The organism is Paenibacillus herberti, assembly GCF_002233675.1.
In the GTDB taxonomy this organism is placed as follows: Bacteria; Bacillota; Bacilli; order Paenibacillales; family Paenibacillaceae; genus Paenibacillus_O; species Paenibacillus_O herberti.
The window spans coordinates 37,027-94,697 of sequence record NZ_NMUQ01000003.1; the positions used below are offsets into that span (position 1 = coordinate 37,027).

Consider the following 57,671-nt stretch of genomic DNA (forward strand, 5'->3'; position numbering starts at 1 on the left):
CCTCCCTCCAGCGACGGTCTGCGCAAACCGACGAACTTACGCCAAGCCGGTGGGAAAAAAGGAGCACCGAAAGGGCACCGCGGTCATACCCTCCGCTTCAGCGCGAACCCGAATGAAATCGTCGTACACTCGCTTGAAGCCTGCTCCCGCTGCTCGTCTCCTCTTTCGGGAAGCGGGTATGAAGTGCGGCAAGTGTTCGATCTTCCGGCACCGCGCGTCCATGTCATCGAGCATCGCGCCGAGAAGGCTTGTTGCGCGACGTGCGGATTGGAGCAGCGCGCTGTATTTCCCGCCGAGGTGACTGCTCCTGTCCAATACGGTCATGGCTTCGTCGCTTTGACCACCTATCTGCATGCGTATCAAATGCTCCCACTGGAGCGAATCGGGGCTCTGTTTGAGGACCTGACTGGCCTGCGTCCAAGCGAGGCGACTCTGCTGTCCATGCTGGGGCAGATGAACCGGCAGTTGGCGAAGCCGGAACAGGACATTCGAACGGCGTTGTTCAACAAGCCGCTGGTTTACGCGGACGAGACGGGGGTTCGCGTCATGGGAAAACTGCGCTGGCTGCACGTCGTGTCCGATTCGGAATGGACCTGGCTGGCCCCTCATGACCAGCGCGGAAGTCAAGCCATGAATGAGCTGGGCCAGTTGCCTTTTTATCTGGGAATCGTCGTTCATGACTGCCTGTCGAGCTATTTCAAGGACGACTATGCGTTCATGCATGTGCTGTGCAATGCCCATCTGCTGCGCGAGTGCAAAGGCATTGTCGAGCAGGATCGGCACGCTTGGGCGGCAGGCATGATGGACCTTCTGCAGGAAGCGTGGCAGGTGACGAAGGAGTGCCGCCAGCGTGAAGAGGCCATTCCGGCAGAGGTCATCGAAGCCATCGAAGCGCATTACGATGCGATTCTCGAAGACGGCCAAGCGGAATGGGCGAAAGCTCCGGTCGAGAAGTGGGGCACTCGAGGCCGCAAAGCGAAGAGCAAAGCCGCCAACTTGGGTGAACGACTAGCTAAGCATAAACCGGCCATTCTCCGGTTTCTTCGAGATGCCAAGGTTCCATTTGACAACAATCAGGCGGAGAGAGACTTACGCATGGTGAAGGTCAAACAGAAGGTTTCCGGGAGTTTTCGAACGACGGAAGGCGCCAAGCAATTCGCTCGGATGCGCAGTGTCATTTCGACGATCATAAAGCAGAAGCTGGAGCTGCTCCCTTCGCTCGTTTCAGCGCTGTCGGGGAAACTGAGGCTTAGCTAGACCTAAGTAGTAAGAGCGACCGAGCCTAGGTTGAGTAACTTAGCAGGTGGAACCCCTGCTTGGAAAGGCAAAGCCATGCCACCAATAACGAGTCTTGGAGCGATAATGGTAACATTCTCGTTTAAGCGTAGACAGTCAGGATGCAGGCCTGAAAGTGATTGAGCCTCGAAAATGAGGAGAACGGGAAGGTCGACGAGCTTTACTACTCGGAAGACAATACCCTCTCAGACGCAAATGGCAAGTCTGAAGGAGCTTCCCCGGGGTCGAAGAGCCAGGCATGTATACCAATGGTTACACAGCAACTCGGGAGGCCCAGACACTCTTCTACGAGTTAAGTACTTGTTAGGAACAACGGCAGGAGTATGGCTGACAAGCGGTAATACGCAAGGAGGCCAAATGGTCGTCTGGGAGTCGGATCGCCGCATAGTACCTATGAAACCGGTGTAATGCTGGCGGAGGGAAGGCAGGCGACACAAAATCGATCTTGATAAGGACACATTTACCGCACACTGAGGTGGAGAAGAAATGGAAACAAAATTAGCAAGAATAGCAGAGATGGCAAGTTCTGACCCTAAGCTGCGGTTTACTTCAATCGGACATTTTATCGATGCGGCAGCATTGACGGAAAGTCATAGAGCAATGGAGACCGGGAAAGCAACGGGAGTCGACGGAGTCACGAAAGAGACGTATGAAGCGAATCTGGAGGCGAACGTAGAGAATCTGGTAAAACGAATCAAACAGAAAAGCTACAGACCGCAACCCGCCAGACGAACCTACATCCCGAAGGATGAGAAAAGTACGCGCCCGCTTGGAATTCCTGCTTACGAGGATAAGCTGGTGCAACACGCGCTGAAGAGAGTGCTCGAAGCGATCTATGAACAAGACTTTATGGACTTCTCCTATGGATTTCGCCCAAAACGAAGCATGCACGATGCATTGAAACGACTGAACGCAATCATGGAGAGAGGGCCGATGCATTACGTGGTGGACGCTGACATTAAAGGTTTCTTTAATCATGTCGATCATGAATGGTTGATGGAGTTTCTCAAATTACGGATCGGCGATCCCAATATCCACCGCCTCGTCAGGCGTATGTTGAAAGCCGGCATACAAGAGGACGGTGAATACGAGCCCACCGAAGAAGGAACCCCGCAAGGTTCAGTCGTGTCACCAATGCTTGCAAACGTGTACCTTCACTATGTGCTGGATATCTGGTTTGAAGTGGCGGTGAAGAGACCATGCAGAGGTCGGGCTGAAATCATACGTTTTGCTGATGATTTCGTATGCTGCTTCCAATACAAAGAGGATGCAGAACGATTCTATGCCGCGCTTCGAACGAGGCTAGGAAAGTTTAATCTGAGCATAGCGGAAGAGAAGACAAAGATCATCGAATTCGGACGTTTTGCGGAGGCAAACAGGAAAAAGCGTGGAGAAGGGAAGCCGGAAACATTCACCTTCCTGGGATTCACCCATTACTGTTCCAAAAGCCAGAAAGGTATGTTTCGGGTTAAACGCAAAACAAGCGGAAAGAAATTCAAACAAAAGGTTAAAGCGATGAAAACATGGATCAAGGCTAATCGTCATATGGAACAGAAGACGTTTCTCAAAACGCTCCGATCCAAACTGGCAGGGCACTACCGATATTATGGAATTACGGATAATTTCGAGATGGTACACGCCTATTATGAGATAACGATTAACCTGATGCTGAAATGGCTAAATCGCAGAAGCCAGAAAAAGAGTTTCACGAAGGAGAGATTTTTCGAAGTCTTAACGAACTTCAAGCTACCCAAACCGCGCATCTACGTCAATATCTACGACATGCCAAAGCTGTAAGGATGATGTGAAGAGCCGTATGCGTAAATTGCGCCCGTACGGATCTGTGAGGGGTAGGGGTACAATCCGCGACGGAAAGGCCCCGCCTACTCGACCAATGCAACTAAAAAGGGTGATGTTTTCTGAAAGACCTGATAGCACTATTTATCGAAAAACATAAAACTAAAACTATCCGGACAGATGATCTTGAAGTCTTTCTGGTACGTAATCATAAATTACGTTATGAAAGAGAAGGCGGATTTCCGGCTTTTGTTAAAACGATTGAAGATATCTGTAGTGATGGAGTAATATCCCCTGTTATCTCAAGAGGTAAGACAGGCACGAAACTATACAATGTTTACCGAAAAATTGAACAAGCAGCTGAGCCAGTGGAAGAAGCATATGTTCGAATGCTACTCAATGAGTATCATCCTAAAATGGCGTTATCGTCCTACGCAAAAGATTATGAATTTTTCATCATAGATAAACCGTATCTGGATGAAATTAATAAGTTCCTAAGGACTGGGGATACGGAAGTTATTTCGATTAACGAACGATCTTTCGAACTTTTTTATGATGAGAAGTGGTTAGATCAAAACAGGGGAGTCCTCCAACGAATCAGCGTAACTTTAGATGATTTATGCTGTTATCCTACTTATGAGCCCTTTTTTGAATACCGTCGTACCAGTAATAGTAAATCATCGTACCACATTCTGATTGTAGAAAATAAAGATACGTATTACACACTCAAACGTCTCTTTATCGAAGGAATCTACACATTTGGAGGGATTCCCTTCTCCATGCTGATTTATGGGGAGGGGGATAAGATCTTAAGGAGCTTCTCTTATATTAACGAGATCGAAGAGCTGAGAGATATTTATTATCAGGTTCACTACTTCGGGGATATTGATCCTAAGGGAATGAGTATTTTTTCTTCTCTACAGAAAACCGTAGATGTTCAACCGTTTTTCTTATTTTATTTTGCATTGTTAAGCAAATATGAGCATAGGGTGCCACCTCGGCGTAAAAAGGAACAGGCAAAAACTAAACCATTATCCTATGCGACCTTCCTTGAATGTTTCAACGAATCCGTAAGGAAAAGTCTTATCACGATTGTGGAACAATGCAATGGATATCTTCCTCAAGAAGGATTGAATCGTAGAGATTTTATAAAGCTAAGCCACCCCGAAGGAGACTTATAGCATGGATAGTTACGACAATATTTTTGTTGGTTTCCGGGAACGTATGAAGAACTTAGGGGTGTTTTCATCAATCCTTTATATGAAAGATAAGATTCGATTTCGTGAACTGCCTCTTGTATCGCTGGCGATTGCTGTGATGTTATACACTTTGGAAAATATGCTGATGAACCGGCCTACCACTACTGATGGTATTCACAGATTCCTTAAAACTATTTTATGGGAACGGTGTGACATCCAATTGAATAACGAAGAAATCGAGGAACTACGGGAAGTCCTTGTCGATGAGTTCCTCCGAAACTTTGGTCGCAATCATGAATTTGAGTATTTTGATTTGGAACAGAAGAGTAAGGAAATAATATCATTCCGGTTATTTGAGTACGATGAGGATATGAACCTAGATATGCTTAAAGAGCGGAAAATCAGTCTCCGTTTATCAACCGAGGGTATTGAAATGCTCTTTAAAACGAAAGAAATGTATGGTGAGCTTCAAATCTCAATTGCTCAATTATATTTCAAACAGCAAATGCAAAAGGGACTTTTTCATGAAGCGCTAAATGCAATTAACGATATTACAATAGCAATTAAGAAAGAGCGATTCGCTCTTCGTGACTTACAGGGTGAAATTGTTAAAGATGCCATTTCGGTTTCAAAAAAAGAATTGCTAAAAAAACAACTTGAGAGTGTTCACGATAAATTAACTCGGGAACGAGAAGTTTTCAATAGTTTAAAAAATTTGGTGGATGAAAAAATTCATAGTTACCATATGGGTGAACTTACAGCGAAGGAAATTAAGGGTATTGAGCTTGTAATGCAAATTCAGCGGAAATTGGCGAGTGTAATCGCAGTGCATGAATCGTTGTTTACTGATAAACAAAAGCTGCAGATGGTCATGACTCACTCCATGGAATCGCTAATTCTCAATGCCTTTTCTGTAAAACTAAATTTCGAACGCGAAATTTTGAGTGAAATTTCCGCAAGGCCCGTAGATTTAGAGACATTAAAAATCATTTTAAATCCCTTATTACCTTTCCGAAGAAAGCCTATTTTCAATCCTCTTGAAGTATTTCAACCGCAGCGGCGCATTATTCGCAAGCAAGAGCAAGATGTAGCAGTGCATGAAGTCAGTGAAGAGGAAATGTTAGTTATTGAAAAAGCTGAAGAGATGCAACGAGTACAAAAGGAAGCCAAGGTGGTAGAATACCTTCGTATTTTAGGTGATCCAATACTTACTCACAGTAGTGTTACAATTTCCGATATCCTATTAAATATAAAAGATGAGAATTTTGACTTGTACCAGGAACTTACAAACACGATGCATTTTTACTCCTTCCTTGTTGATCTACATCAAAGCGACTATACGTCATTCCAACGGATTGAACATGAGGTTATTCCTCATTTACCAGTGATTCCTAGATGCTTAGCCCTGGCTGTAGAGGCATATCCGGAGCTTGAAGCCATAGGATACTTTTCTTTCGAGCCGAATGGGTGTGTCATTACTCTTCCGAACGGCTTTGTTCTTTCTGATTTTGCAATACGAAAGGGGAATTTATATGGGAACACTCAAGGATGAATTTGCGGATGCATTCTCAGTCTTTATTGCACTGCAAAAAGAAGGACGTATTACCAAAGATAATGAGGAGATCTACGGTACTTTTAAGCGCGCTGAGGTACAAGAAATGATCCGTGATGTTATTGAACCGAATGCACAAGTGAAAATATTTGAATATGAAGATAGCGGTATTATATATATGGTTCCTACTTTGGAAAATCGAGTACTCTCTTACACAAACGAAGAACTGCGTAAGGAAATGGGACTAAAGAATAATGAGCATCTCTATTTGGCATATTTCTGTATGCTGGTTTTATTGTCAAAATTCTTTAATAGTATGGACCAGACAGTATCTACACGACAATACGTGCGAATTGAGGAAATATTAGAGACAGTGGGCAAGAGTATGGATTATTTTAAGTCACTGGATGAGGATGACTTAACCTCCATTGCAGAGGATCTTGAACTGGATCTAAAAGGAATTATGAATTCATGGGATTCTGTGCCTGAGTTTAATGAAACGGTTAAAAATCTAAAGAAATCAAAGTACGATAAGCACCATTTTGGATTTTTAAATAAAGTGCTAGTTTTTTTAGAAAAGGAAGAACTTGCCGTTATCATGGAAGGTAAAGAGGTTAGAATCACAGAAAAGCTGAATCATGTTGTTATCAAATATTATTTTAATACTGGACGAAAAGAACGAATTATGCGCTTTATTACGAATTCACAAATGGGGAGAGGTTGAAATGCCAGTCATAACTCGAATTCGTACGGTCGGCCTGAAGTTTGATGAAGGGAAGAAAATTATTCCCGATAATATTTGGGAGCCGCGAGGTAAGAATACAATTTTTTTGCTTGAGAATGGCGGCGGTAAGACAAGCATCATTCAGACCTTAATGCAAACAGTACTACCCAATTCGAGTCTCGCTGGGCGAAATATAAAGGATACCTATGCCAAAAAGTCATATGGACATATTGCGGTAGAGTGGTTACTAGACGGAGAGAAAGAAAAGTATTTATTGACTGGTTTTTGCTTTAAGAATGCAGAGACGGATAAAGACAAGCTTGATTATTTCAATTATCTTTTTACTTACGAGAAAGATTCTGAAGTCAATATTGCTACGTTACCTTTTACTACGGATAAGATGGTGACAAGATATACTGAGTTCAGAAAATACTTACTCAGTTTAGATTATCCCTACGTTGAAATCCCAGATTCTAATAAAAAGTATAAGGAAAACCTAATGTTATACGGTATACTCCCGGAAGAATGGGAAAGCATCCGAAAGATTAACGGTGATGAAGGTGGGGTAGAAGGCTTTTTCCAAAAAGCGAAGACAACGGAAACGTTGATCACGAAGTTGCTGGTACCTACCATGGAAAATACTATCTTTCAAACTGAGGAGGATAAAAAGGAAATAATTGAGGCCTTCAAGGGATATAAAGAAAACCTTCTAATTATTCCAGAATATCAGAATGATATTGAAGACTTTAAAATGATTAAATCTTTGGCTGAAATGGTCGTCTCGAGCGTTCAGCAACTAGAGAATAAGAGGCAAATACATAATTCAGAACTGGTGAAAATTGAACGTCTTCGCTCTACGTTACAGATGCACCAGGTAAAATCTACAGAAGCCTTGCAAAGGATGGAGGATGAGAAAAAGAGGATTTCTCAAGAGCTTCAGGATTGGAACTGGAAAAAGGATAGTATTAACATTCAAACAAAGCGAGATGAAATGCAGGAGCTTCAACTAGAAGCAGAACGGTATGAGGAGGAGGTTAAATCCTACCGTCAACAGTTGATTGTACTTGAGCAAAAAGAAAAAGAACTTCAATCGTTTATACATTATGCGATGTATGACAAGGAGAACCAAGCTGTCATCTCCTACACTCAAGAGCTAGAAATGATGAAAAAAACTCAGCCAGAGTTAGAGGAGACCGTTCGAAATAAGACTGAAGAACTGCAGGATGCCTGGTCAGCAATTCTTCATCAGAAGACGAAAGCAAGAGATGAAGTCTCTGAAAAAATTGGAGATATTAAAATTAAATATGATAACACAATTGCTGAGCTTAATAGATGTCAGGATGACAAGGGTGAGCTTCAAAATGAAATAGGTTCTCTCAATGAGTACGTGCGAAACTATGAGAGTGAGCTGGAACGGACGAAAAATATTTGTGATTCGGGCGCTCTTGATAGCCCCCCAATGTTGTTAGAAAACTTTGTTCAGAGATTGGGGGAAATCCAGGCTCAAATTCAAGAATGTTCAGATCATCTTCAAACATATGAGGAAGAACTCTCCGCGTGTCACTCTAAGGAGAAGGAACTTAGCTTAGAAGAGTCAATAATTCACACTGAGCGCAATGATAATCAAACAGCAACACAGGAATATGAGACCAAGTATGCCATACTTGCAGATACCCTAACCAAGCAGGGGAAAATAGTTTTTGATTTGTTTGCCGAAAAAGACGAAGATCTTGCTTGGCTCGATAAAGAGATTAGTACAAGGGGTTACCAACGCGATGAGCTTAAAGTTGGGATAGAGGAGCTTCGTAGAAAGATTAGACATCTCACTGAGAATGAATATTTTGTTCCCCATCATACTCTTCTTGAGATTAAGAACCGACTATATCGAGGAGGTACGCTTGTTACGCTCGGAAGCGAGTGGTTAGCTGACCAAAACGTTGATGAGGAAACTAAGGAACAATATTTGCAAAATCATCCGCTGCTCCCTTATTCATTTTTAATAGAGGAGGCTCAGACAGCAACGATTGTTCGTGAAATGCAAAGAATTAAGAACAACCGCGAAATGTTTGAAATTCCAGTAATATTTCAACTTAAAAATAAACTGTCTGTGAATACATCTCATGAAGATGTTATCCTTGCATCTTTCCAAGATGGCCTTATGGCCTTTCAGGCATTGGATGGAAAGCTGTTTACTTCCCGAGAGAAAATCGAATCTATGATTAGGGAGTTAAAACAGGAGCTTAATCGTAAGGAAGAGAGACTTAAACAAGATCAACACGAATTATATTTCCTTGAGGATACGTTTCGAACTGCAAAAGATTTTTATAAAACCTATGACGCCTTTTCTGCAAGAAGATTTGCTCAACGTGAATCTGAGCTAACAGACAGACTGGGTTCCATCGCATACGAGCTTTCAGCTAATACAGAGAGTATAGCTGCTCTAAGGAAAGCACAGACTGCTGTACAAAACAAAAGAGAAGAATACAGGCAAGAACAACAAGAAGTACATTTTAAAACGGAACACCTAAAAAATTTCATTGATAAATACCAAGAACCGGATGTTAACTTTAAAATATCAGCTCTTAAGGCAACGAAGTTTGCGCTTGAAGCCATCACTACAAAAATAAATGAAATTGAAGATGAATTAGATGGACTTCGTGAGGGGAATTTGCAGCAGTTAGTTCTATTGCAAGAGAAGGAACGAACTCTTGATGAGCATCTTAAAATTGGGAAGGAATATCAGTTAGATCAAGAGTACGGTTTCGAAGGCGAATATTCAGAAGAAGAATTTCAAGAGATTCTAATTACCTTGGATAAGGCACGAAAAGAACTTAACGAAAAGAATGCGGGGTATGAGACTAAGCAAGAACTTCTATTGAAGTGCATTGAAAACAGGGATAAGGCTAAAAGTGCAATAGAAGATACAGGGCTTGAGTTTGTATGGGTACAACTGAATTACCGTCCAGTTTATCAAAGTGAACGAGAAGAACTTAAAAAGAGAATGTATGATAAAAGAAATGAAGTTAGTTCTTTTGAAGTTTTATTAAGTGATAAAAAGATAGCTGTTGCCGAAATAAAAGGAACCATCAACAACATGATCACCACACTCGATAATGAATATGGCAAGGTTCCTTATGGTGATGGAGCAGGGGAGTTACCCTTATCTATCCATGAGATCCAAGAAGCAATAAAGAAAAATCGAGAAAATAATAAAGCGAACGAAGAATACTTAGAAGCGGAAAACAATGTTATGAAGGATATTCATTCTGCACTTGAGCGCTACCAAGCACAGCGAGAACTGCCGACTGGTAATATTTCACGACCAATATTTAACGAACAAGAATGGAAGACATTTGGAGATACTCGTGTTGAGGCTATAACTGTTGTCTCAAGCGCATATTTGAATTCTAAGAATAGCTTGGAGTCACAGCGATACGCTGTAACAAAGTCATGTGAATCCTACGTGAAAACACTACATGAGACTAATAATTCCAAGGTTAGCCGGTTTGCGACCGAGTTTAATTCTGTTGTCATATTGCAAGAGAAGCTATTTGATTATCACTACATTATCGAAGCGTTTGTGAAGGTGTTTGATGCTTTAGACGCGATGGAAAATGACTTACAGAGTAAGCTAACTGAGTTGAAAAAAGATAAAGATAATCTTGTGGATATTGCGCACCGTCGTGCCGTTATTATTCACGAAAATATTTGCGAAGTTTCAAAGCACTCGAAAGTCGAACTATTCGGAAATACCATACAGATGGTGAAAATCAAGTGGGATCCGAATCCGAGGGAAGTATCTCTACATAATACTAATTTGTTTGTTGAGAAGATTATTTATGATCTCAAAAGACTGAAAGGTGAAGGGAAAACCGATGATGAAGTAAATTTATACCTTGAGCAGCAAATGAATAGCATGAATCTCCTTAAGAACGTTTCACCTTTGGAGAATTGTTACATTGAAATATTTAAACCGAGAAAGAAAACACTTCTCGAATTAGGTGTTGAATATTTCTCGTGGGATGAGGCCGCCTCTTGGTCAGGCGGGGAACGATATACATCCTATATGATCATGTTTATGATAATTGTGACTCACATCCGTAAGAAACTACACGGTAAAGAAAGTGTCTGGAAAACAATTGTTGCTGACAATCCATTCGGAGCTGCATCATCCGAACACGTAGTCCGACCGATCATTGAGCTTGCACTGAAAAACAAGATTCAGTTATTCTGCCTTACTGCAATTCGTGAAGAAGAAATACGAAGTCACTTTGAGGCTGTTATAAGCAATCGATATTACAATCGCGGTGGAGTAGAAATTCTGAAATCAGAATCGGAGTACATGGAGCTTAACAACATTTATGCACTTATGAAAAGCGGACCTTTGACAGAAAAGGAATTATTTTAATGACTCAAAAGGAAACATAAAAGAGGGTTGGTTGTGTCTGCGCTCCTTATGAGGATTAGACCGAAGTAAAGTTAATACTATACTATGAGTTGGGCGGCTTTCTTATGATTTTTGGATCTCTGAAATGAAAGCTGTAGGTTATTGGAAGTCAATTTCGAAATAAGTATGTAAAATCTAACGATATAGACAAGTCTCCCAATTGGCAGAGAAGGATACCAAGGTTCCACCTTACCCAACACTTCCGGATCCGTAGGACCATTCAACTGAGGCATCGTTTCAAATAAATACTTCAGATACATGTACGGATTGAGCGAATTGGCTTTGGCTGCCTCTACAAAACTGTATATGATGGCGCTCGCTCTAGCTCCCCGAGGCGTGTTACTAAAAAGAAAGCTTTTGTTATGTGCTTGAGCACATAACCGGAAAAATTGGCTATTTGCCAATACGCCTCGCGGCGCAAGGGCAAGCAGTACGATTTACAGCGTGATCGAGACAGCGAAAAAAATGGTCTAAATCCCATCAAATACTTGAAGTACCTGTTTGAGCAACTACCGCAGCTCTCCGATCCGAGAGATCCGCAAGTGCTAGATAGCTTAATGCCATGGTCGCCATCGTTACCAATATCCTATCGTGTATATAAAACTGAATAAAACATAGAACAGCTCTCAACTTGAATACAAGGTGGGGACTGATTGACGCTTACTTAAAAAATATATCGTGGACAGAAGCCGGTAGAATGCTGCTGGCTTCATTTTTCTTGCCAGTTTTCTTGCACAAATATTGTAAATAATCTACCAATTTCACTGGTTAGACAAGGCTCAGATTATTAGATAAACAGCTATCTCTTGAGAAGCAGAAGTGCGTTTTTGATTTAATGGGTGTTCACACACAACGAATGAGTTACACAATTCTAAAAATGACCATTGTTAGTCTGAGAAAACAATTAAATACTATCGAACTGAGCACTTCTCGTGTTCTTTTTTCAATAATCGACTAATTTCGATAAAAATGGAGGAATTTATTTCCTGAAACTGAATTTATATTGGTGAGATAATTGAAACATACTAATAGGTTACGATAAACCTTCACGATCGCTGACTCAGATAAAAAAAGGAAGTGAAATAATGAGTTCAACTGACGTTAAACATTCAATTGCCGGTTTTTATTATCAGGTTATGTTAGCTTGTAAAGAACTGGCACTTTTGTTAAACACATCAACATCAGACGAAAGTTATGTCGCTGTTGAATATGGGGCCGATGTAAGAATATATAATCATGAAGATATTCGAATGGAGGCCAAATTTTATAAAGACAATACATTTACAAGGTATAAAGAGGCTATTACTCACAGCTTGTATAATTTCTTTGTTTCATTTAAGGGATCTACACCTCAAGTGAGATATCGATTTAAATGTAACGTGCCGGTGAACATCAAAGATTTACAATTTTTCGCCGAATGGAAGACAACTACTGAATTTACTGAGAAAGCAAAATACATAAAAGAGTGTTTCGTATATGAGTCAGTTGAAAAAGACCCCGTAAAAGATGGTGAATACAAAAGCTTCCAAACGTATTATGATTCCATGCATCCTAAAATGAAAAAACCGCATTATAAACAAGCGCTTATTAAGCATTTAGCTGCTCTATCCGATCCTGGAGAATATATAAAGTACATTATCCCGAGCTTAATATTCGATGATCTTGAATTAACAAGATTTATTAAACAAATTGATTTTGATTTCCCTCAAGCCAAAGTATCTAAGTATGAGTCCATTACGAATTTAAAAAGTGCAATAGATTTGGAACTAACAAAATATAATGGAACTCTAACTGCAGAAGAAAAAAATAAAATAATGCTTCTTCTACTTGAAGCTTTCCTTGACTCAACTGTGACAGATGACTCTAATGTGAGAACAATAAAAATAGCTGATTGTAAAGCAATTGTCGAAAATCATCAAGCGCAATCTTTGAGGCATTTTAACAAAATAGAGTATCAAGAACTAATCCAAGAAATTGAGCTAGAACTTTCTGATTATGAATACATATTAAGAAAGAGCGAGAATAGCGACTATGTTGATGATATCATGTCCATCCTGATTGGCTTAAAGGAGCAACTTCACTCTGAAATGGACAGTTTCGGTGTTGATAAGGTGTTAAGACGGTTTGTTATGTCGAGACGGTCATATCCACTTGAGGTTATGCGGTTGTTTCAGTCTATAACAGAAATGATGGTAAAGACTAACCGGAACGAAGAATCAGCTAGTGTTGTTGATGTTGAGTATCTCAATAACATAAAGATTGGTGAAAATTTACGTTTCTCGCTTCGTACTCTCCCTGCGGCTAGATCGGCGAGGTCTGATGCTAGTCTAATTATGAGTAATTTTATTGACCATACCCAAGAAAATTTTGAAATATCGAAGGCGGCGGGCGGAGAAACGATTATTTTTGATACCGACAGCGACATATGCCAGCTACCACTAGATGAGATCGATAGTACGATAATTGATATTTATAAAGTTAAGGACAACAAGCAGCACCAAGAGTTTTATAAATCGTTTCGATACAGGTGCACGAAGTGCATAAAGTTATCCTTTGTAGGTAAGTGCCCGTTTCTTCAAGAGTTAAAGGGGGATTAGCATTTTGGAGCAATTAGCAAAATTATTGGAACTGAACGATATCCATATGTTTGAAGAACTAAATGATGCATTTGTATGTAATTTAAATCAGGATAAGGTATTGATCATAAAAAAAATCACGACCCTCCAAGAGGTTCAAGACTTGGTTTATACACTTCCTCGTCTCAAAGAAAAACTAAGAGAAAAGATAATCAATATTCAAAATACAGAGGAAGTTGAAGATTTAAATCTTTCAAAGTTTCTATGGGATATGTATGTAATTGGCTTACATCATATTGAGCAAGAAGAAGAGAGATTTAATGAGATAGATGTTGCAAAATTTCAACGAAATCGATTTGTGGCCCGGAAAATCATTATTGAGTATATAAATGATGAAGAACTGATGAACCAGTTCAATCAGATAGTGTTACCAGAAAGAACTTTAAACAAAATTTTGGAAACCTATGTAACACAAGGATTTGATTATCAGCCGGAAGAAATTGAAGGGCTACTTTTACAAATAGATGAGATTATTAAGGTAGGTGAATGATCAATGTATCTAAGTGAAGTGAAAATTAAAAATTTTCGGGGCTATGGTGAAAATCCTAATCGTCCCGATTATTATTATATATTTGACCAATTGGATTCCCCTCTAGTTGTATTTCATGGTTTTAATGGTCATGGTAAGACGTCGTTTTTTGAAGCGATAGAATGGTGTTTGACCGATACTGTTGCACGTTTAGAGAGGCTTTATAAAGCAAACCACGGTGGGGCATATACAGCAAATGATTTAAATCGAAGTCATTATTTAAAATTCTCGGCGAGTGTTTCAAACCAAAGAAGACGCCCTACCGAAGATCGTGAGGTTGTTGTTGAGATCTCATTTGACAATGGGACAAAAGTTATCAGAAGAAGTAACAGTCGGATTTTGTCGATTAGCGACAGCTCAGATTACAATTCTAGTCTTGAATTTATTGAGAATGGTAAAGAACCAAGGAGTATTAGCAATAATGAGCTCTTAGAATACTTCGCTCCAAGATCAAATGATGGCAGTAGTTTTATCCGAGCACACGTTTTGGCTCAAGAGGGTATCACTGACTTTGTAAGAAAAACATCTCCAGACGAACGGAAATCTTTGTTTATGCGTTATCTGCAACAAGAGGGTCTTTCTGATCATATTGCGCGTTTGCGTCTTTACATGAATGGGGGCAACGCTTTAAGTAGAAAAAAGTCAGAGAATGAGGGACAGAAGACACAACTGATTACGCAACAGCAGCAGATTAATGGATTTCTACAAAATATTGGATATGCTGATTTTGAAAGTTACAAGACTCAGTTTCATGTATTTTTTGGTCGGCTTGTACCTTTTTCCAAACGGTCATCCCGTTTTGAAAATCTCTCGCTAAATTTACTTATACATGAACGTGAACTAGAAGCAACAGATTATTCGAGGTTACTTCAAAGTGCCGCACAAGTATACGAAAGGTCTGTAACTGAAAGGGGGAAATTACAAGCACGGCATGCGGAACTCCAGACAATAAGAGCTCATGTGAAAACTCTTGAGCTATTAATTCAAGCTGAGCAATGGATTAGAAAAGGTATTCATGCTCTTTTGTTAAAGGATGAGGACATTGAGGGACTTCAAAAGACAACTGAGGAGATAGAAAGAGAGAAATTGCTTGTCGAGCAGTCTAAAAGAACGTCAGCAGTCCAACTTAGTTTGGTTATTGGTTTTGTACAATTATTTGAGTCAATTTCAAATCAAATTGATAGTGTAAATAAAAGTATAAATATGGATGTTTGGAAAGCGGTTAGAGATGAGTTTGATCACTCGCGACTTTTTGCACAAGAGTTTAAGGAGATAATCGAGCAGAAAAGATTATCTATGCCTGCGCATAATGAGGAAATATTATTGTATTGGCAATCACGTTATCTCTCGCTTGATGGTGAGCGTCAACAAATAGCTGAGAACATAAGAAGCACTAATGAAAAGAAAAACAGCCTCTCTTCATTAAATAGTCAGTATAAACTGATATTAGATCAAGTTAAAGCGTATATACATAACCATACCGATTCTATTACGTCTTGTCCCGTGTGTTTAAATGAAGATTTTACATCAGCACGTTATATTAATGTACTTGGAATCACTAGCGTTGCATAAATAATTTCCGAATGTTCAAAATCTTCAGTTTCCCTATTTCGACACAAAAAAAGATCCTTTACAATGGGTATGGGAGGTAGTTCCTGTCCATAATCCACTGAAAGGATCAGCGCATGGATAAGGATACCCTATTTTCTTCATTTGGTAAATGGGTTGCACCCATTTTTTCAACAACGTTTTTAGATCAACTTGCTCAGAATCACGCAGATGCCTACGTCAAGAAGCTTACGGTTCCGGCCTATTTGAAACTATTCTTGCATGCCCAGCTTCAACAGCGCGAAGGACTCCGGAGCATTGCAGATGATGTCCTGAGCAAAGACTTTCAGCAAGAACTGGGTTTTGAGTCCATCTCGTTTAGCCAGCTATGCCGCAAGAACAACCAGGTGAATCCTGCCTTGCTCGAAAATCTGTTTGAGCAGCTAGCCAGGAAGGTCCTACGTAGCGAAGGCGCCACGGCTGCAGATCGTAAAACCGTCCAGGTGATCGACTCGACCACCATTTCCCTGTGCCTGCAGAGATACAAATGGGCCGAATTCCGTCAAACCAAAGCGGGCATTAAGATTCATCTACGTCTGGCGTTTATGGGGAAAGAGAGCGTTCTGCCTGAGCGTGCGACAATTACGACGGCGAAGAAAAACGACCGTACACAGATGGACGCCCTTATCGACGAGGAAGGCGCCACGTATCTATTCGATCGCGGTTATGTGGATTACAAGGCGTTCGATGATTACACGGAGCGCGGCATCCACTTCGTCACCCGGCTGAAAAACAACGCTGTCATTGAACCCCTAGAATCCTTCCCCATCCCGATGGAAAGCAGGGTGACGATGGATGAACGCGTACGGATCGGATCGGCGTCCAAGCGGGCTAAGCGGGAGTACCGCATGATTGAAACGGCGGATTCGGAAGGAAATCTGCTCATCCTAGTGACCAACCGCTTCGAACTGACGTGCGACGAGATTTCGGATATGTACCGGAGCCGCTGGGCAATTGAAACGTTCTTCAAGTGGATGAAGCAGCATCTTCGAATCAAACGGTTTTACGGCACCAGCGAACGGGCCGTGCAAAACCAGGTCTGGATGGCGCTCATTGCCTACTGCCTGCTCGTGCTGGTGAAAAAAAAGACGCAGACGCCGCATTCGCTGCTGATGCTAAGCCGCTGGCTCCGGGTACTGTTGTGGAAGCCGGCAGAGCAATGGTTAAGGCGGATTCATCGGCCACCGAGCCGCAAGTCGGCAGGACGCCGAAGGTTGAATTCAACCTGAGCAAAAGGGCCTGAGGCCTGTTGGTATTCACGTAGCAGAATATACATAAACTACCAAATGGACAGGACTACCTTTGAGAGGAGTTCGACCTTTTGGTTTTGTTGACATCGATAGTGTGTTTGAATATTCAATTTATTTTATTGTGAAGGTTTATGCAACGCTAGTGACTTGGAATACATGCTGACATGGGTATACCCACTAATATAATATCAATAATTGATAAAACTGTATCAAATGGAGATAAAGTTCTTGATGTGTTGTCTGGCGAGGAAGCTCAACTAAACAGCAAATTTGTTGAAATTAATAGTTCGATTGTTACAGAAGTGATTGAACCACTAGTTAGATGGTTGCAGTCTCTACGTGAAAAGTTTTTGGCAGGTTATCAGGAAGTTAAAAGCACAATAGAACAGCAGCAAAGGGAGTTTCGTGCTTTAGAGAACCAAGTAATTCAAAGGGGAAGAGACGCTGAAGAGCTTTGGGAACGGGCAAGAGAATCCACAAGGGTATTGTTTGGCGATGATGCTGAGCTAAAAAATATTAATGTGAAATCATTGGATGATCTGTTGGTAAGTAAAAGTCAATGGTTCGAAGGGAATTTAAAAGAAGTCGGCTTTGAATACGAGCCCAATCTTGAGGAGATAACAAGTAAAATATTAATGATACGAAATGAAAAAGAAGTTTCAGATTATTATCCAAATAACTTAATTCAATTAGATAAGAATCAAATATCGAATAAACGGACATTCTTAATGATCGAACTGTTAATCAAGCGACTCGATGACTTATTGAAACTTAGGGTTCCTGGTGAATTTAATGAGTTCTTCTCAAGGTACGAACAACTGGGTGCTGCGATAGGACAGCATACTGAAAAAATAAATTTAATTGATACATATCAACAACAAGTGAGGCTTAGACATACTGAGCTTGTTGCTAAGCAAAATCAAATCCTTGGGGATCAATTACATGGACATCCTGTAATAGCTTGGGTGTATAGTGCTATTAATCCTCACACTCAATATAAGGACTTAAAGGTGATTGTTGACCATCAAGGTACTCATTTCACAAGCGAAGAAATTCAAAACAACCTTTATTTAGACCAAATATTTAGTCAGGCACAACTAAATATATTGGCGTTAAGTACCTTTATAGGAATTGGTTTGAGTCAACAGTACAGCAGTTTAGACCAATTATTCATTGACGACCCAATACAAAGTATGGACGATGTGAATGTTTTGGCATTTATCGATGTACTTAGAGCTGTATTGAATTCTGAATCAAATAAAAAACGGTTAATTATTTCAACTCATGATGATAATTTCGCTGAGCTGTTAGCGGTTAAAATGAGAAACAAAAATGTATTACAGTATTTTATTGAAGGCTATGGACCGGAAGGACCTATATTTAGAAAACAAAATTAAAAGTAGGGGTCGGAGACTAGAGAAATATTAGAGATGGCCGAGGTTTGGTATTGACCAAACCATTTGATTTTCAAGTGGAGTGCGATGAAGCAGGAAACATCACTGCCGTGGTGTATTAGTATAAAAAAAGGTAATGTATCAGTGCTATCCTGTTGAAATTAAGTGAAAATATATTAGCAATTGTATCTACTCTCAAGAAACCAACCCTATTGTAATAATCAGGAACAAACTTTAATGTCATCGGGTTATGAAAGTGCTTTTCTTAGACACAAACTATAATGTAAAATTTAATAGAGACCAAAACTCGAAAAAAGCTTGATTCTAAAGGATTTATCAGTAATCAACTATAATGTCATTGAACAATTGTTGTCAGATTACAACAAATAAAGTGTTACTATCTGGAAATAAAGTATAAGACCCAGAAAATAAAGTTGTAGACTGATGGATATATTAGATAACCAGAGCTACTTCTGTAAATCCCTTAATTATGCGAATAATTAAGGGGTTTTTTTGTATTCTGGAGCAGAAAGGGTTTCAATTTATGCAACACTTCGTAATAAAATTTATGCGATTTAAATGGGCTGTTAAATGTCGAAACGACAGCTTTTTATTCAGTGTGTCTTAGCGAGGATTGCTGAGCCATTAAGGGCCATGGCCTTTAGCTATAGCTTTTTCTACCCTGCTACAAAAATCGATTAGAATGAAATATAGAAGCATCTCACTATCCAACCGATTGGGAGCAAATGATGGTCGATGTCACCATCATCCGCAACCATGAACATGGAATGGACGAAAAAGGGCAAGACTTGCAAGCGATCTGGAGGATTTACCGCCAAAATACAGGCGATAGTGGATGCGCTTGGATATCCGCAGTGTTTCGAATTGACTTGAGGATAATATGATTTGTTCACTAGCTATCGACTTCTCATAGACTAGATTACTGCACGAGTGAAGTGTTTACTGATCGCACTACTACGAAAGAATTCCAATTTAGTGGGGGATTATCGAGATATCGCAACAAGAAGATGTCAAATATGTGGCGTATGAAATTGCAGAGAAAAACCAAAAGAACCTTGATCGTCTGACCAGCATCTATGAGACGATCAGGAAAGGCAACATCGTCTTTGGTCGAATGGAGCGTATCCAAAGGAAAGCAAGGTGTAAAACATGTTTGATTACGATCGCAGAGCGCATTTAAAGCAGGTTCATGAGGCTCGCAAAGCAAAGACAATACAAAGAGTGGATGAGTCGATTAGACGGCTTTTAAAAGCTAAGGAGGGCATCAATTTTAATAGCGTGGCAGTTGATGCTGGAGTTAGCAAAGCAACACTCTATAACAATCCCGAGTTACGTGTACGCATTGAATCGCTTCGTCAGCAGCAAGCTCAGATGCCGTCACCAAAACAAATCAAGCAAGAGATGGATGAAAACAATAAGGACGCCATCATTGCTTCGCTAAAACGTAAGATGAAGAAGCTCGAAGAAGAAAATAATAAGTTGCGAGAACAACTTAAGTTTTCCTATGCGGAGGTCTATCAAAAGATCTGACACAATGCTCTTCCCTCTCGGCTTGAGCTGAACTAGGTAGGATACTTGAGCAACAAGTTGAAATACCGAAGAATCAGTCTTATTACGGTTCTTTGCTCAACTAACGGGAGGTTAGTTGAATACTGACGTTCACTTTAGTCATTAACGATGAATTTATAGATTCTGAAATTACAAAAAATGTGCTTGGAATGTTACCAATCAAGCCAGAATAAAGAGAGGAGGAATAAAGGGGTTTTTTGCGCTCCATTGAATTAGTAAATGGAGGGCTAACAGCGAAGAGGAGGAAACGTTTTTGAATAATAAGATTGCAAATGCTATGCTCTATGCAAAGTCTATATTATGACCTTGGCGGTTATTTACATGGAGCTAAAAAATTAACCGCCTGTTTTCTCTCCAATCGGGGTGAAAACAGTTTATAGTATAGATTTTGCTACCTTAAAATTTATTTTCATTTTAAGGAGTAGAACTATATTGAAGTATACAAGCGCCGAATCTGTTTTTCCTGAAAAGTTGCTATTGGAAATACAGAAGTACGTACAAGGTCGTATGATTTATATCCCCAATTCTGTAGGTTCACGCAAAAAGTGGGGAGAAAAATCGGGGAACAGAGCGTACTTGAACGATCGCAATAGACAAATTCGCTGTCTTTTTGATGAAGGCTTATCGATTGAACGGTTATCGGATATGTTCAGTCTTTCTCAAGATAGCATCAAAAAAATCGTTTACTCAAAAAATAGATAGAAAATCAGGTTTGTCGGAAATTTCCGGCGAACCTTTTTTATGTTCAATTCGATTAGGAAATGTTCTTTATATATTTATCAACCTCAACTCAATCTATAATTTATTTCATAAGAATGTTTAAGACTGAAGGTTGAAAGAGGTACCTCGGGATGGATCCTAACTTCGATTTAAGTAAAACAATCAGCGAAGAAGTCACGATTCTAGAATTACAGGATGCTATGAACCGTGGGGAATTGACTTCAAGAGAGCTGGTTATGCATTATTTGTACCGCATCGCCACTTTGGACCAAAGCGGACCGCACATAAACTCGGTGTTGGAAATCAATCCGGATGCGATTTTTATTGCAGAAGCATTAGACAATGAAAGAAAAGGAACGGGAGCAAGGAGTTCTATTCATGGCGTTCCTGTGTTACTGAAAGGAAATATTGAAACCAAGGACAAGATGCGTACAAGCGCAGGAGCTTTAGCTTTGGAGCATCATGTAAGTCCAAAAGATGCATTTCTTGTTCGGAAACTGAGAGACGCTGGTGCAATTATTTTGGGAAAAACGAATTTGACTGAATGGGCGAATGGCATGTCGTCTTCTATGTGGGCCGGATACAGCGCTTTAGGCGGGCAAACCAAAAATCCCTACGGCGATCATTTTCCCGGGGGATCCAGTACGGGATCAGCTGCAGCCGTTGCTGCTCATTTTACGACGGTCGCTGTCGGAACCGAGACTTCGGCTTCCATATTAAGCCCTGCCGTACAGAATGCGATTGTTGGAATCAAGCCAACCGCAGGTTTGATAAGCCGTTCAGGAGTCATTCCTTGGAGCTATTCTCAAGATACGGCGGGGCCAATGGCAAGGACTGTGACCGATGCGGCCATCTTATTGACTACTCTGGCAGGTAAAGATGAGAATGATCCTTCCACTTGGCGAAATGAACTTTCTAATACTGACTATACCGCATTTTTGAATAAAGACGGGTTATGGACGGCGACCATTGGCATATACAGAAATGTCCCCTCTGAGAAGTTCCGTGACCTTGGCGAATATGATGAACAATTATTTAACGATGCTATAGCAATAATTAGAGAGTCTGGGGCCAAAGTAATAGACGATATTGAAATTCCTTCTTTCCTTAGAGAGTGGGAGCATAATAAGACGGGTTACGAATTTAAGCATGCCATTGATCACTATTTGCAATGTCTCCCGGCACAATATCCTGTCCATGATTTAAATGAATTGATAGAATGGAATGAACGACATTCGCCAATGGCATTGAAATACGGACAAGATAGATTACGTTATCATTCACAGTTCGATACCCCGTTAAAGAATCCGCAATACATTTTAGGGTCCATTACGGATTTGTATTACTCCCAAAATATGGGTATTGATTATACCCTGGAAACGCATGGGTTGGATGCAATCTTGTTTCCTTCCTATGTCGGTGCAGATATAAGCGCCAAAGCAGGTTATCCATCCATTGCAGTGCCTGCGGGGTTTCAAAGTAACGGGAGGACATTCGGTATTACTTTCGCAGGAACGGCATTTAGCGAATCGAAACTTATACAAATTGCATATGCATTCGAACAAAAAACGAAACACAGAAAAATGCCGAATCTCAATTAGGAATCAAGAAAAGGAGCTATTCCTGTAATGAAGTAATTTGAGCTTTGAGCAAAAAAGCGCCACTTAGTATACTGGGAATCGTGTTCCGCCAAAGAACAAATTCCAATACGAAAGAGGCGCTCATTATGAAGTATAAATTGAAGCAGAAACAGAATCAACGTATCACACGAATTAACGAAGCAACACTGGTTGTCGGAGCAGATATTGCCAAGAAGGTTCATGTCGCTCGTGCGGTAGACTTTCGAGGGATCGAACTCGGCAAAGATTGCGTCTTCCATAATGACGCAGAAGGGTTGACGAAGCTATCGGCGTGGATGAAAGAGCTCGGGCAAGCACACGGCAAGACCGAAATCATGTTTGGCATCGAGCCTACCGGACACTACTGGTTTCCTCTCGCAGCTTTCTTGCAAGAACAAGGGATTCAAGTCGTTGTCGTCAATCCGTCTCATGTAAATAAGACGAAAGAGCTTGAGGACAATTCGCCGACGAAAAGCGATTACAAGGACGCGAAAGTCATCGCCGATTTGATTCGGAACGGGAAGTACTCCGAACCTAAACTACCGACCAAGGAATACGCGGATTTGCGCATCCTCATGAATTTGCGTGAGAAAGTATCTGCAAGCCTAACGCAAGCAAAAGGGCGCATCGGCAATTGGTTCGACCGGTTTTTCCCGGAGTACTCCCGTGTCTTCAAGAATTGGGATGGGAAAGCGTCGCTCATGAGCATGCGGAAGTTTCCGTTGCCCGCCGACATCGTCGCTATGGGAGCCAGAGACGTCCTGGCCCACTGGAAGACGGATGTGAAGCGCGGCGTAGGGATCAAGCGCGCGGAAGCGCTACTCGTTGCTGCCACCACTTCCATCGGTCTGACGGAGGGAACGGTTGCAGCACGAATGGAGCTTAGCACGCTCCTGAGCCAGTTCGAGCTTTTCAGCGAACAGCTCGAACAAATCATGGAGCAAGTCATGGTGATCCTGGATAGCATTCCGGGAGCCGCACAAATGCTGACCGTACCGGGAGTTGGAGCGATCACCGTCGCTGGATTTTTAGCGGAAGTTGGGGATTTGAACAACTACGATCACGGTCAACAAATCATTCGACTGGCAGGGCTGAATCTCAAAGAGAACAGCTCCGGCAAGCGCAAAGGCAGAACCTCCATTACCAAACGAGGGCGATCGCGGCTTAGGGCGCTGTTGTTCCGCGCGGTAATGCCGATGGTGGCGAAGAACGAGGCGTTCAAAGCGCTGCACAAGCACTATACAACGCGAAGTCAGAATCCGCTGAAGAAGAAACAATCGCTCATCGCCTTGTGCGGGAAGTTGATTCGGGTCTTGCATACGCTTGGAACCAAACAGAAGGCATACAACGCTGTAGATGTAATCGGGCCGGTTCGACAGTCTCAGATGCACCAAGCGGCTGCTTAAGCAAGAAGCACAACTCCTGGACATTTACGATTCAACGTAAGCAACGAAGACAACGGAAGCACCGGAGAAGCCGAAGCACAATATTCCATAAGGGCAACGACCCCGTAAAGGAGCAAGAATCGGCATCCACCCCTTGAGAGGTAGAACGAAGGAATGTAAGGGCATAGACCCAGCGTGACATGGGAGGGTAAACCCCGAGGGCGAAATGTGGAGATCCACTGTGCGATCATATCCACCATCTCACAGTTTTGGACCCCTAAGCGATCCTAAACTCTGTTCCCGCCTACGCGCTTACAGGAAATCTGGGTGCAGATCACCTTCTCCACCAATACCTCTTCAAATGTCGAAGTTGAAATACTGCGAATTAGCGAGAAAACAGGAGAAAACATTACTTTATAGTGGGAGGATATGCTGCATGATTTCATTAAGAAAAGTAACTCTCGAAAACCGACAAGACATTTTTGATTTAGAAGTTTCGGAAGCCCAACGGCATTTCGTTGCGTCCAATCTGGCTAGCCTAGCTACTTGTTACGTCCTAGCGACGAATGGCGGACATCCATTTCCGTTTGCCATTTATTCGGATGAACAGGCGGTCGGTTTTGTGATGTTGACTTATCGAATAACCGGTTATGATCTTCCGTCGATCGGCCTCGATAGCTACTGCATATTGCGACTGATGATTGATAAGAAGTTCCAAAATAGGGGTTATGGTCGGGAGGCAATGAAACGTTGCTTAGAATTCATCCGTACTTTTCCAGCCGGGCCGGCGCAATTCTGTTGGACTTCTTATGAGGCAGAGAATATCGTTGCTAAAAAACTTTATGATAGTTTTGGCTTCCAAGAAAACGGAGAAATTTTCTACGGCGAGTCCATATCCATTTTACGCCTTTGATGTTGCAAGTATTAAGCTAACAGGGAACGATAGTTAAATATAAAGGGTTCCACATATTGTTCATGACTAATATGCGGAACCCTTTATTATATCTGACTTTTTTATATTTAGCTCTTGATAACACGGTAAAATAAAGTTGTAGACTGGCGCCCGTTAGTTAAGCTAACGGGCAGATTAGTGTAACAAATGGTAATTTATGACGTCTATATAGTTAAGAGGAAATATGTATACTCGTATGCAATAGAATATGGCTATTTGGGGGAGTACAGTCAATGAAAAAGTATTATTATGACGAACATGAAGATACATATCAAAAAATGAAAAATGGAAATATATCCGCTTGGGACGAATTTCATGATCCCACCAACTACAGCTTTGATATTTTTATGATGCGTCCTTTTTTAGAAAAAGCATTCAGCATTATTAATATTAATGAATTTGCACTTCAAGCTTTCGAATATGGCTGTGGGACAGGAGCTGGAGCTTGTTATTTAGCGAATAAGGGTTTCACTGTTGATGCGGTAGATATTTCTCCGACAGCCATAGAAATTGCTAATGAAATTGCTAAAAATAAGGGGATAGTGATAAATTTCCGAGTTCAAGATTTATTAGGGTTACCGAAGCTTGATAAGAAATATGACCTTATCTTAGATAATTATTGCTTACAAAGTATCGTTACGGATGATGATCGAAAGAAGCTTTTTTCTATAGTATCGTCTGGTTTAAAGGATTCAGGATACTATATAGTTTCATCTGCTATATATAATGAAACTCGAAGTTACAAAAATAGTTTTTATGATGCTAATTCAGGGATAGCTTATGATAAAGTTCAAGACCCCAAAGGATATGGTACGGCGGCAACTTTGATCAATGGCGAATGGTGGTTACCACATCGTAGACATCTAAAAAAAGATGTTCTAAGGCAAGAATTACAAAGTGCTGGATTTAAGGTCGTCTTTCAAGAAGGTGGGAACTTCATCTTAAAAATTTAGAACCGCTCCTGAACTAACGAGAAACGTTAGTTCAATAAAGCAGCGGCAGTCTAAGACTTTATTTTCTCGTTCAGGGCTGCCGCTGGTGTACATATTGGGGTCAGTCTAAAACTTATTTCTCAAACGCTGACGATTTTCCAGCTCAAAAACCGCGTCAAATCAACACCTCCAGTCTAATACATTATTTTCTTTGGACAATTGTTGTTTGCGAATAATAAAGATTTAGACTGAACGGCGTTGACGTCGGCCTGCATTCACGTTCCTTGTGCTTACGTATGGAAGCCCGCCTTTGCGCTCGGCACAACGACGACCGCCGGCATACGTAATATGCAACTGCTGCATATTACGTATGCCGGGCGACCTGGAGTTCAATAGGCTGCTCAAGACTTACCACCCCAGTATCATTGTTAGCTTGTTACAATGATACTGGGGTGGTTTTTTTATGTTCATTAAATCAGTGCTCTGCAGTACACGGAGAATAATCTGCCGTTTGATAACCCTTGACTAACGATACTACAGATAGAACTGTATGAATTGCATTGCTTCCTTACATAACGTTCTTACACTTGCAGCTTCAAATTGAGGGAAGCTTGCCATTGGGCCGCAACAAGGTCTGCCAGTTCATCAGGTGGCAGATCTTTTTCATTTTTTATCCAATGTAGGAGCACATGTAGCGCCTCTCCGCTTCGCGCGGCAATGAAATAGTCATATCGTCCCCACAGCTCATCATCCGCTTTGGCTCGTAACATCACTACACTCTCTATTGTTCGAGACAAAGCGTCATGGATAAAGCCCGTTCGCTTTGCCTGAATCAGCCGTTGGATGACTATCGTATGGGTATCCCAAAATCGCAAGAACGGTTTGATGAATACCGTTCTATTAATAGCGGTTTCGTCCCCATCGTTTTGCTCATAGTGTTGAATCATAACCTTTTTTAATTTCTCAAAAGTTTCATCGCAGTGAAGCCGCAAAATATCTTCAAGAGCGTCGAAGTTGCGATAAAATGTAGCACGTCCCATCTGGGCCTCACTAACTAATTCAACTACAGAAATATCAGCAAAATCTTTATGATGCATTAAATCCCACAGGGCCGATTTCAGCCTTTCAATTGATTGAATCGATCTCTTATCCTGCTTGATACGATACATAATGCCCCTCCCTGCCCCGAATATAGCTCAGGCATTTACGCAAAATAAATGGATACTGTACAATGAAATTATACGAGACAAGTGTCTCACATAATTTCGCGAACATCAAGGAGGGTATACGATGATATCCATTTTAGCCAGAAACCAGAATTGGGCCAAAGCTACGCCGTGGTTGGGTCTTATAACAACTTTCCTGTTATTTACATTTTTTCAACCGTCGCAAGCTTTATTCTGGGCACTAATTAATATTCCACTGTATTTGTTTCACCAGACAGAGGAGCACTATTTGCCCGGCGGTTTCAAAGATTACATGAATCAAGTGTTTTATAAACTTCCTCTTGGAGAAGAAAGGCTTACTGACGAAAAGGTTTTTTGGATTAACATTCTGTTCGTATGGCTTGCTTTTTCAATCTTTGGTTTGCTCAACATAGTTAGCCTTGGATTCGGACTGCTGATTATTATTTTCAGCATTATGAATTGTGCTAGTCATATTGTTGATGCATTTCGACGGAGATGTTGGAATCCAGGTTTAGTCATGGCTAGTCTACAAATTCTCATTTCTTTTTACGCTGCCTATTTTGTTACTTTCCATGGGCTCTCGCATCCTATCGCATGGTGGATCGGTACAATACTGTTTTCTGTTCTTATACATGCTGTATTGTTTCGTTTTGTTATGGGAGGGAAAGCGAAATGAAGTAGTTAGAGGGGGCACAACTTTGGACGAGCGTTAAGGGCGCGTGAAAAAAATCATTCTGACTTCGTCTGCGAAAGAATCAACGGATACGGTGACATAACGCAGATCGCCTGTTGCCCTACGTATCATTTTCAACGAATGTGCATAGATCCGAATCATGTTGCGAACCAAAGTTTGGTCGGATTCTGGGGGGAAGACCGGATAGCAGTGGACCGGATTGCACCTCTCGTGAAAGAATCGGGCGGAATACTAGATCTGCCTTTAAAGATGAGATGGAGAATGAATGCTGGAAATGGAAGGAAACTCGGTTGTCATCATACTTCCATCTCACTTAACAGCTAGAAGCATTAGAAATACCTCAAATTCAAGCAACCTGCTCCTCGCCGGACGGCTCTGGAGAAGAGGATAACTTCTCCCGCTTCAGCAGCCAGCTTGTGGCAAAGGCGAGCACGGCGATGATGCCGGCCAGCGTGAAGATGAAGGAGAAGGCGTTGGAGTAAATGGACTCGACGGCATGGACGAGAGGCTGGGATAGACCTGTGGGCATCGCACCGGATGCGACGGCTGTTTCCGAGCCAGCTGGCAGCTGATCCGCGATGCTTGCGACGCCCGATTCGATCCTTCCGGAAAGCAGGCTGCCGAAAAGGCTGAAGCCGATTGTCACGCCAAACGACTGGAATAGCTGAACCGTTGCGATGGCGCTGCCGCCGTCGCGTTTGTCTACGGATTCCTGGACGATCAGGTTGTCGGAACCGAATAACACGCCGAATCCAGCTCCCAGCAGCAGGAATGCGACCAGAATAAAGACGATGGAGGTGCCCGCATGGATCGTCGAGAGCATCGCGAAGGCGGCAATCGGCAGCGCTAGGGAGGCTACGATCAGATCTTTGTAGGGAATCCGGGTGATGACCCAGCCGACTGCGATGCTCGTTCCTATTCCACCGGCCATGACAGGGAGCGTCATATAACCGGAGACTGTAGGCGACAAGCCGATGACATGCTGGGCGTAGAACGGAAAGGAAGCCAGAGAGCCTTGAATGCCGAGCATCGTCAGGAAAATCAAAGCCCCAAGCGCTACAACCGTGCGGTTGCGGAACAGATGCAGCGGGATGACCGGCTCCTTGGCGCGCGATTCCACCCAGACAAAAGCGGCGAGCAGCACCGCGCCTGTGATGAGCAGACCGATGATCAGCGGCGAATGCCATGTATAAGAGCCCATATTAACGAGCTCGGGAGTGAGCAGCAGCGATACGATGGCACCCAGGATAAGCGCGGCTCCCGCCCAGTCGATGGACGGCTTGCCCTCGCCGCGGGATTCCTGCAGTCCTTTGCCGATTAAAATCGCCGCGACGACGCCGACCGGAATATTGATAAAGAATATCCAGTGCCAACTGATAGCATCTACAATGACGCCTCCGAGCAGCGGACCTGCCAGCTGCGGGATGAACATAATCGGCCCGACGAGGGCCATTAATTTGGCTCGTTTTTCCACGGGGTACATATCCGTCATGATCAACATAGCGATCGGCATGAGGCCGCCAGCGCCGATGCCCTGGATGCCTCTGCCGATAAGCAGCATGACCATGGAACCGGATGCTCCGCTGATGATGGAGCCAACGATGAATAGCGCCATACAGGCGAGATAAATCTTCTTGCGGCCGAACAAGTCGGCCATCTTGCCGAGAATCGGCATGAAGGCGGTCAGCGCCAGCGCGTAGATGCCTGCGACCCAGCCGTAAAGGGACATGCCGTGCAGGTCCCGGATGATGGTGGGCATGGCGGTCGTGACAATCGTTTCGTCGAGCTCGGAGAAGATTAGCCCGACCAGTATTCCCGCGAGCACGATACGGCTGCTTGTCGCCGCGCCGGGAGCGGGATGGGCGGCGGAGGCCGCGGATGGCTGCAGGGACATAGGAAATCAACCTCAATTCAATATTGGAATGAGGCCATTCTAACAATGGAATATGGACTGAATATGAACGGAATGCTTCGAGGGGCAGATTAAAAAAAGCAGCCTCGTGGTCGAATGGCTTTGTTTTGCCCAGCAGCTGTGGGAGAAGAACGCAAACAGGACGAAGCTGAGCATGGCTCAGCTTCGTCCTGTTTTGCTAATATGGCTTAAAAACCGCCAGCTAGTTTTAAGGGGTTATTGGGAAAGCTCCGTTTTTGCAATACGGCTCTCTCATTCAAAAAGATGCCATCAGTGAGAATGAGCCACCTTGGCTTTTTCGCCTTCTTCGGTTTTGTTGAGTTCAGCGAGAAGTTTATCGCCCTCGACATCCAGATTCGGCAGAATACGGTCTAACCACTTAGGAAGACCCCATGCTTTGTCGCCAAAGACCGCCATTACTGCCGGCACCAATGTCATACGGATGAGGAAAGAGTCAATCAGAATGCCTATAGCAAGCGCAAAACCTATTTGTTTGATCATAATATCATCGGTGAAAATGAATCCGGCAAAGACGGATACCATGATGATCGCAGCTGCCACAACGACAAGACTGGATTGTTTATATCCATGCACGACACTGTCGATTCCCCGATGCCCATGAACATAAGACTCGCGCATAGAGCTTACAAGGAACACCTGATAATCCATCGCCAGCCCGTAAAGGATCCCGGTAACCAAGATCGGCATAAAGCTAAGCAACGGACCGCCGTTGTCTATCCCGAACAGGGAGTGGAGCCATCCCCACTGGAATACCGCTGTTGTGAGCCCGAACGTGGCAAGCACGCTGAGCAGGAAACCGACCGTGGCTTTAATAGGGACGATGATCGAACGGAACACTAACAAAAGAATGATAAGCGAGAGAATGACGATAATTACTACGTACAGCGGGAAAACCTCTGTCAGCCTATCCGACATATCGATGTTGATGGCTGTAAAACCGGTAACACCAAGCGTCACATTGTACTTCTGTGCAAAGCTTGGATCACGTAGTTCCTCCACCAAGTTTTTGGTCGCTTCGTCGGTCGGTCCTGACTTCGGAATCAGATTTAGGATTGCCATATCGCCAGTTTTGCTCATTCCCATAGGTGTAACAAGCGAGACGTCCTCTAGCTTCTGGATGTCCCCAACCAGTTTGCCCAATGATTCCGGTGTTACTTTGCCGGAAGAATCACTGGCCTCGGCAACGAGAAGCAGAGGGCCGTTGAATCCTTCTCCAAAACCATTTGATATAGCGTCATAACTTTGTCTTGTCGTTGAATCTAGATTTGCCGTAGCGGCGGAAGGAATGCCCAAATTCATTTTTGTTACTGGGATTGCTGCTACACCTAGAACTGCGATTATCCCGACTATAACGAGCCAGCGATATTTTACAACTCCGTTGACCCATCCGCTTGCGATGCGGTGGTTTGCTGCTTTTGTAAGGCTCTTATTGCGTAGTTTGGTTGAGCAAATACGTTCGCCTAACAAACCGAGCAGCGCTGGCAACAGGGTTAGGGCAACAAGTACACTAATGAAAACTGTTGCTGCTGCAACCAAGGCCATTGCGGATAAAAATTGAATCCCAATTACAAGCATGCCGCACAGGGCAATAATAACGGTTAAGCCAGCGAAAAACACGGCGCTGCCGGCTGTGCCAATTGCTCTGCTCGCAGCTTCTCGTGCACTCAGCCCTTGATCGAGGATCATCCGGCGCTGGCGATTTACGATGAATAGCGAGTAGTCGATTCCGACAGCCAATCCAATCATGAGTGCCAGGATTGGTGTGATTTCACCCATGTTAAAGAATTTGGAGATCGAAAATGCTCCCACTAACCCAACAGCGACACCGAAGAGTGCAACTAGAAGCGGAAGACCTGCAGTGACGAGGGAGCCCAGCGTAATGAATAGAACAACTGCGGCAATGGCAATGCCGATAACTTCAGCGATGCTGGCCTCAGGCACGCTGGACATAAGCGATTCGCTTGGTAACGCTGTAATGCCGGTTCCATTCTCGGTGGCCATAACGGCCTCGATTACCTTTTCCTGAACTTCTTTAGGCACAGACGTTTGCTGAACGGTAAACTGGAACTGGAATAGGGCAACTCTGCCATCAGTGGAGATTAACATGCCAGGTAGCGGAGCACCATTGATCATCAGAGGTCCGTAAGGAGGCATTTCAGCCGGTGGTGCTGTAGCGTTCTGGTTCGGCATTGCGCCTTGGGCATCCCCGGAAGCCGACGCAGCCGCTTGTTTGGCATAATCGGCGGGATTGATTACATGGTCGATACTGTATACTTCATTAACAGCTTTGCTGATTGCAGCAAGCCGCTCCGGTGTATCTAGGCGCTCGCCTTCTTTTGACGTGAACACGACGCTTCCTTGTCCACCAGACGCTTCCGGAAGCTCTTTCGCCAATTTGTCCAGTACATTTTGCGCTTCTGTTCCTTCAATTTTCATCTCGGAACTTAGATGTATACCGTTGGAGAAGAGCATTGCCACGAGGATACCTAGAATCGCAACCCAGCTAACGATGAAATACCATGGCTTATCGAATGCTCGTTTTCCTATCGAATACAAAAATTTGGACACTGTGGTGTTCTCCCCTTTTTCCTATAAATAGTCCCGTCAGGCGCTACAATCCGTTACGCAAATAGCCAAATACAGTGTCTAAATATTGATCAAACGATTCGGCACCAGGGACTTCATCCATGGATTGACCAGGAAGCACCACTTGGAGCGTTCCGTCAAATAAGGGGAAAATGGCGCCGGTAACCGCACCGGTGAGAACATGGCTGTAAATCGCAGGATAATGCTCTTTGAATAAGTCGTTCAATACCTGCTGAGCCTCTGTTGCCAGACGGTGAAATACAGTAAGCATGTACGGCTCAAGCGTCGGGTGCTCTTTGGAAAGCGTCACGAGTCGGAGCATTTTTTGAATAATTTCTTCGGTTAGTTGCAATTTCATAAATTGGTACATGACGTCAAGCGGCGTTGAGCTCTCAGGTATGTTATTAAATATAGCCACCGCTTCTTCTATCCCATGGAAAGGTACAGCCGCCATCGCGACCGCTTCTTCCTTGCAGGAATAGTGGTTAGCGAAAGTTCTTCGGGAGTAGCCAGCACGCTGTGCTACATCCTCGACGACAAAGCCGTCCAATCCATGTTGAAGTGTAAGTTCGAACGCCGCTTGAGCCAAAGCGTGTGCGGTCGCCTCCCTCTTGATTCTACGTAAGCTTAGTTTATTCATCATCTAAATCACCCCAATTCGCCTTGTTATACTCTAACACTTAGCTGCTCATTGTGCAATATTGCTCTTTGAGCAACTTTTCTATTGGATAGGACGATAGGAACTTTAAAGTGCCTACAGTACAAAAAAGTACGTACTTCTATTAAAAATTGAATTAGATCATACTATTGTTTACTGCAGGATCAATTTCCGTGATAACAATATTAGATATTAAATAGGTTAAAGATCATAAATGAGGAGGATATTTAAATGACGAACAATTTACAAGAGAAGAACTATTTGTAACATCAAAAGTATGGAATGCCGACTTAGGGTACGAGTCAACGTTAGCCGCTTATGAAACGAGCTTAAAAAAGCTGGATCTGGATTATTTGGATTTATATTTGATTCACTGGCCTGTAGAAGGCAAGTTTAAAGAAGCATGGAGAGCATTGGAAACCATTTATAAAGAAGGGCGAGTAAAGGCAATCGGGGTAAGTAATTTCCACATTCATCATCTTGAAGAGTTAATGAAGGATTCAGAAGTTAAACCAATGGTGAATCAAGTGGAGTATCACCCGCGTTTGACTCAAAGGGAACTGCAAGCTTTTTGTAAGAATCAAGGTATTCAATTTGAAGCATGGTCTCCTTTAATGCAGGGCCAACTATTAGATAATCTGGTTTTAAAAGAGATTGCAGATAAATATCGGAAGTCTATTGCCCAAGTTATACTGCGCTGGGATCTGCAAAATGGTGTTGTGACTATTCCAAAGTCGACCAAAGAACATCGTATCGTTGAAAATGCATCGGTGTTTGATTTTGAAATCACAAAAGAGGATATGGAGCGAATGGATGGATTCAATCAGAATCTTCGCGTCGGTCCAGACCCAGATAACTTTGATTTTTAGTAGGAAACATGAGCAGGAGGATATATGAATAAGATAAATATGCTGCAAGGAAAACTAGGTTTCGGTACGGCCCCGCTTGGTAATATGTTTCGGAACATTCCGGAAGAAGAAGCAATCGCAACGGTAGATGCCGCTTGGGAGCATGGCATTCGCTACTTCGACACTGCCCCATTGTATGGAGCCGGCCTGGCGGAGATCCGCCTTGGTGAAGCACTTTCGAAACGCCGTCGCGACGATTATGTGCTAAGTACAAAAGTAGGCCGCTTGGTTCTGGACGAACTTGAAGATACATCCTCACGTGACTTGGGCGAAAAGGGGGGACTCTTCGAATTCGGTCGCAAGAATAAAATCGTCAACGATTACAGTGCAGACGCCACGCTGCGATCTATCGAGCAGAGCCTGAACCATTTGAAAACGGATCGCTTGGATATCGTGTACGTTCATGATGTAGCGCAGGATTTCTATGGCGACGAGTGGCTTTCACAATTTGAAATTGCTCGAACTGGGGCGTTCCGTGTGTTATCGCGGCTGCGTGAAGAAGGGGTAATTAAGTCTTGGGGGCTCGGGGTGAACCGTGTAGAGCCGATTGAAATTACTCTTGAACTGGAGGAAGCGAAGCCGGATGTATGCTTGCTCGCTGGTCGCTATACGCTGCTCGATCATGAGCGCGCGCTGCAAAGATTGATGCCCGAAGCTGCAAAGCAAAATGTCGATATTATTATCGGCGGTCCTTATAGCTCAGGTATTCTGGCTGGAGGTTCGCATTTCGAGTACCAGCAAGCATCGCCGGAAATCGTTGCTAAAGTCGAGCGTATCAAAAACATTGCGCAGCGACACGGGATCAGCATTAAGTCGGCCGCCCTGCAATTTGTACTGGCTAATCCAGCCGTTGCTGGCGTCATTCCTGGTGCTAGCCGCCCCGAGCGGATCGTAGAGGATCAGGCTGCATGGAATGAAGTTATTCCGGTTGCATTTTGGCATGAAATGCGTGAACAGAAATTAGTGGCGCCTCATGCGCCGCTGCCAATCGATTCCAGAAAGGGGTAATTCATATGGCTCACACTGCTGCTGCAATTGAAATCCCAGCTTCTCTTGATGAGGTATGGCAATTGATTGGAGGTTTTAACTCGCTACCAGATTGGTTGCCTTATATATCTAGTAGCGAGTTAACCCAAGGTGGACGTGTGCGTCGGTTGGTTAACCCTAACGGTGATGTAATCGTAGAGCGTCTGGAAGAATTCAACAACAAGGAGCGCTTCTATTCCTATTCGATTACGGATACACCATTTCCGGCTACTGAATATCAAGCGACGATCCGAGTTCGAGAGATTCCAGGCAGCGAAACATCGCTGGTGGAGTGGTCTGGTAGTTTTATCCCTGTTGGGGTTAGCGACGAAGAGGTCATAGCTCTGTTTCATGGGATTTATAAAAATGGTCTGGACGCCTTGCGATTATTATTTCCGGGTTGATGAGCTTTGATTTAGATGGGAAGATCACCTGAAATTTAGGGCTGTCACTAAAGCCCCGGAATCCTATATGTAATTAAGCTGTCGGCTGCTGCGTCTACAACTTTGGATACAGTGCACTAGATTAACAGCAAAACAGGAGGAAGCTGAGCCAAGCTCAGTTTCCTCCTGTTTTTTTGTGAAGTTCCTCTCGCTTCGCTTTAACACAAACGAAACTCGGAGCACCTCAGCTTGTCCATGCACATACTAACGGAACTGAGAGAGCTTATTCCCCCTCAAATAGAGCTTGCGAATCATCTAGCGGAACTGAGAAGCGTTATTTAGTTCAAAATGGGTGATTTTACCTTGAGGTCTCATCAATAGTGTCTCTTAGTTTCGAAAACGATTCAGCGCCATCAACCTATAAATTGGACGAATAATCTTCCTCGATCGCTGAACCACTAAGTTGAAGACTAGCAAAATAAAGATGTAAAATGAGAGAATAGAAAGAAATGGAGGGAAATATATGAAAAACTTTATTATATTTGGAGCGAGTAAAGGGTTAGGAGAGGCATTTGTTAAAGGATTGCCCGAGACAGGTGATAAAGTATGGATGGTTTCCAGAAGTCGTCCGGAGAGTCTGGACCTTAACGATGGCGTCCAAAGAAACTGGATAGAAGCCGACCTATCGTTACCTGGTGAAAGCAGTGGGATAGCGAGTACATTAAATGGTACTACCATTGATGTATTAATATATAATGTCGGCATCTGGGAAAGTAAAGGATTTACGGATGACTACGATTTTGAGAATGATAGCCAAGACGAAATTGCACAAATTATTAATGTAAATATAACTTCTGCAATTACATGTATTCAAAAGCTGCTACCGAATCTAAAACAATCAGATAATGCCAAAATCTTTTTGATCGGCTCTACGGCAGGACTTGATAATAATGATTTTACACAAGTTTCGTTTGCGGCCACAAAGTTCGGATTGCGTGGTATTTCCAATTCTTTAAGGGAACATGTGAAGCAGTATGGAATAGGTGTAACATGTATTAATCCAGGCGAGATTGCAACTCAAATTCCATATGAAGACGGCATCGAGAAGGTCGTATCGGAATATAACGGCACACAAATTCCTCTTCAGGATATTGTTTCTTTAGTTAAATGCGTGATGAATCTATCCAAGGCATCTTGTGTAAAAGAAATCAATATTCCAGCTATGCTTGATACAAATGGATAATTTTGATGATGATAAGCATTAGTTTATATACAAAATGAAGCAACAGTGGCAGTATAGGACTTTATTCTCGTCTTAGTCTGCCGCTGCTTTTTTTATTTTCTGACAAGTCCATCAAGGATTTTTGTTTTTGGCGATATCCTCAGTGAGTGAGAGGTTCAATCTATTCGAGTATTTGCTCTTGCTTTATTTTATTAGAAGAACGATTTTTCTTGATTTTCAAGTTATGATTATGTTCTGTTGAAAAGGGGAAGTGAGATGGGGAAATCCATTTCCCTTGAGGATAATTAGCCAATTTAACGATTTCTTTAATGGCTTTATGAAGTGTTTCGGTTTGATTGGGATTCAAATGGTCAACAAAGTTTGAATGGAGATTTAACTTAAGCTGGTTAATCAAGTTCATGACAACTGGATACATGTAATCGTGAATCTCTAATGAGTAGTTCTGACGCAGTAACTGTTCATTTACGATGTTCTGGGCATCCTCTTTCTTGAAACGGGTCTGATGAATAGCGGCTATAACACAGTCGGTTTGTTCTAGCTCAGGTAAGCTTTTAATTCCGTCTACTTCGTTAATTTTTTTATAGAATCGATATGCGGTTTGAAAATGTTACGAGCCATGTATCGGTGGGTAATATTTTGTTGTACTTTTGGCGTGAAATTAGTTAAGTTCTCGATAGAAGGTATGGCATGTATACCTGCTCCAGATTGTTCTGAAGAGATTCGAAGCTCAGGACTGCTTTCCAAAACTTTGAGATAATTCCGTACAGTCGAGTCGTTTACAGTACATTCGGAAGCAATTTGAGGAATGGTATAATTCCGATTGATTAAAAATTCAATCATTCTGGCTATCTCGTAAGAGCTTCTTCTTTTAATATTAAGCTCTTTTCTTAGTCGTTTAATCATACGATTTTCTTCACTTGAGAGGTCTGAAACAAGACAAAGAGTATCCTTTGTCCCCGATTTTTTTAAAGCTTCTATTCTGTGCTCGCCTTGGAATGCAATGTATTTGCCATTCTTAGGTCCTTCAACATGAAGCGGGTTTTCGTCCTCCTCCGTCTTGGTAATGCGATCGGATACAGCTTGGTTTCGAAGAGTGTCATGAAGCAAATTTTCAATGATGATTGAATCCAAAGAAATTCGTTCAAGATGCATGTTATCTCTCCCAAAGTTTAGACTTAAGCAATTATATTCAAGCCTAAAATTGTCCTATGTGAAGAGGGCCTGTTAAAATCAAAATAAACCTCGAGATGATGAGATAAGTTCATTTTGGCTATGTAATCATCTAACATGAAACTGTTAGTTCAAAGCCGCCAAAAACACGTGAAGAAGCGCTGGCTCTATCGAATAAGCTGATGCGTGAATATTTAAAACCATATGAGGAGTCATTACAGTAAGCTGTAGCAATTTAATTCAATTCAACAATAATGGCAATTATAAAAATAAGCGTCAAAATTGCTAAGCTTACAATTGAAGCGATTTTGTGATAAGTAATGGCCTCTTCCGAAATTTCAGGTTCTTCTTTATACATCCACCGGTGTCCGAAAAGAAGGCTTTCCCGAGTGTCGATGAATGTCCAGATCAATACGGCGTATAATGGCAGCGAGAGAATGAAGCAAAGAATGATTCCAGCCACTTTCACCCTCCTTAATAACATCCAAATAATGAGCGGGATCTTAGTTAAAGCATATTCCCAATTCAAATGGGTAGGACAGTTTAACTGTAAACAATCGAATGCTGCGGACCTAATAAGACCGTCACTCATAAGAAAAGGCTGCTCCCACGGGGAACAGTCTCTTCAAATTTAGCTTTACGTTATGGAATATCCAGTACGACATTTTCATTCGCGTCAGGATTATAGTAGTAGATTCGCTCGCCTGCGATGTTCAGGTAATATGTCTTTTTGTCGCTGAGTTTTTGCACGGTTTTGTCTGTCAGATGAATCCGGTACAGTTTCTTGCTGTATTCGGAGTAGTCGGCGTAATAGAGCCAATTGCCGTGCACATTTAGATTCTGAGCATTCCGGTCTAGTAGCAGCGTGGATGACGTACCGTCTGTCTTCATCGTATACAGCTTGCCGCTGTTGTTCACGTACAGGAGAGCATCCTTCTTCTCAAGAGATAGGATACTGCCCTGGTTCAGGATCTTCTTTTTATTTGTGCCGTCTGTATTCATTGTGAACAACTTCTGGCTATAGATGGCATAATAGATGCGGCCGCGATCGACGATGAAGCGGGATACCGGATTTGACTCCAGCAGCTCCATCGAGGTGCCGTTCAACTTCATGCGGTATAACTGCCCGAACATATTCGTTTTATCTTGCGTAAAGTAGATCCATTCTCCCGCGACGACCATCACATTCAAACCACTGGCGCCGAAGTCCTGTAAAACAATACGATTTTTGCCGTCTAGGTCGGATTTGACGATCTTGTGATCGGTCATATAGTAGATCGTTTGATTTACGATATTTAGATTCGTGACATAAGTATCGTTGCTTACCTTCTGTAGATCTGAGCCATCCGTCTTCTGTTTGTACAATTTCCCTTTGTCCGTGTTGTTGAAGAAATACACCCAGCCCTTGTATTCCGCAAATTGACCCTTATTATCAAGCCCCAGATTACCGGAAGTATTGCCTGTCACTTCCGAAGCTAGCTCATGCTCCTGTGGAGAATCGGGTTTGTGCGTTCGGATGTTTGCGACTCGATCAGCATAGAACACATCCGTGCCGAACATTTCGGACAGGAAGCGGATCGGAACGAGCGTCCTACCGTTCTGAAGTCTGGGTGGAGCATCCAAAGTGTGATTCACGCCGTTCAGGAGATACGAAGAGGAGCCGATCTGCAAATCGATAGAGATGACGCCGTTCGTGAGCTTGATCTGATTGCCTTTCCATGACGAAATGGAGACGTCGAGTGCATCCGCGATCGCACGAAGTGGGACGAATATCTTGCCCTCGTCGTTAACTGGAGGCACGTCAAAGCTTACCTCTTGATTGTTAACCTTTACTACGATTGGCTTTGTTCCTTCTGCTGCGCTCGTCGTACTATACAAGGATGTCATCAACATTAAGGTCAGTAGGGCCATCTTAACTCGCGTTCCCATCGCTTTCACCCCTTTTATTCCATATTAAGTTATTTGTATAGACGTATTCTTTAATCATAAGTTGCACACTTACAAGCTAACAACTCCTGTTGATTGCTCACAATACATAAACCAATTTTTAGAATTCGGTTCATTAATTATGGGGAAAGATGATATCTTGAAGTGTATAAGGCTGTCCCGACTTTAGTGCCAGATGACAAAGAATGGCACATTTTTTAAGTGAAAGGGGATGCTTAAATGATTAGAGGTTTATTTGAAACACATATTAACGTAAGCAATTATGAAATATCGGCGAGTTTAAATGAGTTAGGGATCGAGTCTACGAATTTCCTAGGTGAGAGTTCGGGAAAATTGATGGTATTTCCGTTTATGCCAGCGGTGTCAATTTATTTTGATGACCCAGACGGTCATTCTGTAGAGTTTATTTCTATGCTGGATGACGAACCTAGATCTGATCTTGAAATAATGCCCTGGAGGGACTGGGAATCTCTACATGGAAGGCAGTTATAAAGATAGTTAAATATGTTGAACTAGAGAAACTAATCGAGTAAGCGGATTGAACCTGCCTTTTATAAGTGCTGGTTGGATCGAGAAGCTGCCTGGCTGAATGGCTATACAACCGCAGCAAGATTTTTTAGAAATATCATATTGAATTGACAAATTTATGGTGATATACTCAATGACAAATGACGGCAATGTTACTGAAAAGTACAACCTCGACGAAGTCGAGGTTGTACTTTTTTTTTGTTCTCCCGGCAGGTACGTGTTCCGTCATCCGGTGCTGGAAGGAGGGGGCATGCTTTAGCGGCATGTATTCGATTTTGAGCTAGTTGATGAACTCATTCGCAGCCAGCGAATGAACGGATAGCGGATAAGCGGGAAAATAAATTGGGTAGGAATGAGGCACAGAAATGAGTAAAAGCGACAATAAAACATTTTATAAAGCGCTTCTTCAGCTAGCTGTTCCGATTACGCTTCAAAGCTTAGTGATGTCGCTTCTCTTTATGACGGATCAGGTAATGGTCGGACAGCTTGGCGATATCGCCATCGCGACAGTAGGCATTGCGAGCAAAATCAACAGTGTGGTATCGGTTGTACTAGCGGGTTTGGCAGCGGCGCTTTCTATATATGTCGCGCAATATTGGGGCAAGAAGGATCGGAAAAGCATCTCGCAGCTGCTTGGCCTCGCGCTAACTATTGGCCTGGCGTTGTCGCTGCTATTTGCGGCCGTAGTTTTTATTAAGCCAGACTGGTTATTGTCCTTGTTCACAACGGATAAAAACATTCTTGGCGATGGACGCATCTACTTGCAAATTGTCGCCATCAGCTTCATTCCCGCTATGCTGACGATGCTGTATTCTGCAATGCTGCGGAGCACGGGGCATGTTAAGTTTCCAATGTACATCAGTTTACTTACCGTCATCGTGAACGTTGTGCTGAACTATTTGCTCATTTTCGGTCATTTTGGCTTCCCGGAATTAGGGCTGGCCGGATCGGCTTATGCAACGCTAACCGCACGGATCATCGAATGTTCGCTTATTATTGGCTCTGTCTATGTGTATAAGCTGCCCGGCGGAACGTCAGTTAAGGAGTTATTTAGCATATCGAAGCCGCTCGCAAACAAGTTCCTCATTACGATGTATCCGCTTGTGCTCACGGAGCTGGTCTGGGTGCTGAGTGAGGCGGTGTATGCTATTATCTACAGTCGCATGGGCACGGTGGAAATGACAGCTATGACGATCACATTCCCGTTGCAGGGGTTGATGATTGGCATGTTGACCGGTATTAGCGGGGCTGCCGCTGTTATGGTCGGCAATAAGCTGGGCGCCGGTGAAGCTATAATAGCTCAGCAATACGCGAAGCGGCTTATACGGTTCGGTATTGTAGTGGCATTTGGATTAGGTATAGTCATTGCGCTCATTGCGCCGCTTTACGCCAAGCTGTTTCAGGTATCCACGGAAGCGAATCAGCTTTCGATTTATATTTTGTGGGTGTTTGCCGCCTTTATTTGGGTAAAGGTTGCAAATATGATTATGGCCGGCAGTGTGTTGCAAAGCGGAGGCGACAGCAAATTTGTATTTGCAATGGAGTCGAGTGTGACCTGGCTGGTCGGCGTGCCGCTTGGTCTGCTGCTATCCGTTGTATGGAAACAGCCGATTTTCTGGGTTTATTTTTTCCTATCGTTAGAAGAAGTTGTGCGCTTTATCATTGGCTGGCAGCGGTTCCGCTCAGGAAAGTGGGTACGGAACTTAACGACGAATACGAATGCAGAAAGCATATCGGCATAGACGCTAGGCGCTAGATGCGGCAAGACGCTAGACGCGTCCAACGAGCATCACATCAACAGAGGGAATGCCTCAGGCAGCCCCAGCTTTAGCTCTAAGTATGGAAAAAAGGTCGAGCGCAGGATAATTATCCTGAACCCGACCTTTTTTGTTCTTCACAACAATCCTACATTTTAACTTTTGTAATCGAGTAACCGAAAGCCGGTAAGCTAAATCTTCCGTTACCGGATTCCATGTTATCGCCTGTAAGCGCGTCGACCCATTTATAATCGGCGTTTAACGAGTAAACGGCTGCAGCATCCGAATTATTAATGGCGATAAGGAAACGTTCGTTAGCACTTTCTCTTTCGTAAACGAGCAATTGCGGGTTGCTCTGAGGCAGGAAGCGGATGCTGCCTGTACGAAGCGCTTCATGCTCATGACGAAGCTTGATCATCGTTTGGAAGAAGGTTAACAAGCTCTGATCCTGCTTTTTAACATCCCACTCCATGCATTTGCGGTTATGAGGATCATGCTCGCCATCCATACCGATTTCGTCGCCGTAGTAGATGCAAGGTGCGCCAACAAACGTCAGCTCAAACAAATAAGCAATCTTCAGTCGGTCTTTGTTTCCTTTGCATAACGTGAGCAATCGGGTTGTATCATGGCTGCCCAATAGATTAAAGGAGGTTTCGTTGACTTGGCGCGGATAGCTGGCAAGCTGCCGTTGAATGGCATAAGAGAATTCTGTCGCGTCGATCCGAGCATGAGCGAAGAAATCCAATAATGCGTTTGTGAACGGGTAGTTCATAACGGCATCGAACTGATCGCCTTGCAGCCACGACATGGAGTCATGCATGATTTCGCCCAAAATATAAGCTTCCGGATTAACCGATTTCACCGCTTTGCGGAACTCGCGCCAGAAATGATGATCCACTTCATTGGCAACGTCAAGCCGCCAGCCGTCAATGCCGATTTCTTCGATCCAGTAGCGAGCGATTTTAAGCAAATATTCCCGTACTTCCGGGTTCGCTGTGTTCAGCTTTGGCATAATCGGCTCGAAGCCGAATGTGTCATAAGTCGGGATGCCGTCCTTTACTTCAAGCGGCCATTCACGAATATAGAACCAATCGGCGTATTGCGACTCCGGTCCATTTTTCACAACATCAAGAAACGGCGGGAACGTATGACCGCTATGGTTGAATACCGCATCCATCACGACGCGAATGCCTCTTTTATGACAAGCGTCTACGAGCTCTTTGAGCTTCTCGTTTGTTCCGAAATGAGCATCAACTTTGAAATAGTCCTGTGTATCGTATTTATGGTTCGTTGTCGCTTGGAATAACGGGTTGAAGTAGATGGCATTAACGCCAAGCTCAGAAATGTAATCCAGATGATCAAGAACGCCTTGCAGATCGCCGCCGAAATAGTTCGTAGGTGAAGGTGTTCCTCCCCAAGGCAGCACACCTTCCGGGTCATTGGTTGGATCTCCGTTAGCGAAGCGTTCAGGGAAGATTTGATAAAATACCGCATCCTTAACCCATGCCGGAGGAGTCATAACATCGATTGGATTCAAGAAAGGGAAATCGAACAGGCCTTCATAAATGACAGGCGGAGCCTCTTCCAAAAATCCTTTCTCTAACATATATACAACTTCGTCCTTATCGCGAATTTCAAAATAATAAACGGTTCTGCGGTAACGCGGCTGAATAGCGGCTTCCCAATAATCGAATAGATTGTCCGTAGCCCATTTCAACATTGGCACAGAGGAATTGGTATGCTCCCAGCCATACTTATCACCGCAATGCAGAACGACCGTATCGGCATCATTCTTTTTGGTGCGAAGGCGAATATGAAGCGTCTTCTCATCGTAGGCATAGGACCAGTTCTGCTTGATTCGGTGGTACATCACGTCTAATTGCATGAAGTATATCTCCCTATAAATAAGATAAAGGCATGAAAAAAAGGGCCCAACCTCGTCTTAAACGAGGTTGAACCCTAGGTTTCATTGCCTTTTTATTGACCTAATAATAGCATGGGCCGGATCGATTTTCAACACCCATTAAAAATGGATATAATAGAAAGTAAATACAGAATCAGAAAGGAAGAACTATGAGAATTCTAGTTATTGTTGCACATCCAAACCTGGATCAATCAAAAGTAAATAAGCAGTGGCTGGAGCGTCTCCAGAAAGAAGAAAATGTAACGGTCCACAACCTATACGCCGAGTATCCGACCTTCAAAATCGATGTAGAGAAGGAGCAGCAGCTCCTTGTGGATCATGATCGCATCGTGTTTCAATTCCCTTTTTACTGGTACAGCTCACCTGCTTTGTTGAAGCAGTGGCAGGATGATGTATTAACATATGGGTTTGCCTATGGTGCAACTGGAAACAAGCTACATGGAAAAGAGATGCTCCTCGCTATCTCTACGGGCAGTCCAGCGGAAGCATATCGTGACGGCGGTGCTAATCGTTACCCTATGGAAGAGTTAGTTCGCCCGTTCCAGGCGACAGCTAATCTATGCGGACTGCGTTTTGTGCCACCGTTCCTGTTGCAAGGAGTTTTGGGATTATCGGAGACAGAGCTTCAAAACAGCTCGGAAGCGCTTATTGCCTACATGAAAGATTCCAATCTCGCCAATAAATGATTCTCTTGCAAGAGGGCAGACATGCAAGCGTACATAGATTAATTACTCGACAAAATAATTCATAAAATGAACAAACAAACCGCGAGGACCTGCCTGCTTCGTGGTTTTCCCTCGTTATCCACTTATCGTTTCATTATAGGTCAGTTCCATGACGCCCCAAATTTTCATATTTATTTACCGCAATAGTTTAGCATAATTGACATTTGACTATCATAAACATATAGTTAGTTTGTGATTTTGCGAAATTATTGCAAAATGGAGGTTGAGTATGCTTCTGGAATTTCGGACCCAAAACTATAAATCCTTTGTTGATGAGCTTGTTTTTTCAATGATACCTGCACCCAAACAAAAAGGTTTGGACTACAGCATTTTGAAAGATAATATTGGGAAAAAGAGTTATAAAGGTCTGAGCACGGCTGTCATTTATGGGCCAAACGCATCCGGTAAGACCAACATTATCGGAGCGATGGAAGCCTTAAAGTATATTATTGTACGGGGTAACATTAGAAATGGAGATAGTAAATTCACGCATTCCGATGCAGCGGCTACAAACTTGGAGTTAATCCCTAACCGTGCGGACACAGGGAAAAAGCCGGTCGATTTCTCGATTAAGTTTATCGACAAGGGCCTGATGTTTGATTATAAACTATCTCTTGATTTGGGTGAATTTCTTGATGAGGGTTATTCGAGAAAGGTATTAGTCGAGAAACTACATGTGAATGAGAAGATGCTTTTTTCGAGGACTGACCATCTACTAATTGGCTTGAATGAGCTTAAAGAGCATTTTTCAAATCAATTAGACGAGTACGAGCCAAACATGTTGTCTAAGCTGGCTACGAGTACTCTAAATGATGAAGAGTTGTTTCTCATGAACGGTTTTAAAAACATATTCAGTCCGAAGCTGGTCGACAAAATTAATACTTGGTTAGAAGATAAATTCATGGTGTATTACAGAGCTGATTCGCTTAAATTGAAGCCTTCAAAGCCCAAAAAAGATACCATTTTCATTGATGCCACTGTTAATGAAGCTGCCAAGATATTTGGTGTCAATTCCAATAGTCTAGGTTATGCGTCAAAGGATGATGATTCTGAGCCTAGATTAGTCTCACTCTTAGAAAGCACTGCAGTCAATGCTGAAATTTTTGAATCTTATGGAACAATACGATTTGTCTATCTGTTTCCTGTGATAGTTGAGGCTTTGCTGAGCGGTGGGACCTTAGTGGTAGACGAGTTCGATGCTTCATTACATCCGATGGCACTAATGAACATCATCAACATCTTTCATAATGATGATCTAAACAAGAAGAATGCCCAATTGATATTCAACACTCATAATCCGATATTCTTAAATTCCAATCTATTTCGACGTGACGAAATCAAGTTTGTAGAACGTGATGATGAGACATTTTGCAGCACCCATTATTCGTTATCCGATTTCGGTACTTCTGGTCAAAATGGAGTAAGGATGGGCGGCGAATATATGAAGAATTACTTCATCAGCCAATATGGAGCCATAAAAGATATTGACTTCACCCCGGTTATAGAGAAGTTGTTGGAGGATAGGGGGAGAAAGCTGTAGATGGTCAGTAGGAAGCCAATTAAAAAATATTATTTTACGGTGGAAGGCGAAACGGAGCAGTGGTATTTAGATCACATCAAAGATTTGATTAATGCTGAAGACTCGGCTATATTTAAAGTTTCCATCGAAAGAAAAGTACAAAAGAATCCTCTGAAATATGCTAAGTCCGTAGTCAATACTTCTAAGATACATATCACCCATTGGTTCGACTATGAAAGTAGTGAACCATTACATGTCAAACAATTCAAGGAAACACTGGACGCACTTAAAGCGAGTTCATCAATACGAGGTAAGCAGATCAAATATCACTTGGGATATTCTAATCTTACCTTCGAATTATGGATGATTTTGCATAAAAATAATTGCGGCTACATCGCTCATAGAGATAGGTATCTCGATCAGATAAACAGAGCTTTTAGTGAACAATTTACTGAGCTTGGAACGTATAAGGAAAGGTCTAACTTCCACAGAGTGCTTGGTAAGATATCCTTAGATGATGTGAAGTCAGCAATTACACGAGCCAAGTTAATTATGAAAAGCAATCAACAAAATGATCTTAAATTGCATAATCATAGTGGTTTCAATTTCTATCTGGATAACCCATCACTTACGATTTATGAATCCGTTGAGCAGATCCTAAAGGAATGTGGACTTTTATAACCTTATATGTGTTTAACTCAAGGTGACCTATCTAGGTCACCTTTTATTATTTTAAGTCCAGAGTCAAGAATACATAACTAGATACCAATGTATTAGCCGGAGAGTTCTTTTTCTTGTTTAGGTATTGTGCAAACGTTTCCTCAACTTATTAAACATGCTAAGATAATTTGGAAAACGATAGAGACTAGATCAGCTAAGAGCAAGGAAGGTTGTAGACAAAAATGACGTTGAGGAGAAGGATTTTTTTAATATTTTCAGTCAGTTCTTTAGTTCCATTTTTAAGTATTTTTATCATTTCGAACTACACGATTGATCAGATTTTTGATAATAAAATCAAGAGCGGGATCAACAGCAATCTGCGGCAAGTGGAGCTTTCATTAGGGAATTCCATAAGCAATCTAAATCATGTTTCACAACAATTAGCTTATGGGAATAATATCGTCAAACAAATAGACGAAGTATTGTTTCAAACGATGGACCCTTATACAAGATTACATACGAGAGATCAATTAAAAAACGAATTGAACATGGTCACCTTTACTAATCCTAATGTCGGCTTAACCTTTTACTATATTCAAAATGAAAACAAAATCCAATTTGAAAACTTCCCTGTTGAAGATAATCTTGCATTGGACTCCTTGCCTCTGCTTTCCAGCTATTACGATATTACGTATTTCGGTCCCCATGAAAGCTTGAGCCGGTCCGATGATGGAATCGTTCTATCGGCGCTGAGAAAAGTAGGCTTGCCGGATCGCGATAATGTCTACGTTTATATCGAGACGGGGTTTTCTTTGACACAAGACATTCTAGACAACAATGAATATGGCGGGGATTTGACCCATCTGATCTTAGACGGGAATGGTCGAATTGCGTATAGTGAGGTTCCAGAAACTTTCAAAAGCGGCGCTCAATTCCCCCAGTTTTCAATGGATGAGGGAAGCGGTTTACATGAAGGGTATTACTGGTTCAAGCAGACCTCCAATCAAAATTGGAGTGTGGTGTCGGTTATATCCAAAACGAACTATAACAAAGAAAAAGATCAATGGATGGTGAAGATATTTTTCATTGCGTTGATTTTTATTGCCTTAACTATTCTGCTCGCTTGGCTGCTTTGGCAAATGGTTTATAAACCGCTGAATCTGTTCAATTCAGAAATTAAATTCATGTCTCAGAATCGGATGAGGCCGCAGCATAAGCTGACGAAAATTCCTGAATTTGATTATTTATTAAGACAGTTTTCCGAAATGAAAAAACAGATCTGGAATTTGTTCGAAGAAGTTGAGCTGAAGGAGAAAAAGCGGATTGATCTTGAGGTTGAAAAGCTGCTTTACCAGATCAACCCGCATTTTCTGATGAATACTCTTGATACCGTCCATTGGCTGGCGGTGATTAACGGGCAGAAGGAGATTGATCGACTCGTTAAATCGCTCAACAAACTGCTGTACTATAATCTAGGTAAACTCGGGCAAGTATCAACCATTGAAGAAGAGATTGATGCCTTGAAACAGTATCTAGTTTTGCAACAAATTCGTTATGATTTTGAGTTTGATGTGCGGATAGATGTAGACAAGAATGTGCTTAAACAGCCCGTGCCGCGTTTTATCCTTCAGCCATTGGTTGAAAACTCCTTATATCATGGTTTAAGTGATGATGGATATATTGAGGTCAGCGTTGTGTTGGACAAGGTGATTCGCATATCGATTCATGATAATGGAGCTGGAATGACAGAAGAAACGATCCAAGAGATTTTAAATAATCGTACCGTTGAGCATAAAAAAGTGGGTATGGGAATTGGAATGAATTATGTGAAACGTATGTTAGAGGCAAGTTATGAAAATAAGGCGAGTCTTGAAATCAAGAGTGAGATTGGTAAAGGAACAAGCATCTTCTTGACTTTGCCTATAAGCAAGGAGAAAACGTGATGGCGATAAAAGTTCTAGTTGTTGATGATGATAAACTCGTTCGCAGAGGGCTGATTTCGTTTCTGCCATGGCAGGCCTTCAACATGGAGGTCGTGGGGGAAGCGAGTAATGGCGAGAAGGCGCTAGAGTTTCTAGAATGTAATCCGGTCGATTTGCTGCTTACAGATCTGTCCATGCCAGTCATGTCTGGTATTGAACTATTGAGGAACGCGCGTAAGCGATACCCTCATCTGCATATGGCTGTATTGACGCTGCATCAAGATTTTGAATACATCCAAGAAGCGTTGAGGCTTGGCGCCATCGATTATATTGCCAAGGTGCAGATGGAAGAGGAGCAGTATGAAGAAATTCTTGGTCGAATAGCAGCGCGCATCAAAGAGGACAGGAACCAGCGATCGGTATCGTTGAACCCGGATCAAATTATAGCTGAAAATAAACAGGGTTATGTGCTGTTATCCATGGCTCATGAAACGGAGCTTAACTGGCCTCAAGAGGTGAATCTTCCTCAAGCCTTGATGATGGAGGCGGAACGCAATAGCTGGGTCTGGTTTGTTAAGGAAGAACAGCAAGAGCAAGTCGTTGAAGTTTTAATGGCGAAGGCACAGACCGAACCGGAAAGTGTACTGCTTGTTTTAACGGATATTGCCGGATGTGGATGGAAGGATTTACAGCGCTGGCTGCGGGAGTATAGAGAACAGGTTTTGTTTTATGACTATCATCCAGACCACAATATAAGGACTGTTTCGATCCTTGATGAGCCCAATATCCCTGCTGGAACAAATGAATTAGAGCTGGAAAAAGTGAAGGTAGATCGCTTATTTTCGAGATGGTTCCAGAACGATCGGGTTTTTGATGGGCTTATTCAGGAAATGAAGTCATTGAGGTTGCCGGAAAAGAAACTAGTCGGATTTCTCTACTCGCTTGTAATCGAATGGAATCGTTTATTTGCGGGGACTCAATTTACAAAAATCCAAATGATTCCGTCGCTCCATTCCTGGTACCAGGTCGAGTTATGGATAAGGAAGATCAGAAAGAGCATTCACGGATCGGTTGGACCTTCTTCCCATTCACAAGAAATATTGGATTGCATTACAAAAGCGGTTTCCATGATACAAGAAGAACTAAGCACACAGCTTACAGCAGCTGAATTGGCTCAACGATTGAATCTCAGTCGAGGTTATTTTAGTCAATGTTTCAAAGATATTATCGGAAAAACCTTTAATGAATACTCCAGATTCATCCGAATCGAAAAGGCAAGAGAGTATTTGCTGAATACAAACCACACGATTGTGTGGATTGCAGAGCAAACAGGTTATGCGGATGAAAAGTATTTCAGCCGGATTTTCCGTGAGTCGACCGGTACACTCCCCAGTGAATACCGCCAGACACATCGATTGAACTAAACAGGTAGATAAATGTAGGGTCGTAGGGATGGAAGATGGCAGCGGTATAATTCCACACGGCGCTCCGTCCCGTGCGAATTACCTTCATTTCTCTACCCCAATGTCATCTCGCTATCTATCTAACCCAACCGATGTTCCCCTATATACTTAACTCGAAGCACAAACATAGCGAAAGAAGGGGACATATATGTATAAAAAGCTCACTACCGTGCTGCTCCTAGCCTCAATGGCCGCAGTAGCAGCATGTTCAAATGCCTCAAATGATCCTAAAAATTCAGGAACAGCTACGAATACTCCAGCAACGGGTGACCCTGCCGCAGCAGCCGATCCGTTTGGTAAATACAAAGACCCGGTGAAAATAAGCATCGCTTATTCTGTAGACCCTGCTTTTAAGTCTACTAAAGGCGAAACGCTCGAAAAAAATGCCTGGAAAACGGCCATTAAAAATGATCTTAATATCGAATTTGATATTGCATGGCAAGTATCCAAAGAGAATTTTGATCAGAAAATGAATTTATCCATTGCCAGCAACGACTTGCCTGATGTTATGGTCGTTAGCCAGGTCCAGTTGAATCAGATGGTGAAGGCAGGAGCTATTGAAGACCTCACGGAAGTTTATAATAACTACGCCTCTCCTGCTGTGAAAAAAATAATTGATAGTACAAAAGGCCTCGCAAAAGAACAAGTTACCTTTGACGGCAAAATGATGGCTATTCCGAATGTAAGCGCGGAAGACTTCAATATGCTTTGGATTCGTCAAGATTGGCTTGATAAGCTTGGTCTTAAGCCGCCCAAAACGGTGGAGGAGCTGCAAAATGTAGCAAAAGCATTTGTGGAGCAAGACCCTGATGGCAACAAACAAGCCGATACGATCGGTATTGCTGCAGGTACAGCATTGTATAATGACTTTACGGGCGGACCAGGCTCGATGGATTTAACGCCGATCTTCGCAGCGTATGATTCGTATCCAGGAGTCTGGGTTGAAGGTGCGGACGGTAAGCCGGCATATGGATCGAATACAACAGAAACCAAAAATGCGCTTGCCAAGCTGCGCGAAATGTACGCGGCCGGTTTGATTGATAAGGAAATCGGTATTCGCAAAGCGGCTGAAGAGACTGTTATAAGCGGCAAAGCGGGCATGTTCTTTGAAGGTTTCTATGGCGGATACTGGCCGCTTCCGAGCGCTTGGCAGAACGATCCTAAAGCCAATTGGCAAGCCTATGCCTTGCCGCTGGACGCAGAGGGCAAATACAACGTCAAAGTTGCTAACCCATCGAGCGGATTTTTGGTAGTCCGCAAAGGGTATGAAAATCCGGAAGCTCCAATCAAGCTGAACAACCTTTATTTGAGAGATGAAGCTATTCACGGCAATGATTTCATGATGGTTCGCAACTTCTTTGCACCGCTTGATGAGATCGGATTTGAATACAAAGCGCTGCAAGAAGTATTAGCGGGAACAAAAAAGCCGGAAGACTTTGGCGACATGCCGGAATATAAATTGTTGAAAAACTCTGTGGCTACCATTAAAAACTCTAAGCTGGAGCCTTATGACAAGATGGATATTCAGTATTGGAATCAAAGCGATAAAGATTTCATGCGTGCATTCTCCATCATGGTCGGTGCTAAAAATCATTACGATCCAGCCATCAATAAAATGACAAGTGTGTCCTATGCACGGACCAAAACGGTCGAGAAAAAATGGACCAACTTAAGAAAGCTGGAAAGTGAAACCTTCCTGAAAATTATTATGGGCTCTGCACCGCTCGAATCTTTTGATAAGTATGTTGAAGATTGGAGTAAACAAGGCGGCAGCGATATTCTGCTAGAAATCGAAGAAACGGTCAAAAAGTAACCATACGCATCTATGAATAGAAATAATCTCAATGAACAACCCTTCCCGAACACGGGAAGGGTTGTTCGTCGTCGGTTGGCCTCTCTAGGTCAGTTCAGCGCCTATAGGTAGACAAATGTAAGCCCGGCAGAGGTATAAATGGTATAAATTTTCGATCAAACGGATGGTAAGATCGCAAAACTTGGCTTCATATCTCTATCCCAATGTCCGCTTGTTATCTATCTCAGGGAATAGCCCCTTGTGATTATACTGAATGAACAACGCTAAGCAACGATCCAGCGATTCTCTAGGCCGAAAACAAGGAGTGAACGATTGTGAGAAACAAAGGCTTTTCAAAACATTACTACCTCATGCTGTTGCCAGGGTATATATGGCTAATTATGTTCAGTATTGTGCCGATGTTCGGGGTGCTGATTGCATTTCAAGATTATCAGCCTGTACGCGGCGTATTTGGTTCGGAATGGGTCGGCCTGGAAAACTTTGAATACATGTTTTCGCTTAATGACAGTAAGGTGATCTTTTTCAACACCGTGTTTATCGCTTTGCTGAAAATTATCGCGCATCTGATCGTACCGGTAATTTTCGCGCTGATGCTTCATGAAGTACAGGTCGCCATCTTCAAAAGATGGGTTCAGACATTGGTCTACTTGCCTCATTTTCTGTCCTGGGTCATTCTCAGCGGAATTATTATGGACGTCTTCTCGTTCTCAGGTCCAGTCAACAACCTGCTATCCCTATTCGGAGTTGATCCGGTTCTATTCATGGGCAAACCAGAGCTGTTCCCGTATCTCATCGTCGGAAGTGATGTGTGGAAAGAATTCGGCTTCAATACAATTATTTACTTGGCAGCATTAACGGGAATTAATCCATCTCTATACGAGGCGGCAGCTTTGGATGGAGCAAACCGTTGGCATAGACTGCGGCATATTACGCTTCCAGGTATTGCACCAACAGCGTTACTGCTGCTCATCTTGAGTCTTGGAAATGTCCTGAATGCCGGATTTGATCAAGTCTTCAATTTGTACAATCCGCTCGTATATTCAACTGGCGATATTATAGATACTTGGGTCTATCGCGAAGGTCTTTTGAAATTACAATTTGGTCTAGCTACAGCAGTAGGTTTGCTGAAGTCCGTAGTTGGCTTCATTTTGATTACGTTATCCTATTACCTTGCCAGCCGGTTTACCAATTACCGGATCTTTTAACGAAGGAGCATTAAAATGATTAGAGAAACGTCAGCCGCCTCCAGGCTATTCGATATTATGCTGATCATCTTTTTGGTTGTCATCTCGCTGCTCTGTATATTGCCTATCTGGTATACATTGATGGTTTCTCTTAGCCAGAAATCAGCAGCAGCGGCTGGCATCGTCAGTGTGTGGCCCATAGGATTTAACTTGAACTCTTATAAGGAAATCATGAAGGACGCCGTGTTTTTCAACTCCTTCTGGGTATCCATTCAACGTGTTGTATTGGGAGCTGCTCTGAGCTTCGTCGTTACGATACTTATGGCGTATCCGTTATCTAAAACGACGAGGGATTTCCGTTTAAGAAATGTCCTCATGTGGATTCTGGTGTTCATGATGATGTTCAGCGGCGGACTTATTCCACTCTACCAAACGGTGAAGGCGTACGGGTTGATCGACAGTATTTGGGTGTTGGTGCTGTCTGGCGGACTGCCTATGTTCAATGTCATTCTGGTCATTAACTTCTTCCGCAATCTGCCAAAAGAGCTGGAGGAATCCGCTTTTGTTGATGGCGCTGGACCGTGGTATACGCTAGTTAAGCTTTTCGTTCCTTTATCCGTACCGGTGTTAGCCACGATTACACTGTTCTCTATAGTTGGTCACTGGAATGAATTTTTCAGCGGTCTGGTCTTTATGACAACACCGGAAAATTATCCGCTGCAAACCTATATTCAGCAGATGGTCGTACAAATGGACTTCACGACGATCAATACGGACCCTGAAGCATTGAAACGCTTGAGCGAGCTATCCAATCAAACTTTGAATGCCGCCAAAATCTTTATTGCTATGATTCCAATATTAATTATTTATCCGTTCCTGCAACGATTCTTCGTTCATGGAATTACGTTAGGATCGGTTAAGGAGTAGCTAAATCACAGCCCCAATGAGCCCTTTGGCATTGGGGCTGTTTCATGTCATCCTCTATATCAAATCCAATATTTGGAGTGAAATTAATAATGGGCTATGTAGAAGATTTACGGAAGATGGTCGGGCATATTCCCTTAATTCTTGTTGGGGCAGTTGTACTAATAAATGATGGAAACAATCGAATATTGCTGCAAAAACGGATGCAGCATCCCGTGGGTAGATTTGGCCTGCCAGGCGGCCTGATGGAGCTTGGGGAATCAACGGAAGAAACGGCACGTAGAGAAGTTTTTGAGGAAACCGGACTTACGATTGGTACCCTGCATTTGATAGACGTATTTTTAAAATAATAGCCAAGTACAGGGATAAAATTCTAAGCTCCACGTAGATCTTCCCTCGGGAAACTTGAGAAGCAAGCATAGAGAGAAGATAGTAAACAAAAGATAATAATTGAATGCAACGCGAAATGGATAAAGCTATAAAACTCGATTTTAGTGAAGAAAAACATCATCCACAACAAAAAAGGTAGTACTTCTCCTACTATAGCAATAACTAAAATTACGCTCGTAATTATTGCTCCTCTTGGCATATAGAAAGAAGGTTACACTACCCACAAAAACAACACTACTCCAATTGTAATAGAATATATCCCCCATAGTTCGAGATATGTATCAGCGTTTTCAGGGCCTAAGAGCTTTATTTTCACAAATGTACGGGTGACGAGTGGATTGTAAATAAGCCCGGTTAAAATCATAATTAAGCTAGTAACAATGAAAAGAGTCCTATCCTTAACCGAGTTCATGTCCATCTCACCTCCGATTTCCCTGATGTACTTTATTATTGTCCTCAAAACTAAATTCTAAAGTGTAAACCTGGATAATCTTTATAAGATGAACTAGAGAAACAAAAGAGGAAGCGGAGCGAACCGGCCTTCTATGAGAGAATACCAACTTACAACCGAATAGATTGAGCCACTAACCTTTGTATGGTAACATAAATCGCAAATTGAAGTATTCCTCACAGACACTAGGCGAGCACAACTTTGATAGCGGGGGATGTCTATATGAGGGTTCTTGTAGTAGAGGACGATCAACTGGTTCGTCGCGGTTTCATTAGCATGATGCCCTGGAAAACTTATGGGCTAGAGGTTGTAGGAGAAGCAATAAACGGGGAGAAAGCTCTAGAATTTCTAGCACATAACGACGTTGATCTTCTATTTACTGATTTGCTAATGCCTGTGATGACCGGTCTTGAGCTGATGAAGCAAGTTAACGTCAGATACCCTCATATTGGACAGGTTGTGCTTACTTTTCACGAGGAATTCGAGTACATACAGGAAGCGCTCCGAATCGGAGCTTTAGATTATATTATCAAGGCCGACTTTGAAGTGGAGCAAATGGACGACGTATTGCAAAGAATCGTCTAGGCATCGGCAGTAGACTGCTTCGCGACCATGGCTACTCCTTTTATTACTTGGGTGATGAGAGTCTTTTCGAAGAGGAGCAGGACAAGGAAGAAACACTTTTTGGACTGCGGGTAAGCCGAATTGACCGCAACAAGTGGTGGTTGGAGGAGAACGACGATCCAGTCGGGCTCGAGCAAATGCTGGAGCAGCTACAACTGCCCCCTTATTGGGCGATCGTGAAGTGGACAGGCATTCGCGGGTTTGATAAGGATCGAATCAGGATGAGTGTACAACAATTCAAGGATTCTCTGTACTTCATGTACGATAAGAAAATTGCCTTTTATACTCAAGCCTATACGATAACCGATCAGCATGGGCTGAGGGGAACTCATTACTTGTTAACCAGGGATGAAGATTGGGTTTCAAGAGCCTGGATTATGGATGATGAGGTTTTCAACACGCTGCTGGACGATATTGTTGTACAAAAGCCGCATCGGATGTGGCTAGAAACATATTTTCTCGCAATGGTAGATAAGTGGAAAATAACGTTTGGCGTCCCTGTGCTTGAAGAGCATGGAGCTCTGCGCTTTTTAGTATGGCAAGATGTAGTGGACTGGCTTACCGAAGTACGTGAAACGATAAAAAGGTCGTGGAAAACCTCCTATTATTCCAAAGAAATCGTGCGTGATATTATGAAATCCCTTGATTATATCCAACAGGAGTTTCAGAAGGAGCTGTCTATACTGGATGCAGCTAAACATGCCAGCATGAGCAGAAGCTACTTCAGCCGTTGTTTCCACGATATAACGGGGCACACGTTCAACGAATATTTGCGTTTATTACGGATTGGCCATGCTAAGCAATTATTGAAGCAATCGTCCAAGCCGATCCGTTGGGTTGCCTTTCAATCCGGATATCCGAACGAGAAATATTTCTGCAAAGTGTTCCGCAAAGAGGTCGGTTTGCAACCGCGAGAGTACCGTCTCACCAGTCGTGAAAATGCCGGCAACTAGGAGGTACCTCGTTGTTCATGTCTCGTTTTATTCCGCGGCGCTTTAAGGGTTTAGTCCCGTATTCGCTTAAACATCGGCTCATAGCTCTCTTGATTCTCAGTGTTCTGACTCCGCTCTTATTAATCGGGAGCATATCATACTATTCTATGCATTCAATCTTGGAGAACAAGACGGAGTCTGGGATCAAAGGCAATCTGCATCAAGTTCGGCTCTCTCTGGATACGCTGTTGAGACAGTTGAATCAGGTTTCCCAGCAGCTTGCCTTTGACGGACAAGTCGGCAGTGACCTGGAACAATACTTGGATGCACAAGCGCTGGAAAAAAAGCTCCTCTACGACGGTATTCGCACCAAATTAAATCTCATCCAATTTACAAATCCTTCAGTCGGTCTGATGTTTTATTTTTTTGAAGATAGTGATGAATTTTTGTTCCAGAACATCCCGCTTAAACAAGGCTTTGATATTGGCAAGCTTCCTGTATTTGATCAGTATCAAGATTTTACCTATTTTGGGCCTCATGAATCTCAGGCGATGGTTCTGAACAGGAATGTCATGTCCATCGTGCGTAAAATAGATGTGCCGTATTCCGATAATCTGTATGTTTATATCGAATCCGATTTAAGGCTGGAAGACAATCTGCTCAAGGAAGATTCGTCTGGCTTCAATATGGTGCATTTAATTGTCGACCATAACGGAGTTATTACATTTAGCGAAAACCCAAAAGATTTTCCGGTCGGATCTAGTTACGAGACAACCGCAGACTCCGAGAGAATCATCAATGGCAACTATGTATTTGAAGAAACGGGCAACCAGAAATGGAAGGTTGTCGCTGCCATTCCCAAAAAGGATTATGAGTCCGAAATACGAAGCTGGATGATCAAGTTTTTTTATTCTGGCCTCTTAATGCTTATCATCGGGATCGTTATCGCATGGTTTCTTTGGCGTTCTCTGTATCGGCCGATGCGTCAATTAAGCCAGAGCATTCGCAATGTCAAAAACGATAAGTGGGACGAGCCTTTCCAGTCTATAAATATGATGGAGTTTGACTCTATTCGCCAGGACTTTATTCAGATGAGAGAAAGAATCGGAGTTCTGATGGACGAGCTGGAAGTGGAGGGGAAGAGAAAGGGGCAGCTTGAAATCGAGAAGCTGATGTATCAGATCAATCCTCATTTTCTCCATAACACACTAGATACTCTAAGATGGACAGCTAGAATAGCGGGACAGAACGAGATGGATAAACTCATTTCAGCTCTTATAAAAGTACTGCGTTATAACTTGGGCAAAAGCGGCCCGGCTACGATACGAAGTGAGCTTGAAAATGTTAAAAACTACATGCTGATTCAAGAGCATCGCTACCAATTTCAATCCATTAAATACATTACACGTGGAATTACGCCGCTGGATGAAAAAGGGAAGCAAGTTTGGCCTGCCGTCGGAGATGAAGCAAGCCTAGTTTTAGTACAGGCA

General features: G+C 42.7%; 40 protein-coding genes and 5 pseudogenes (1 of these 45 running past the window's edge). 36 read left to right on the forward strand and 9 right to left on the reverse strand.

Annotated elements, in window-relative coordinates; genetic code table 11:
* The 6 genes and pseudogenes from tnpC to CGZ75_RS19690 all read left to right on the forward strand — a co-directional run.
* A pseudogene (tnpC, locus tag CGZ75_RS19665) lies at nucleotides 1-1,257 on the forward strand (IS66 family transposase); the annotation flags it as partial.
* Nucleotides 1,258-1,782: 525 nt separating this feature from the next.
* Nucleotides 1,783-3,093 carry a group II intron reverse transcriptase/maturase gene (gene ltrA, locus CGZ75_RS19670; protein WP_089526005.1) on the forward strand — a complete coding sequence of 437 codons (1,311 nt, stop codon included), beginning with the start codon at nucleotides 1,783-1,785 and terminating at the stop codon, nucleotides 3,091-3,093.
* A gap of 368 nt (nucleotides 3,094-3,461) precedes the next feature.
* Nucleotides 3,462-4,274: a Wadjet anti-phage system protein JetD domain-containing protein gene (locus CGZ75_RS19675; protein ID WP_141136834.1), complete on the forward strand. Its 813-nt coding sequence runs from the start codon at nucleotides 3,462-3,464 to the stop codon at nucleotides 4,272-4,274.
* Between the two features lies 1 nt (nucleotide 4,275).
* Nucleotides 4,276-5,844, forward strand: a complete 1,569-nt coding sequence (locus tag CGZ75_RS19680) for a hypothetical protein (RefSeq protein ID WP_089526007.1) — start codon at nucleotides 4,276-4,278, stop codon at nucleotides 5,842-5,844.
* A complete protein-coding gene (locus CGZ75_RS19685) occupies nucleotides 5,825-6,568 on the forward strand; it encodes a DUF6063 family protein (RefSeq protein ID WP_089526008.1) in 744 nt (247 codons plus the stop codon). The genes CGZ75_RS19680 and CGZ75_RS19685 overlap by 20 nt, the downstream gene beginning before the upstream one ends.
* A gap of 1 nt (nucleotide 6,569) precedes the next feature.
* Nucleotides 6,570-10,976 (forward strand): coiled-coil domain-containing protein, encoded by a 4,407-nt coding sequence (locus CGZ75_RS19690; protein ID WP_089526009.1) that lies wholly within the window; start codon nucleotides 6,570-6,572, stop codon nucleotides 10,974-10,976.
* 197 nt (nucleotides 10,977-11,173) lie between these two features.
* Here the strand turns inward: CGZ75_RS19690 and CGZ75_RS26290 are convergent.
* Nucleotides 11,174-11,374 (reverse strand): annotated as a pseudogene (locus CGZ75_RS26290) (transposase domain-containing protein); the annotation flags it as partial.
* A gap of 22 nt (nucleotides 11,375-11,396) precedes the next feature.
* Between CGZ75_RS26290 and CGZ75_RS19695 the strand changes: the two are divergent.
* From CGZ75_RS19695 to CGZ75_RS19750, 12 genes and pseudogenes are all read left to right on the forward strand, one after another.
* Nucleotides 11,397-11,626 (forward strand): annotated as a pseudogene (locus CGZ75_RS19695) (transposase domain-containing protein); the annotation flags it as partial.
* A gap of 474 nt (nucleotides 11,627-12,100) precedes the next feature.
* Entirely contained in the window at nucleotides 12,101-13,612 is a 1,512-nt protein-coding gene (locus CGZ75_RS19700) for a hypothetical protein (protein ID WP_089526010.1), read from the forward strand.
* Nucleotides 13,613-13,616: 4 nt separating this feature from the next.
* Nucleotides 13,617-14,141 (forward strand): hypothetical protein, encoded by a 525-nt coding sequence (locus tag CGZ75_RS19705; protein WP_089526011.1) that lies wholly within the window; start codon nucleotides 13,617-13,619, stop codon nucleotides 14,139-14,141.
* Between the two features lie 3 nt (nucleotides 14,142-14,144).
* Nucleotides 14,145-15,752, forward strand: coding sequence for an AAA family ATPase (locus CGZ75_RS19710; protein WP_089526012.1), 1,608 nt, complete (start codon nucleotides 14,145-14,147; stop codon nucleotides 15,750-15,752).
* A 113-nt stretch (nucleotides 15,753-15,865) separates the two neighbouring features.
* Complete coding sequence (locus tag CGZ75_RS19715) at nucleotides 15,866-17,017, forward strand: IS4 family transposase (RefSeq protein ID WP_089523815.1); 1,152 nt, start codon at nucleotides 15,866-15,868, stop codon at nucleotides 17,015-17,017.
* Between the two features lie 185 nt (nucleotides 17,018-17,202).
* Nucleotides 17,203-18,435, forward strand: coding sequence for a hypothetical protein (locus tag CGZ75_RS19720; RefSeq protein WP_089526013.1), 1,233 nt, complete (start codon nucleotides 17,203-17,205; stop codon nucleotides 18,433-18,435).
* A 1,167-nt stretch (nucleotides 18,436-19,602) separates the two neighbouring features.
* Nucleotides 19,603-19,983 (forward strand): DUF6262 family protein, encoded by a 381-nt coding sequence (locus CGZ75_RS19725; RefSeq protein WP_089526014.1) that lies wholly within the window; start codon nucleotides 19,603-19,605, stop codon nucleotides 19,981-19,983.
* A 471-nt stretch (nucleotides 19,984-20,454) separates the two neighbouring features.
* Complete coding sequence (locus tag CGZ75_RS19730; protein WP_089526015.1) at nucleotides 20,455-20,724, forward strand: CD3324 family protein; 270 nt, start codon at nucleotides 20,455-20,457, stop codon at nucleotides 20,722-20,724.
* Nucleotides 20,725-20,873: 149 nt separating this feature from the next.
* The gene (locus tag CGZ75_RS19735) at nucleotides 20,874-22,343 is read left to right on the forward strand and encodes an amidase family protein (protein WP_089526016.1); all 1,470 of its coding nucleotides are present in this window, start codon (nucleotides 20,874-20,876) and stop codon (nucleotides 22,341-22,343) included.
* Between the two features lie 125 nt (nucleotides 22,344-22,468).
* Nucleotides 22,469-23,767 (forward strand): IS110 family RNA-guided transposase, encoded by a 1,299-nt coding sequence (locus tag CGZ75_RS19740; RefSeq protein WP_089522044.1) that lies wholly within the window; start codon nucleotides 22,469-22,471, stop codon nucleotides 23,765-23,767.
* Nucleotides 23,768-24,182: 415 nt separating this feature from the next.
* Nucleotides 24,183-24,659, forward strand: coding sequence for a GNAT family N-acetyltransferase (locus CGZ75_RS19745; RefSeq protein WP_042166759.1), 477 nt, complete (start codon nucleotides 24,183-24,185; stop codon nucleotides 24,657-24,659).
* 272 nt (nucleotides 24,660-24,931) lie between these two features.
* Nucleotides 24,932-25,651: a class I SAM-dependent methyltransferase gene (locus CGZ75_RS19750; protein ID WP_089526017.1), complete on the forward strand. Its 720-nt coding sequence runs from the start codon at nucleotides 24,932-24,934 to the stop codon at nucleotides 25,649-25,651.
* 560 nt (nucleotides 25,652-26,211) lie between these two features.
* Here the strand turns inward: CGZ75_RS19750 and CGZ75_RS19755 are convergent.
* Nucleotides 26,212-26,799: a TetR/AcrR family transcriptional regulator gene (locus CGZ75_RS19755; protein ID WP_089526018.1), complete on the reverse strand. Its 588-nt coding sequence runs from the start codon at nucleotides 26,797-26,799 to the stop codon at nucleotides 26,212-26,214.
* Between the two features lie 121 nt (nucleotides 26,800-26,920).
* Here CGZ75_RS19755 and CGZ75_RS19760 point away from each other — a divergent pair, with 121 nt between their 5' ends.
* Nucleotides 26,921-27,493, forward strand: coding sequence for an HXXEE domain-containing protein (locus tag CGZ75_RS19760; RefSeq protein ID WP_089526019.1), 573 nt, complete (start codon nucleotides 26,921-26,923; stop codon nucleotides 27,491-27,493).
* A 364-nt stretch (nucleotides 27,494-27,857) separates the two neighbouring features.
* On the opposite strand, the gene CGZ75_RS19765 is transcribed toward CGZ75_RS19760, so the two are convergent.
* The 3 genes from CGZ75_RS19765 to CGZ75_RS19775 form a co-directional block, all read right to left on the reverse strand.
* Nucleotides 27,858-29,405 (reverse strand): MDR family MFS transporter, encoded by a 1,548-nt coding sequence (locus CGZ75_RS19765; protein WP_089526020.1) that lies wholly within the window; start codon nucleotides 29,403-29,405, stop codon nucleotides 27,858-27,860.
* A 288-nt stretch (nucleotides 29,406-29,693) separates the two neighbouring features.
* Nucleotides 29,694-32,012, reverse strand: coding sequence for an MMPL family transporter (locus tag CGZ75_RS19770; protein ID WP_089526021.1), 2,319 nt, complete (start codon nucleotides 32,010-32,012; stop codon nucleotides 29,694-29,696).
* Between the two features lie 43 nt (nucleotides 32,013-32,055).
* Entirely contained in the window at nucleotides 32,056-32,673 is a 618-nt protein-coding gene (locus CGZ75_RS19775) for a TetR/AcrR family transcriptional regulator (RefSeq protein ID WP_245850976.1), read from the reverse strand.
* 251 nt (nucleotides 32,674-32,924) lie between these two features.
* Here CGZ75_RS19775 and CGZ75_RS19780 point away from each other — a divergent pair.
* The 4 genes and pseudogenes from CGZ75_RS19780 to CGZ75_RS19795 all read left to right on the forward strand — a co-directional run.
* Nucleotides 32,925-33,557, forward strand: a pseudogene (locus CGZ75_RS19780) (aldo/keto reductase); the annotation flags it as partial.
* Nucleotides 33,558-33,581: 24 nt separating this feature from the next.
* The gene (locus tag CGZ75_RS19785) at nucleotides 33,582-34,604 is read left to right on the forward strand and encodes an aldo/keto reductase (RefSeq protein ID WP_089526022.1); all 1,023 of its coding nucleotides are present in this window, start codon (nucleotides 33,582-33,584) and stop codon (nucleotides 34,602-34,604) included.
* Nucleotides 34,605-34,609: 5 nt separating this feature from the next.
* Nucleotides 34,610-35,026 carry an SRPBCC family protein gene (locus tag CGZ75_RS19790; protein WP_089526023.1) on the forward strand — a complete coding sequence of 139 codons (417 nt, stop codon included), beginning with the start codon at nucleotides 34,610-34,612 and terminating at the stop codon, nucleotides 35,024-35,026.
* Between the two features lie 502 nt (nucleotides 35,027-35,528).
* Complete coding sequence (locus CGZ75_RS19795) at nucleotides 35,529-36,248, forward strand: SDR family NAD(P)-dependent oxidoreductase (RefSeq protein ID WP_089526024.1); 720 nt, start codon at nucleotides 35,529-35,531, stop codon at nucleotides 36,246-36,248.
* Between the two features lie 561 nt (nucleotides 36,249-36,809).
* Here the strand turns inward: CGZ75_RS19795 and CGZ75_RS19805 are convergent.
* From CGZ75_RS19805 to CGZ75_RS19815, 3 genes are all read right to left on the reverse strand, one after another.
* Entirely contained in the window at nucleotides 36,810-37,400 is a 591-nt protein-coding gene (locus CGZ75_RS19805) for a ParB N-terminal domain-containing protein (protein WP_089526026.1), read from the reverse strand.
* Nucleotides 37,401-37,653: 253 nt separating this feature from the next.
* Nucleotides 37,654-37,881 (reverse strand): DUF6199 family natural product biosynthesis protein, encoded by a 228-nt coding sequence (locus CGZ75_RS19810; protein WP_245850978.1) that lies wholly within the window; start codon nucleotides 37,879-37,881, stop codon nucleotides 37,654-37,656.
* A gap of 179 nt (nucleotides 37,882-38,060) precedes the next feature.
* Nucleotides 38,061-39,347, reverse strand: coding sequence for a DUF5050 domain-containing protein (locus CGZ75_RS19815; protein ID WP_089526027.1), 1,287 nt, complete (start codon nucleotides 39,345-39,347; stop codon nucleotides 38,061-38,063).
* 911 nt (nucleotides 39,348-40,258) lie between these two features.
* On the opposite strand from CGZ75_RS19815, the gene CGZ75_RS19825 reads away from it, so the two are divergent.
* Nucleotides 40,259-41,635 (forward strand): MATE family efflux transporter, encoded by a 1,377-nt coding sequence (locus CGZ75_RS19825; protein ID WP_089526029.1) that lies wholly within the window; start codon nucleotides 40,259-40,261, stop codon nucleotides 41,633-41,635.
* Nucleotides 41,636-41,798: 163 nt separating this feature from the next.
* On the opposite strand, the gene CGZ75_RS19830 is transcribed toward CGZ75_RS19825, so the two are convergent.
* Nucleotides 41,799-43,535 (reverse strand): alpha-glycosidase, encoded by a 1,737-nt coding sequence (locus CGZ75_RS19830; protein ID WP_089526030.1) that lies wholly within the window; start codon nucleotides 43,533-43,535, stop codon nucleotides 41,799-41,801.
* Between the two features lie 188 nt (nucleotides 43,536-43,723).
* Between CGZ75_RS19830 and CGZ75_RS19835 the strand changes: the two genes are divergently transcribed.
* From CGZ75_RS19835 to CGZ75_RS19900, 12 genes and pseudogenes are all read left to right on the forward strand, one after another.
* A complete protein-coding gene (locus CGZ75_RS19835; protein WP_089526031.1) occupies nucleotides 43,724-44,260 on the forward strand; it encodes an NAD(P)H-dependent oxidoreductase in 537 nt (178 codons plus the stop codon).
* A gap of 268 nt (nucleotides 44,261-44,528) precedes the next feature.
* Nucleotides 44,529-45,839, forward strand: a complete 1,311-nt coding sequence (locus tag CGZ75_RS19840) for an AAA family ATPase (RefSeq protein WP_089526032.1) — start codon at nucleotides 44,529-44,531, stop codon at nucleotides 45,837-45,839.
* Nucleotides 45,840-46,499 (forward strand): RloB family protein, encoded by a 660-nt coding sequence (locus CGZ75_RS19845; protein WP_089526033.1) that lies wholly within the window; start codon nucleotides 45,840-45,842, stop codon nucleotides 46,497-46,499.
* 221 nt (nucleotides 46,500-46,720) lie between these two features.
* On the forward strand, nucleotides 46,721-48,421 hold the full coding sequence (locus CGZ75_RS19850) for a sensor histidine kinase (RefSeq protein WP_089526034.1): 1,701 nt from the start codon (nucleotides 46,721-46,723) through the stop codon (nucleotides 48,419-48,421).
* Nucleotides 48,421-49,824, forward strand: coding sequence for a response regulator transcription factor (locus tag CGZ75_RS19855; RefSeq protein ID WP_089526035.1), 1,404 nt, complete (start codon nucleotides 48,421-48,423; stop codon nucleotides 49,822-49,824). The genes CGZ75_RS19850 and CGZ75_RS19855 overlap by 1 nt, the downstream gene beginning before the upstream one ends.
* 187 nt (nucleotides 49,825-50,011) lie before the next feature.
* Nucleotides 50,012-51,676 carry an extracellular solute-binding protein gene (locus CGZ75_RS19860; protein ID WP_089526036.1) on the forward strand — a complete coding sequence of 555 codons (1,665 nt, stop codon included), beginning with the start codon at nucleotides 50,012-50,014 and terminating at the stop codon, nucleotides 51,674-51,676.
* Between the two features lie 314 nt (nucleotides 51,677-51,990).
* Nucleotides 51,991-52,881: an ABC transporter permease gene (locus tag CGZ75_RS19865; RefSeq protein ID WP_089526037.1), complete on the forward strand. Its 891-nt coding sequence runs from the start codon at nucleotides 51,991-51,993 to the stop codon at nucleotides 52,879-52,881.
* 15 nt (nucleotides 52,882-52,896) lie between these two features.
* Nucleotides 52,897-53,787 (forward strand): carbohydrate ABC transporter permease, encoded by an 891-nt coding sequence (locus CGZ75_RS19870; RefSeq protein ID WP_089526038.1) that lies wholly within the window; start codon nucleotides 52,897-52,899, stop codon nucleotides 53,785-53,787.
* A gap of 89 nt (nucleotides 53,788-53,876) precedes the next feature.
* A pseudogene (locus tag CGZ75_RS19875) lies at nucleotides 53,877-54,125 on the forward strand (NUDIX domain-containing protein); the annotation flags it as partial.
* Nucleotides 54,126-54,847: 722 nt separating this feature from the next.
* Entirely contained in the window at nucleotides 54,848-55,210 is a 363-nt protein-coding gene (locus CGZ75_RS19885) for a response regulator (protein ID WP_089526041.1), read from the forward strand.
* A gap of 47 nt (nucleotides 55,211-55,257) precedes the next feature.
* Complete coding sequence (locus CGZ75_RS19895; protein ID WP_141136836.1) at nucleotides 55,258-56,202, forward strand: helix-turn-helix transcriptional regulator; 945 nt, start codon at nucleotides 55,258-55,260, stop codon at nucleotides 56,200-56,202.
* 146 nt (nucleotides 56,203-56,348) lie between these two features.
* Nucleotides 56,349-57,671: the 5' portion of a sensor histidine kinase gene (locus tag CGZ75_RS19900; protein WP_176444931.1), read on the forward strand. Its footprint extends 84 nt past the window's final position; only the first 1,323 of its 1,407 coding nucleotides appear in the window; its start codon is at nucleotides 56,349-56,351; its stop codon lies off the right edge, out of view.

Excerpts from the sequence above, each read along its gene's own strand:
- CGZ75_RS19700 (WP_089526010.1), top strand. The coding sequence starts at position 12,101 with ATGAGTTCAACTGACGTTAAACATTCAATTGCCGGTTTTTATTATCAG.
- CGZ75_RS19750 (WP_089526017.1), top strand. The coding sequence starts at position 24,932 with ATGAAAAAGTATTATTATGACGAACATGAAGATACATATCAAAAAATG.
- CGZ75_RS19720 (WP_089526013.1), top strand. The coding sequence starts at position 17,203 with ATGGGTATACCCACTAATATAATATCAATAATTGATAAAACTGTATCA.
- CGZ75_RS19855 (WP_089526035.1), top strand. The coding sequence starts at position 48,421 with ATGGCGATAAAAGTTCTAGTTGTTGATGATGATAAACTCGTTCGCAGA.
- CGZ75_RS19835 (WP_089526031.1), top strand. The coding sequence starts at position 43,724 with ATGAGAATTCTAGTTATTGTTGCACATCCAAACCTGGATCAATCAAAA.
- CGZ75_RS19735 (WP_089526016.1), top strand. The coding sequence starts at position 20,874 with ATGGATCCTAACTTCGATTTAAGTAAAACAATCAGCGAAGAAGTCACG.
- CGZ75_RS19775 (WP_245850976.1), bottom strand. The coding sequence starts at position 32,673 with ATGATGAATAAACTAAGCTTACGTAGAATCAAGAGGGAGGCGACCGCA.
- CGZ75_RS19830 (WP_089526030.1), bottom strand. The coding sequence starts at position 43,535 with ATGCAATTAGACGTGATGTACCACCGAATCAAGCAGAACTGGTCCTAT.
- CGZ75_RS19690 (WP_089526009.1), top strand. The coding sequence starts at position 6,570 with ATGCCAGTCATAACTCGAATTCGTACGGTCGGCCTGAAGTTTGATGAA.
- CGZ75_RS19870 (WP_089526038.1), top strand. The coding sequence starts at position 52,897 with ATGATTAGAGAAACGTCAGCCGCCTCCAGGCTATTCGATATTATGCTG.
- CGZ75_RS19840 (WP_089526032.1), top strand. The coding sequence starts at position 44,529 with ATGCTTCTGGAATTTCGGACCCAAAACTATAAATCCTTTGTTGATGAG.
- CGZ75_RS19760 (WP_089526019.1), top strand. The coding sequence starts at position 26,921 with ATGATATCCATTTTAGCCAGAAACCAGAATTGGGCCAAAGCTACGCCG.
- CGZ75_RS19755 (WP_089526018.1), bottom strand. The coding sequence starts at position 26,799 with ATGTATCGTATCAAGCAGGATAAGAGATCGATTCAATCAATTGAAAGG.
- CGZ75_RS19790 (WP_089526023.1), top strand. The coding sequence starts at position 34,610 with ATGGCTCACACTGCTGCTGCAATTGAAATCCCAGCTTCTCTTGATGAG.
- CGZ75_RS19745 (WP_042166759.1), top strand. The coding sequence starts at position 24,183 with ATGATTTCATTAAGAAAAGTAACTCTCGAAAACCGACAAGACATTTTT.
- CGZ75_RS19785 (WP_089526022.1), top strand. The coding sequence starts at position 33,582 with ATGAATAAGATAAATATGCTGCAAGGAAAACTAGGTTTCGGTACGGCC.
- CGZ75_RS19685 (WP_089526008.1), top strand. The coding sequence starts at position 5,825 with ATGGGAACACTCAAGGATGAATTTGCGGATGCATTCTCAGTCTTTATT.
- CGZ75_RS19850 (WP_089526034.1), top strand. The coding sequence starts at position 46,721 with ATGACGTTGAGGAGAAGGATTTTTTTAATATTTTCAGTCAGTTCTTTA.
- CGZ75_RS19715 (WP_089523815.1), top strand. The coding sequence starts at position 15,866 with ATGGATAAGGATACCCTATTTTCTTCATTTGGTAAATGGGTTGCACCC.
- CGZ75_RS19680 (WP_089526007.1), top strand. The coding sequence starts at position 4,276 with ATGGATAGTTACGACAATATTTTTGTTGGTTTCCGGGAACGTATGAAG.
- CGZ75_RS19725 (WP_089526014.1), top strand. The coding sequence starts at position 19,603 with ATGTTTGATTACGATCGCAGAGCGCATTTAAAGCAGGTTCATGAGGCT.
- CGZ75_RS19795 (WP_089526024.1), top strand. The coding sequence starts at position 35,529 with ATGAAAAACTTTATTATATTTGGAGCGAGTAAAGGGTTAGGAGAGGCA.
- CGZ75_RS19845 (WP_089526033.1), top strand. The coding sequence starts at position 45,840 with ATGGTCAGTAGGAAGCCAATTAAAAAATATTATTTTACGGTGGAAGGC.
- CGZ75_RS19765 (WP_089526020.1), bottom strand. The coding sequence starts at position 29,405 with ATGTCCCTGCAGCCATCCGCGGCCTCCGCCGCCCATCCCGCTCCCGGC.
- CGZ75_RS19805 (WP_089526026.1), bottom strand. The coding sequence starts at position 37,400 with ATGCATCTTGAACGAATTTCTTTGGATTCAATCATCATTGAAAATTTG.
- CGZ75_RS19710 (WP_089526012.1), top strand. The coding sequence starts at position 14,145 with ATGTATCTAAGTGAAGTGAAAATTAAAAATTTTCGGGGCTATGGTGAA.
- CGZ75_RS19860 (WP_089526036.1), top strand. The coding sequence starts at position 50,012 with ATGTATAAAAAGCTCACTACCGTGCTGCTCCTAGCCTCAATGGCCGCA.
- CGZ75_RS19825 (WP_089526029.1), top strand. The coding sequence starts at position 40,259 with ATGAGTAAAAGCGACAATAAAACATTTTATAAAGCGCTTCTTCAGCTA.
- CGZ75_RS19740 (WP_089522044.1), top strand. The coding sequence starts at position 22,469 with ATGAAGTATAAATTGAAGCAGAAACAGAATCAACGTATCACACGAATT.
- CGZ75_RS19885 (WP_089526041.1), top strand. The coding sequence starts at position 54,848 with ATGAGGGTTCTTGTAGTAGAGGACGATCAACTGGTTCGTCGCGGTTTC.
- CGZ75_RS19815 (WP_089526027.1), bottom strand. The coding sequence starts at position 39,347 with ATGGGAACGCGAGTTAAGATGGCCCTACTGACCTTAATGTTGATGACA.
- ltrA (WP_089526005.1), top strand. The coding sequence starts at position 1,783 with ATGGAAACAAAATTAGCAAGAATAGCAGAGATGGCAAGTTCTGACCCT.